Genomic DNA, 55,341 nt, shown 5'->3' with positions numbered 1-55,341 from the left:
GACTGCATTCGACGCTGGGGTACGTGAGTCCGATGCAGCATGAGAGAAACTGGATGGCGGCCCAGGACAAAAAGTCCGCTTAACAAGCTCGGTTAAGGGATTCGTCAAACAGGGGCAAGGTCATACGGACCACCTGGGCACGCCGCGGCTGATCACCGATGGCAGTACGCAACCGGTGTGGCAGTGGCCGTATTCGGCGTTCGGCCACAATGAGCGCTCCGGTGTGCTTGCAACCACGACGAACTCGAGCGGACAGAACGTGCTGAGCAGGACGAAACCGGGCATCACCTTCAACCTGGGGATGCCGGGGCAGTACTGCGATGAGGAGTCGCGGCTTTGCCAGAACTGGAACCGGGAATACAGTCCGTGGGATGGACGGTATACGCAGTTCGATCCGATGGGGTTGCATGACGGGCCGAACGGCTACATCTACGTTCACGGCGACCCTCTTCGAGGGACGGACCCGATGGGGTTGGCCAACAGCGCGGCGACGTTCTGGATGCGAGGCAAGGAGCCGCCGAACAAGCCTCCAGAGGAAACCATGTGCAAGCCCGATCAATGTTTCGATCCGATCGACCTCAAAGCTGGGAATGGCATGTGTGAGCCGGGGGACATCATGTGCGCCATCGCGATGCAGGCAGCAGGCCTACAGGAACCGTACTTCTACGAAAAGAAGAGGTACTCCAGATTGTGCTTGGTCTCGCTTGGACTGTTTGGCAAGGTTGGCGGTGTGAAGGCTGGCAACTCTGTTGCTGGGCAGGTTGCTGCAAGCGCCGAAGCTGCCGGTGCCACGGCAACAGGTCTGAATGCCACGCTGCTCAATGGCGCGGCCAATGCTGCCAAGTTCTGGAAGCACCCGGCCTTTACGGCTGCGATGGCTCCTCTTGCCATCAAGGAGCTGCTTGACACCTGCGCGTGCGAGGGGAAGTAGACGTGAACGCAAAGACTGTTTTGATCCTCGTCGCCACGGCGCTTCTCTTGTTCTACCGGTTCGCGTTCCCCTGGACGCCCTTCTGGGTCGACCTATTGGTCATTGCGATTGGTGGGTGTGTTGGCGTGAGCAAGTGGCTCGCGGAACAGCAACCTGATCCCTATGAGACAGAAAAGAAAGAGAATGATCCAAGTGGCGGTCCACCAGCAGCCGACGTATGAAATCGGTCCCGATCCAATTTCCACTCGCGAACGAGCGTATGGAACGGCTCTACGGCTGCGCGCCTGACGCTTTCTGTATGGACCGCGTCGTGCGGCCTTCATTTCGTGCGTCTATTTGACGTGAGCCACCCACCGCGCCGCACCTTCCCCCGCCACCCGCCCCGTCGCAAAACATGCCGTCAGAAGGTAACCCCCCGTAGGCGCCTCCCAATCCAGCATCTCGCCCGCGACGAACACGCCAGGCAGCTCGCGCAGCATGCCGTTCTCATCGAGCGCATCGAACCGCACGCCGCCCGCCGTGCTGATCGCTTCATCGACGGGCCGCGGCCGCGCCAGTTTCAACGGCAGCGCCTTCAACGCCGCCGCCAGCCGCGCGGGGTCATCGAGTTCTTCCGGGGTGAGCACCTCATGCAGCAGCGCCATCTTCACACCCGCGATGCCGAGCCGGCTCTTCAGGTGCGTCGACAGGCTGCGCGCCCCGCGTGGGCGTCGCGTCTCCGCCAGCACTTGCGCCGACGTGTGCTGCGGCAGCAGGTCGATGAGCCACGTGGCATGTCCGTGTGCCGCGATCTCGTCCCGCAACTGCGCGGAAAACGCATACACAAGGCTGCCTTCGATCCCCGTCTGCGTGAGCACGAACTCGCCCTGCCGGCTGTCTTGCTCCGATTGCGAAGCCATGCGCGCCGCAACCGGCTTCACCGGCTGCCCCGCAAAGCGTTGCCACAAGTGCTCGCTCCAGCCCGAACTGCCCGGGCGCGTCGGCATGACGTCGAAGCCGCAGTTCGCCGGCAGCAGGGGCGAGATGGAAACGCCCCGCGCCGCAAGCAACCGCACCCACGCACCGTCCGAGCCCAGCCGCGGCCAGCTTGCGCCGCCCAGTGCAAGCACCGTCGCATCCGCGGCATGAGTGACGCGTCCCGCCGGTGCGTCGAACACGAGCTCGCCGGTCGACGCATCCCAACCCTTCCAGCGATGCCGCGTATGCAACCGCAACCCCGCCGCCCGCAGCCGATGCAGCCACGCCCGCAGCAGCGGCGCGGCCTTCATGTCCGTCGGAAAGACGCGGCCCGAGGTGCCCACGAAGGTTTCGATGCCCAGCCCCGCGGCCCAGCGCCGCACCTCGTCACCGCCAAATGCGGAGATGGCGTCCCGCAGCGCACCGCTGCGCTCCCCGAAGCGGCCGAGAAAAGGCAGCGGGTCTTCGGAGTGCGTGAGGTTCAGCCCGCCACGCCCGGCGAGCAGGAATTTGCGGCCCACGGACGGCATCGCATCGAACAGGTCGACTGCAACACCACGCTGGAGCAGCACCTCGGCCGCCATCAAGCCGGCCGGTCCGCCGCCGATGATGGCGGCGCGCTTGGAAGAGGAAGTCACCGCTCGATTGTCTCGCCAACCGGCGGCGCGCCCAGCAGCGGCGTCTTGGCCGTGCCGAGGTGCAGCGCCATGGCGTCGATGGCCGCGACTTCACGCGCGCGGGCGTCGCCGAACGCGTCCAGGTCCGCATCGGCGCGCACGCGATACCCCGCGGCGACCAGCCTGCGGCAGACCTCGCGCGCCTCCTCTCTCGCCGTGGCGCCCGTGTGCACGTCGAGCTCCAGCAGTTTCGTGACGTCCTTGGCCAGCCGGTTCGCCTGCTTGCGCAGCAGCACGGCCGGCGCGCAGGTCTCGTCCTCGTCGAGCAGCAACTGCGCGATCAGGGCGAGGTCGAGCAGCGCGCCCAGCGTGGCCGGCCAGCCCGTGGCGGTGCCGACGCTGCGAAAGTAGATTACCGAGGGGTGCGAGGCATGGCTCTGCAGGATCGCCGCGCACCAGTCGCGCCCCTCCTGCAACTCGCGGCGCAACTCGGCGCGCCCGCCGGTAGCCGCTAGCAGTTCCAGCAGGCCGAGCGCCGAAGGTGGCTGGCCCGCGGCCGTGGCCATCTTCAGCACCAGTGTGTCGCGCGTGGCGATGTTGGCCTGCACCTCCAGCAGGTACGTCACCGCCATCGTCATCACGGCCAGCCCGCAAAAGCCCGCCGCGACGGCGATGACACTGCCCGCACCGCTCGCCTCCGTCGGGCTGAAGCCGAGCGTCGTCATCGAACCGCCCGCGACATACAGGGCGTCGCCGAAATCCTGCAGCGGCGGATCGAACGAGTCGCCCGCCGCATGCGCGAGCAGGCCGAACGCCAGCACGAGCAGCAGCAGCCACACGATGAAAGTGACGAGCAGCATGAAGGGCGCGAAACCGAGGCCGACGGGCTTGCGCCGCCTGCTGTGCAGCAGCTCCACCGAGCCGAGTACGAGCCGGCCCGCGATGCGCAGCAGCCCGCGCGAACGCCCCGGCACCACGACCGTGTCGAACACGTCGCGCAGCGCGAGCGCGGCAAGCACCACGCCCGCGATCGCCTCGGCGATTGCCATCATGCTCATCGGGAACTCCAGGGTCCGCTGTCGTCGCTGGACCTTGACCCGTGGGCCACCGCGCCGGTGTCGGACGCCAATGACATCCGGTGACTGCAATTCGCCCGCCCGGCCCCGGCACGCGGCGAACCAACTCCTTGCCCGGCCAATAGTAGCCTTGACAATGATTGCTTGGGCAAGTAATATCCGCCTTCCCATGAATCCGCCCAAACCCCGCGGGAAGGTCCCCGCCTTCTACAAGCCCGGCGCCATCCAGCCGAACGAGAGCGTGGGCTACCTGATGCGCCGCATCCTGGCCAGCGTGCAGGCCGCGGCCGACCGCGAGCTGGAGCCCACGGGCCTCACGCACGCGCAGTGGATCCCGCTCTACAAGCTGTACCTCGGCCACGCTTCCACAGCGGCCGAACTTGCCGCCGCCGCCGAACTGGACGCCGGAGCGATGACACGCACGCTCGACCGGCTGGAGGCCAAGGGCCTCGTGCGGCGCGTGCGCTCCGAGGCCGACCGCCGCGTGGTGAACATCGAGCTCACGCCCGAGGGCAAGACAGCCGCGCAGGCCATTCCCCAGGCGCTGTCGAACGTGCTGAATGCGCACCTCAAGGGTTTCACCGCCGAGGAGTGGCAGCTGCTCAAGTCCTTCCTCAACCGCATGCTCGAGAACGGGGTCGAGCTGCAACAGGCCCGCAACGAGGCACTGGATGAAACCTGATTTCCGCATGGCGGCACTGGCTGCCGCATTGCTGCTGGCCGGTTGCGCCAGCTACAAGGGCATCGAGCCCGAAGCCACGTTGCGCACGCCGCAGTCCCTGGGTCTTTCCGGCGAGCCTGCCGCGCAACGCCTCGCCCCCGACTGGTGGAAGGCGTTCGGCGACGAACAGCTCGACCGCCTCGTCGCGCAGGCGCTCGCGGGCAACCCGACGCTGAAGGTCGCGCAGGCGCGCCTGCGCCGGGCGCAGTCGGTGCTGGAAGTGGCGAACGCGGCCACGCTGCCGCAGGTCAACGGCTCGTTCGACGTCACGCGGCAACGCTATTCCGAGAACGGGCTGCTGCCGCCGCCCATCGCGGGTTCGATCCGCGAGAGCGCGACGCTGCAGCTGGGTGCCAGTTGGGAGATCGACTTCTTCGGCAAATACAGCGAGGCGCTCGAAGCGGCGCTGGGCACGGCGCGTGCCGCGCAGGCCGACACCGAAGCCGCGCGCATCCTGCTGGCCGCCAACGTGACGCGCAGCTACATCCAGCTCGCGCGCGTGCACGACCAGCTCGCCGTCGCACGACGGGCGCTCGCGCAGCGCGAGGAAGCGCTCAAGCTCGTACGGGATCGCGTCAATGCAGGGCTCGATACCGCGCTCGAATTGAAGCAGGCCGAAGGCGCGCTGCCCGAAGCCCGCCAGCAGATCGAAGCGCTGCAGGAGCAGGCGCAGCTCGCGCGCAACGCACTCTCCGCACTCGTTGCGCAGCCAGACGCGAAGATTGAAGAGCGTGCGCTCGCTGCGATCAAGCCGGTGCCCGCGCCGCACGCGATCCCCTCGGACCTGCTCGCGCGCCGCGCCGATGTGGCCGCCGCGCGCTGGCGCGCCGAAGCCGCGACGCACGACGTGGCGAGTGCGAAGGCGCAGTTCTATCCCAGCATCAACCTCACCGCTTTCCTTGGCCTGTCCAGCCTCGGTATCGGCAAGCTGCTCGATGCGGGCAGCCTGCAATGGGGCATGGGCCCGGCGGTGCACCTGCCGATCTTCGACGCGGGGCGCCTGCGCGCCAACCTGCGCGGCCGGGCGGCGGACCTCGACGCCGCAGTGGAGGGCTACAACGCGACGCTGGTCGACGCCATCCGCGAAGCCGCGGACCAGGTTGCGACGCTGCAATCCATCGAGAAGCAGCGTGCCGAGCAGCGCGACGCGCAGGCCGCGGCCGAAGGTGCTTACGACATCGCCGTGCAGCGCTACCGCGCGGGGCTCGGCACCTATCTGAACGTGCTCACCGCCGAGACCGCTGTGCTCAACCAGCGCCGCCTCGCGGTGGACCTGGCGGGCCGCCAGCTCGATGCACAAGTGCAATTGATGCGCGCCCTCGGCGGCGGCTATGAAAGCCAAGGAATCTGAAAATGGCGATGAACGAGAAACGCAAGAAGGGCCTGACCATCGTGGCCGCCACCGTGGCCGTGGTCGGCCTCGCCTGGGGCGCCTACGAGTGGCTGGTGGCCAGCCACTACGAGAGCACCGACAACGCCTACGTGCAGGGCAACATCGTGCAGATCACGCCGCAGATCGGCGGCACGGTGCAAGCGATCTACGCCGACGACACCGACTACGTGAAGGCGGGCCAGCCGCTGGTCAAGCTCGACCCCGCCGACGTCAGCGTCGCGCTGCAGCAGGCGGAAGCCAACCTCGCGCAGACCGTGCGCCAGGTGCGCACGCTCTACTCGAACAACGCCGCGCTGGCCGCGCAGGTGAAACTGCGCGCCGCCGACATCGACAAGGCCAACGCCGAGGTGCGCCGCGCGCAGGACGACCTCGCGCGCCGCCAGTCGCTCGTCGGCAACGGCGCCGTGTCGAGGGAAGAGCTGAACCACGCCGTCACGCAGCTGGCCAATGCGCGCAGTGCGCTCGAGGCCGCCAACGCCGGCGTCACCGCGGCGAAGGAGCAGCTCGCCACCAACCAGGCGCTCACCGAAGGCACCAGCGTGGACCAGCACCCGCAGGTGCTGGCCGCGGCCGCCAAGGTGCGCGAGGCGTGGATCGCCGCGCAGCGCGCCGCGCTGCCGGCGCCGGTGGACGGCTACGTCGCCAAGCGCACCGTGCAGCTCGGCCAGCGCGTGAACGCGGGCACCACGCTCATGTCCATCGTGCCGCTCAACCAGGTGTGGGTGGACGCGAACTTCAAGGAAAGTCAGTTGCGCAAGATCCGCATCGGCCAGCCGGTGAAGCTCACCGCCGACATCTATGGCAAGCGCGTCGAATACCGCGGCACCGTGCAGGGCCTGGGCGTCGGCACGGGCGCGGCCTTCGCGCTGCTGCCCGCGCAGAACGCCACCGGCAACTGGATCAAGGTGGTGCAGCGCGTCCCCGTGCGCGTGGCGCTCGACCCGCAGGACGTCAACAAGAACCCGCTGCGCGTGGGCCTGTCGATGGAAGCCACGGTGGACGTGAGCATGCAGGACGGCAAGACGCTGGCCGATGCGCCGCGCGCCGCCGCCATGTCGCAGACGCCGGTGTTCGACACGCTCGACGCGGGTGCGGAGGCCGACGTGCGCCGCATCATCGCCGTCAACTCGGGCCGCTCGACCCATCTCGCAGGCGCCTCCGCCGCCCGGAAGTAGACGCGATGACGGCACCCGAACCGCTGAGCGGCAGCGCGCGCCTCTGGGGCACCATCGCGCTGTCCACGGCCACGTTCATGAACGTGCTGGACACGTCCATCGCCAACGTTTCGTTGCCCGCCATCGCGGGGGACCTCGGCGTCAGCCCCAACCAGGGCACGTGGGTGATCACGAGCTTCGCGGTGGCCAACGCCATCGGCGTGCCGCTCACCGGGTGGCTGTCGCAGCGCTTCGGGCAGGTGCGCCTGTTCGTGGCGAGCGTGCTGCTGTTCGTCGCCGCCTCGCTGCTGTGCGGGCTCGCGCCCAACATGGGCATGCTGATCTTCTTCCGCGCGGTGCAGGGCTTCGTGGCCGGGCCGATGATTCCGCTGTCGCAGTCGCTGCTGCTTTCGAGTTACCCGCGCGCGCTGGCCGGCGTGGCGATGGCCGCGTGGTCCATGACGACGCTGATCGCTCCGGTTGCCGGGCCACTGCTGGGCGGCTGGATCACGGACAACATCAGCTGGCCGTGGATCTTCTACATCAACGTGCCCGTCGGCGTGGTGGCGGCGCTCGCCACCTGGGGCATCTACCACAAGCGCGAGAGCACGCGCCACAAGCTGCCCATCGACAAGGTGGGGCTGGCGCTGCTCGTGATCTGGATCGCCGCGATGCAGGTGATGCTGGACATCGGCAAGGAGTACGACTGGTTCGAGTCGCCGCTGGTGGTGGGGCTGGGCGTGACGGCGCTGGTCGGCTTCGCGCTCTTCCTCGTGTGGGAGCTGACGGAGGAGCACCCGGTGGTGGACCTGCGCCTGTTCGCGCGGCGCAACTTCTGGTCGGGCACGCTCGCGACGTCGTTCGCGTACGCGCTGTTCTTCGGCAGCCTCGTGCTCCTGCCGCTGTGGCTGCAGCAGTTCATGGGCTACACGGCCACGGATGCGGGCGAGGTGCTCGCGCCGGTGGGGTTGTTCGCGATGATCCTGTCGCCCATCGTCGGGCGCAACGTGGGGCGCGTGGACCCGCGCAAGCTGGCCACCTTCGCGTTCCTCGTGTTCGCGGTGGTGATGTGGATGCGCTCCAACTTCAACACGAACGCGGACTATGCCACCATCGTGCTGCCCACCATCGTGCAGGGCATCGCGGTCGCGTTCTTCTTCATCCCGCTGGTGACGATCACGCTGTCGGGGCTGGCGCCGCACCAGATACCGGCCGCGTCGGGGCTGACGAACTTCGCGCGGATCACGGCGGGCGCGTTCGGCACGTCGATCTCGACGACGGTTTGGGAGCATCGTGCGGTGATGCACCACGCGCACATGGCGGAGACGGTGAACGCAGCAAGCCCGGCGGCGCAGTCGACGTTCTCGTCGCTGGCGGCGAGTGGGATGCCGCCGGAGGCTGCCCTGGCGCAGGTGAACCGGCTGGTGGACCAGCAGGCGTTCACGATGGCGGCGACGGACCTGTTCTATTTCTCGGCGGTGGTGTTCGTGTTGCTGGTGCCGCTGGTGTGGTTGAGCAAGCCGCAGTCGTCCGCCGGGTCGGCGGATGCGGCGGCAGGGGCGCACTGATCAGCGCGTGAAAGGCAGGTCGAGCGGGCGCTGTGCGTTTCCGGCGAACGTGACGTGTACGCCGCAGGGGCCCTCGTCGCGTTGACGGGCGGCGTCGCGCACGAGCACGATGCGCGCGCCTTCGAGCAGCACGGTGCCGTCCTGCACCGCTTCGTCACCGAGGAAGGCGCGATAGCGAGCCAGCGACGCATCGACATCGGCCACAGCTACCGTCACTTCGGCAATCCCCGTCGCGCCGTTGGCGTGGTGTCGCACTTCGCCCTCGGGCACGCGCAGCGCACGCGGCGTGAGGTCGGCGCAGAGGAACGGCAGGTCGTGCCGCGACTGCCGCGCGGTCTGCCATTGGACTCGTTGCCCATCCGGCCGCAGCCGGCCACCGGGCAAGGGCCCGTTGATTCCGGCGAGGCCTCGCGCCTTCGCCTCAGCGACGACCGCAGGCAGGTCGTGCGGCAGCAGCGCGAAGTCGACGAGCCCGTCGCCGTGCGCATCGAGTTGGCGCCACCAGCGCTCGTCCGGCGACGGCGCGCTGTAGGTGATCAGCTCCAGGTACGCGCCGTCCTCGAACACCACCAGCGCATTGCGCGTGTTGCGGCCCGGGTGGCGGCCGCCTTCCATCACCGTGTAGCCGGCGCTCTCGCAATCGCCGACAGCGCGCTCGAGGTCGCGCACGGCGATCACCACATGGTCCAGCCGCAGCAACGTCATTCGTCGATCTTCAGCTTGGTGTCGCGCACGAACGCGCTCCAGCGCTCGTACTCCTGCCGCGCGTGGCGGTCCGCGCCCGCGCCGTCGGTTGCCATCACTTCGAAGCCGCCCGCCGTGAGTTTGCTGTGCACTTCGGGCGATTGCAGCGTGGCGCGGAAGGCGTCCGTCAGCATGCGCACCGTCTCCGGCGGCGTGGCCGAAGGCGCGAAGATGCCGATCCACGAATACGCCTCGAAGCCGGGGAAGCCCGACTCCGCCACAGTCGGCACGTTCGGCAGGTCCGCAAGGCGCTTCGAGCCCGTCACCGCCAGCGGCTTGATCTTGCCCGCCGCGATCTGGCCCTTGAGCGCGGCGTAACTCAAAAGCGTGAGCTGCGACACGTCGCCCAGCACCGCCTGCACGGCCGGCCCGCCGCCGCCATACGGCACGTGCAGCACGAACACGTTGGCCTTGCGCTTGATGTCCTCCATCACCAGCTGGTTCATCGAGCCGACGCCGGTCGAGGCATAACTGAACTTGCCCGGCTGCTTGCGCGCCGCTTCGAGGAAGCCGCGCAAGTCATTGGCCGGCACCGATGCCGACGCGCCGATCACGAGCGGGAAGCGCACCGCGAGCGTGACGCCCGTGAAGTCCTTGAAGGTGTCGTACGGAAGTTTCGGCTTGGCCACGGCGTTGATCGCGTGCGAGTCGAAGCTCACGAGCAGCGTGTTGCCGTCGGGCCGCGACTTGGCGACGTAGTCTGTGGCCAACTGGCTCGCCGCGCCCGGCTTGTTCTCCACGACGACGGGACGGCCGATGCGCCTGGCCAGTTCGGGCTGGATGATGCGCGCGGTGATGTCGGTGCTGCCGCCGGGCGGAAAGGTGACGACGAGGCGGATCGGTGCGTCGGACTGCGCGAACGCGTGGCCGCCCGCGGCCAGCGAGACGCCTGCGGCGAGGACTTCGCGCCGGCTGAAATCTTTTTTCGTCATGACTGCTTCCTTGACTTCAATGAACTACAGCGCGATGCGCAGCAGCGCAAACGCGCGCTCGTGCAGCTTCTCACGCCAGGGCCGCGCCTTCCACTCCTCGAGCGTGATGCGCCGCGCCTGCTTCAGGTCTTCCTCGAAGATCCTCGCCTGCCGCGCCGCGAAGTCCGCATCGTAGACGTTCAGGTTCGCCTCGTCGTTCAGGCGGAATGATCGCACGTCGAAGTTGGTCGAGCCCACGCTGGTCATGAAGCCGTCGACGATCATCACCTTGCAGTGGTACATCGTCGGCTGGTATTCGTGGATCTCGATGCCGGCTTCCAGCAGCTCGCCCCAGAGCGCGCGCGAGGCGCGGCGGACGGTCTCCGCGTCGATGTGCTTGCCCGGCACGACGATGCGGATGCGCACGCCGCGTTTGGCCGCCGCGACGAGCGCGCGCCGTGCGATGCCTTCGGGCACGAAGTACGCGCTGGAGAGGTCGATGGTCTTGCACGCCGCGGTGATCGCCAGCAGGACCATCATCAGCATGCTCTCGCTGCCGCCCGAGGGCGAGCTGGAGAACATTTGCGCCTTCTGCTCGCCGGCCGGCTGCAGCGGCGGGAAGTATTCGGGGCCGTGCAGCACGTGGCCCTTCGTTTTCACCCAGTTGTCGAGCATGACGCTCTGCATTTGCGCCACCACCGGCCCTTCCACGCGGAAGTGCGAGTCGCGCCAGTGCTCCGGGTCCTGCGCGTGGCCGGTCCAGTTCTGCGCGATGCCCACGCCGCCGGTGAAGCCGATGCGGCCGTCCGCGATGAGCAGCTTGCGGTGCGTGCGGTTGTTCAGGCGGCCCAGGTTGTACCAGCGCAGCGGGTGGTACTTCTCCACCTCCACGCCGGCATCGCGCATCTGCTGCTCGAGCCGCTGCTCCATGCGCGCGCTGCCCACCCAGTCGACGAGCACGTGCACCTTCACGCCCGCGCGTGCGCGCTCGGCCAGCGCGGCGGCGAATTCCTCGCCGATGTCACCGGACCAGTAGATGTAGCTTTCGAACAGGATGGAGTGCTGGGCCCCGCGGATCGCTTCGAGCATCGCGGGGAAGATCTCGTCGCCATTGACGAGCGCGCGCACCGAGTTGCCCTCGAGGATGGACGGGCCCACGAGCAGGCCCATGGAACGCAGGAACTGGGGGTCCTCGGCACCGTAGAGGTGTTCGATGTCCTTTTCGACTTTTCTTTCGCCCGCCGCGAAGTTGACGGCGACGAACACGACGACGAGGACCGCCGCAACAACAAGGATGACGGTCGGCATCCGCACGAGAATAGCGCATGCCCGTCGAACCGATGCGCCTGTCCAAGGTGGTTGCCGCCCTCGTGCCCTGTTCGCGCCGCGAAGCGGAGCAGTACATCGCGGAGGGCTGGGTGCGCGTGGACGGCCGGGTCGTCGAGGAGCCGCAGGCCCGCGTCGTGAACGAACGTGTCGAAGTGGATCCGGCTGCGGAACTGCAGCCGCCCGTGGCCGCCACCTTCCTGCTGCACAAGCCCTCGGGCATGGACATCGCCGAGGCGCAGGCGCTGCTCGGCGCCGGGACGCGATGGCAGGGCGATGCATCGGGCATCCGGCGCGTGAAGAGCCATCACGCGGGGCTCTCGGTGCTGCTGCCGTTGGCCACGCCTGCCGAGGGCCTGTGCATCTTCAGCCAGGACGCCCGCATCGTGCGCAAGCTGCACGAGGAGGGGCATCTTGTCGAGCAGGAACTGATCGCGGAAGTGGCAGGCACCATCGCACCCGGCGGCCTGGAGCGTTTGTCCACCGGGCTTGCGTGGAAGGGCCGCCCGTTGCCGCATGCGCGCACCAGCTGGCAGAGCGAAACGCGCTTGCGCATCGCCGCCAAGGGGCTGCCGATGGACGCCGTGCCGTGGATGTGCGAGCAGGTGGGCTTGCAGCTCAAGGCGCTCAAGCGCATCCGCGTCGGCCGCGTGCCGATGGCCGGGCTGCCGGTGGGGCAGTGGCGCTACCTGGCGCCGAACGAGCGGTTCTAGGGGGTGGCGCGCGGCAGGTTGCTGCGGATCAGCTCGCCCGAAATCGAAATGCCCGTCGCATACGGCGGCAACTCGTCACCCGGCCCGAACCACCGCGCCTCCGCGATCTCGCGCGTGTCCACCGTGATCTCCCCGCTCTCGTACTCGGCCGTGAAGGCAATCATCAGCGAATGCGGGAAGGGCCAGGACTGGCTGCCGAAGTAGCGCAGGTCGCGCACGCGCAGGCCCACTTCCTCGAACACCTCGCGGTGGATCGCGTCCTCCACCGACTCGCCCGCTTCGAGGAAACCCGCAAGCGCGCTGAACCGGCCGTTCGGTGCAAGCACGTTGCGCGCGAGCAGGATGGCGTCGCCCTTGCGCACCAGCACCATCATCGCCGGCGAGATGCGCGGGTAGGCCGCATGGCCGCAAACTGTGCAGCGCATGCAGCGCTCGCCGTCCACCGCCTGCATCGGGCCGCCGCATGCGCCGCAGAAGCGATGCGTGCGTGCCCACTCGGCGATCTGGAAAGCGCGGCCGCCGACGGAAAGCAGGTGCGTGTCGATCGCGCCGAACAGCGAGCGCAAGGGCTTGAACACGAAACCGTTACCGGGGTCCGCCGCAGATGCATCGACCCACGCCGTGCGGCAGAAGTGCTCGCCGAGCAGCCCCACCGGCCGCGCTTCGTGCAGCGAAACGCCGAGCGCGGCGCACTCGGCTTCGGACGGCAACGCGAGGTCCTCTTCCCGGACCAGCAGCGTGCCGCCGCGGAAAACAAAAATATGCTCCTGCGAGCAGGGCTGGTGCGCGTGCAGCGGGACGAAATGCGGCGGCGTGGCAAGCATGGCCTATGGTAATCGGCCGCAAGCGGCGTTGCGCCGCCTCGCCGACAATCGCGCTCCATGCAGGAACCTTCGTCCGCACGCACCGCCATCGCCGGGTTGCTGACCCTGGCCGTGGCCATGGGCATCGGCCGCTTCGCGTTCACGCCGCTGCTGCCCATGATGATGGCCGACGGCGTGGTCGACATCGGAGGGGCCAGCTGGCTCGCGACGGCCAACTACCTCGGGCACCTGCTGGGCGCCGCGATCTGCATCTTCTACCCGCTGTTCGTGCCGCGGCCGGTGAACGCGCCGGCGGTCGTGCGGCGCGGTCTCGTCGTCACGACCGCACTCACGCTGGCGATGGCGCTGCCCTGGCCCGCGCTGTGGCCGTTGTGGCGGTTCGCGGCGGGCGTGGCGAGCGCGCTCGTGTTGATCCACGCCACCAGCTGGTGCCTCGGCCAGCTCGCGCAGCAAGGCGCGGGTCACGTGGGCGCGGTGATGTACGCGGGCCCCGGCGCGGGCATGGTGGTCGGCGGGCTTGCGGCCAGTGCGATGGTGGCGGCGGGTTGGCGATCCAATGCCGGATGGCTCGGTTTCGGTGTCGTGGCTGTCGTGCTCACGGCACTGGTGTGGCCGTCGTTCGATCCCGCGCTCGGCAAGGACACAGGTGCTCGCGCGCAGAAGGCAACGCAGGCCAGCGGCGAGCGAGCCCATGGCACGGCGGAGTTCGCTCTTTTCGCCGCGAACTACGGCATCTCCGGCTTTGGCTACATCATCACGGCCACGTTCCTGCCGGTGATCGCACGCGAGGCATTGCCCGCGTCGCCGTGGCTGGACATGTTCTGGCCGATCTTCGGTGCGGCCGTCGTGGTGGGTGCGCTTGCTGCATCACGCATTCGAACCCAGGGCGATGCGCGGACGCGGCTCGCAGTGTGCTTTGCGATCCAGTCGGTGGGCGTTGCCGTGGGCTTGCTCAGCCCCACCGTCGCGGGTTTCGCGATCGGCTGTGTGCTGCTCGGCCTGCCCTTCACCGCGATTACTTTCTTCGCTACGCAGGAAGTACGCAGGCTGCGCCCGCACAACGTGGCGGCGTATGTGGGCGTCATCACCATCAGCTTCGGCGTGGGGCAGACCCTGGGCCCGCCGCTTGCGGCCGCACTGGTGGCGCGCAGCGGCAGCGCGTCGCAGGGGTTCGCGTTGTCCTTGTGGGTGGCCGCGGGCGTGCTCGCTTTCGGCGCCGTGGTCTATGCCGCGATGGCGCGGGTGTTCACGCGCTGAAGCCTTTGCGCTGCGATTTGTAGGCGGCCTCCGACGGGAGCGCCCAAGCCGGGCCGACCGCGCGGCCGCGGCCCGGCTGAAGAATGGGGTCACCACAACGAGGAGCTTCCATGCAGCAGCCTGACCCCACTGAAAACCATGGCACCTCGCAGGAGGACGAGCCCACGCCCGCCGCGTCGCAGGACAAGGTGCTGGAGGAGACCGCGCGCCTCGCGCGCGAGGGCCTCAAGCAGCTGGAGTCGGACCCGAAGGAGCGCAAGACGGGTTCGTAGGCCGCGGGACTTTCTCCGACGTAACGATCAGCGACAGTGAGCGCCGCGCGCCGGCGCGCCTGCGCAGAGTGAGCGCCGCGCGCCGGCGCGCCTGCGCAGAATCGTTCGTTCGAATGGACCCCAGCCAGGAAGCCGAGCGGCTTCGCCTCTTTGTCTCGCGCATCACCGACTACGCCATCTACATGCTGGCGCCGGACGGCACGGTGTCGAGCTGGAACGCCGGCGCGCAGCGGTTCAAGGGCTACACCGCCGACGAGATCATCGGCCAGCACTTCTCGCGCTTCTACACGCCGGAGGACCGCGCCGCGGGCATCCCCGAAAAGGCGCTGCGGCTCGCGCGCGAGACCGGCAAGTTCGAGGCCGAGGGCTGGCGCATGCGCAAGGACGGCACGCGCTTCTGGGCGCACGTCGTCCTCGACCCCATCCGCGACGAGAACGGCGAGCTCATCGGTTTCGCCAAGATAACGCGCGACATCTCCGAGAAGCGCGCCGCGCAGGAGGCGCTGCGCGAGAGCGAGGAGCGCTTCCGCATGCTGGTGCAGGGGGTCACCGACTACGCCATCTACATGCTCTCGCCCGAAGGCAGCATCACCAACTGGAACGCGGGTGCGCATCGCATCAAGCAGTACGAGCAGGACGAGGTGCTGGGCTCGCATTTCTCGCGCTTCTACACGGAAGAAGACCGCGAGGCGGGCAAGCCCGCGTACGCGCTGGAGCAGGCCCGCACGAAGGGGCGCTTCGAGTCCGAGGGCTGGCGCGTGCGCAAGGACGGCACGCGCTTCTGGGCGCACGTGGTCATAGATCCCATCCACAACGACAAGGGCGAGCTCGTCGGCTTCGCCAAGATCACTCGCGACATCACCGAGCGGCAGCAGGCCGCGCTGGCGCTGGAGAAAGCGCGCGACAGCCTGTACCAGTCGCAGAAGCTCGAGGCCATCGGCAAGCTGACGGGCGGCGTGGCGCACGACTTCAACAACCTGCTGAGCGTGATCACCAACGGGCTGGACCTGCTGCGGCCCATCGTCAAGGACCCGGAAGGCGCGGGCCTGATCACCAGCATGGAGAAGGCGGCGATGCGGGGCGCCTCGCTCACCAACCAGCTGCTGACGTTCGCGCGGCAGCAGCCGGTGACGCCGGAGCCGCGCGACCTCAACCGCGTGATCACCGCTTTCGAGCCGGTGCTGCGCCGCGCCACGCGCAGCTCGGTGAAGTTCGAGATCCACGTGGCCGGGCAGCTGCCCGCCGTGATGGTGGACGTGGCGCTCTTCGAGACGGCGCTGCTGAACCTGGTGGTGAACGCGAACGACGCGACGCTGGACGGCGGCAGCATCAGCGTGGCGACCGCGGCGGTGCAACTGCGCGAGGGCGAGATCGGCCGGCTCGCCGAAGGCAGCTACGTCGTGGTTTCCGTCGGCGACACCGGCTCGGGCATGACGGAGGAAGTTATCGCGCGCGCGATCGAGCCTTTCTTCACGACCAAGGCCGTCGGCAAGGGCACGGGCCTGGGCCTGAGCCAGGTCTACGGCATGGTGCAGCAGTTCGGCGGCGACCTGAAGATCACGTCGCAGGTCGCGCAGGGCACGACCGTGGCGCTGTACTTCCCCGTGTCGACGGAGGAGGCGGTGGAGGACTCCCTGCCGCCGCCCAGCGACAAGGTGCTGATCGTCGACGACCAGCCCGACGTGCTGGAGATGGCGTCCGAGATGTTCCGCACGCTCGGCTTCCACGTCATCACGGCCACCTCCGGGCGGCAGGCGCTGGAGATCCTTTCCAGGACGCCGGACATCCACCTGCTGTTCTCCGACGTGGTGATGCCGGGCTCCAGCGGCGTCGAGCTGGGCAGGAAGGCGCAGGAGATCTCGCCGAACACGCGGGTGCTGCTGGCGTCCGGCTACACGACGCCGGCGGGCAGCTTGAAGGGTTTCGAGTTCCTGCCGAAGCCGTACCGCATCGCGGACATCCTGAAGAAGTTGCGGGCGCTGGGGTAGCTCACGCCCGTCAGGTAAGTGCCTTCGCCAGCATCGGCAAGCTCACGTCCATGCGGTAGTCCACCGAGCTGTGGTTGTCCGGGAACTCCTCGTAGACGTGCGGCACATCCATCTCGGTCAGGCGCCTGTGCATGCGCCGCGCGCCGTAGACCAGGTTGTACTGGTCCACGTCGCCGCAATCGATGTACAGCGCCTTCAGGGCCCGCAGCCCCGCGCCGTATTGTTCGACCAGTGACAGCGGGTCCCACGCGAGCCAGTTGGCCCAGCGCTCGGGGATCAGCTCGCAGGTGTCCAGCGTCACCGGCAGGCGAACGCCGTAGGGCGCTTGCGGGTCGGGGTCGAAGCTCGCCGCCTGCGCGAACATCATGAGGACGTGCACGTCGCTGTCCTTCGGCTTCTTCGCGTCCCAGAATTCGTCGACCCACTTGCCGATGTCGGGCTGCTTCGCCAGCGCGCGCAGCACCGGCACGAATTCATGGCGATAGACCAGCTCGAAGCCCATGTCGCCCGAATGCACCGCGGCAGCGCTCCAGAAGCTGGGGTGCAGCAGTGCGTGCACCATGGCGCCATAGCCGCCGCTCGATTTGCCGAAGATGCCGCGGCGGCCCGCTCCGCCGCAGCCGAACGTCGCCTCGACCGCGGGCACTGCTTCCTGGCGCAGGAAGTCGTCCCAGCGGCCCATCGCCACCGAGTTCACGTACTGGTTGCCGCCGAGGCGGGTGAAGCAATCGGGGAACGCCACCACCACGGGCGGCATCTGCCCATCCGCGATCAGCCGGTCCAGCCGCTCCGGCAGGTTCTCGCCGAAGTTCTTCCAGTTGGTGTGCACCGGCCCGCCGCCGGTGAAGCCCACCACGTCCACGAGCAGCGGCAGGCCGCGGCCGTCGTGGCCGTGCGGCACGTAGACGTCGACGATGCGCCGGGGGCTGTCGCCGAGAAGGTTGGGCTTGAGCACCTCGCTGTCGACGGTGAGGCGGTGCACAGTGCCTGTGGGGGTGTCCGGGTTCTTGCGCATGGCCCCATTGTTGGACGTAAAGCCTCGCCATGCAAAGCAGGAGTGCGCATGCGCGCCGCAACCCCCGCCGCGAAGCGCTCGGTGGTAGGCTCCGCGCGTGGCTTCCCCTCTCCAGCGGTTCCGGCAGATCGGGCTGCACCGTCCCAGGCTCCTTGCCGCCAGCGCGGCGGGGATCACCGCCTTCTTCCTCCTGCCGCAGGCGTGGACCATCACGGACCGGGTGCTGGTGGCGTGGAACCTGGGCGTGTGGCCGTACCTGGCCGCATTCGGGTGGCTGATGACGCGCACGACCGCGGAGGGTGTTCGCGGCATCGCGAAGCAGGAAGACGCCAGCAGCGTCGCGTTGATGGTGACCATGTGCGGCGCGGCCGTCCTGAGCCTGGCCGCCATCGTCGTGGAGATGGCGCGTGTCGATCGTGCGGCGGACGCGGCGGTGTTCGTCTACGGCATCACGGTGCTGACGGTGCTGGGCTCGTGGCTGCTCGTCGCGGCGCTCTACACGTTCCATTACGCGCACCTGTATTACTCGGCGGCCCCGAACCGCCTGCCGCTGGAGTTCCCGGAAGGCCTGAAGTCGCCTTCCTACGTGGACTTCATGTACTTCGCGCTCACGATCTCGGTCGCGGTCCAGACCTCGGACGTGTCCGTGCGCACGACGTCCATGCGCGCGACGGTCATCGGGCAGTCGGTGCTCTGCTTCTTCTTCAACCTGGCCATCCTCGGCCTTTCCATCAACATCGCGGCCGGGTTCGCCCAGGGCCGTTGAAGCGAACTCCATGAAAATCACAACCATCACCGCCACCCCGATCTCGTTTCGCCTGCCCGAAGGCAAGACGGTGACCATGGGCGTGGGCAGCACCACCAAGCGCGACGCGATCATCGTGCGCGTGCAGACCGACGAAGGCATTACAGGGTATGGCGAAGCGCACCCCGGCCGCAGCCCGGGCGCCGTCACGAGCCTGATCCACGGCACGCTCGCGCCGATGCTGGCCGGCATGGAGGCCACGGACGTCATCGGCGCCTGGCAACGCGTGCACCGCATGCAGCTGTCCAGCCACGGCCTGGGCGCAGGCGCGGCCCTCGCACTGTCGGGCATCGACATGGCGCTGTGGGACATCCGCGGCAAGGCCGCCAACATGCCGCTCTATGAGCTCCTCGGCGGGACGCGCCGGCGCATGCCGGCGTATGCGGGCGGGATTGCGCTGGGGTACCAGCCGAAGGAGTCGCTGGCCGAGGAAGCCCAGGGCTACATCGGCCGCGGCTACAAGGCGCTCAAGCTGCGGCTGGGCGACAGCGCATCGGTCGACGCCGAGCGCGTGCTCCACGTGCGCAAGGTGCTGGGCGACGGTGTCGACATCCTCACCGATGCGAACACGGCCTACACCATCGCGGATGCGAGGCGCGTGCTGCCGGTGCTGGCGGACGCGCGAGTCGGCTGGCTCGAGGAGCCGTTTGCCTGCAACGACTTCGCGTCCTACCGGCAAGCGGCGCGCATCACGCCGCTGGTGCCGATTGCCGCCGGCGAGAACCACTACACGCGGTTCGAATTCGCGCAACTGCTCGAAGCCGGTGCCGTGCAGGTGTGGCAGCCCGATCTGTCGAAGTGCGGCGGCGTGACCGAGGCCGTGCGCATCGCCGCGATCGCGTCGGCCTGGCGCATCCCGGTGAACCCGCACAGCTCGGCCACGGGCCTGAACCACGCGGCGACGCTGCACTTCCTTGCGGCGACGGAGAACTCGGGGTACTTCGAAGCGTGCGTGTCACGCTTCAACCCGTTCCGGGATATGTTCGGCAGCGCCTGGCAAGTCGGCGACGATGGTTGCGTCGAGCCGCCCTCGGGCCCCGGCCTCGGGGTCGAGGTCGACGAATCCCTTTTCGAGAAATACCCGATGGTCGATGGCCCCGGGTACGTGGTGAAGTTTTAAGAAGTACAGGAGACTACATGCGCAGGTTCTTTCTTCAGTTGTTGTCGGCCCTCGTGCTCGGCGCGTTTTCGATGGCCGCATTCGCGCAGAACTTCCCGGACCACACGGTCCGGATCGTGGTGCCGTACCCGCCCGGTGGTTTCAACGACACGCTGGCCCGTGTCTCCGCCGAAAAGCTCGGCAAGATGTGGAACCAGACCGTCGTCGTCGAGAACAAGCCGGGCGGCAACACCACCGTGGGCAACGTCAGCGTGGCCAAGGCCCCGCCCGACGGCTACACCATTCTCGTGACGCCGCTGCCGTTCTCCGCGCTGCCGGGGCTGTACGGCGCCACGCTGCCTTACGACGCGCTCAAGGACTTCCAGCCGCTCGTGTGGGCGGGCAGTACGCAGAACGCGCTCGTGGTGCGCAACGACCTTCCCGTGAACAACGTGCGCGAATTCATCGAGTACGCGAAGCGCAACCCCGGCAAGGTGAACTACGGCTCCACCGGCTCGGGCTCGTCGAACCATCTCACGATGGAGCTGTTCATGAAGATGACCGGCACGAAGATGGCCCACATCCCGTACAAGGGCAGCGCACCGGCCGTGACGGCGCTGCTCGCCGGCGAGATCGATGCGCTCTTCGACAACGTGCCGAACGTGGTCCAGCACATCAAGGCGGGCAAGATGAAGGTGCTGGGCGTGAGCGGCCTGCAGCGCTCGGTGCTGCTGCCGGACGCACCGACGGTTGCCGAAGCAGCCGTGCCGGGGTTCGAGGTGAACGTCTGGTTCGGCATGCAGGTGCCGGCGGGGACGCCGAAGCCCGTCGTCGACAAGCTCAATCGCGACATGGTGACGCTGCTGAAGGAGCCGGACGTGGTGAAGCGCTTCCGCGACCAGGGCGTGGAAGTGGTTGCGAGCACGCCGGAGCAGTTCAGCCGCCTGGTGCAGAGCGAGGTCACCAAGTGGACCCAGCTGATCCGCGAGGCGAACATCCGCATCGAATGAAAATCACCGACGTGACCCTCACGCTGTTCGAGTGGGACGACATCCCCGCGACCAGCTATGGCTCGCACACCGGGCGCTTCAGCGGCCGCAGCAGCCTCGGGCTGCTCGCGATCGAGACCGATGCCGGCGTCACGGGGCATTCCTTCCTCGGGTCCGCGTTCTTTCCCGCGGAGGCGGACGGCGCGAGCCTGATCCGCGTCTTCAAGCCGATGCTGGTGGGGCAGGACCCGCTCGACCGCGAACGCCTCAACCAGGCGATGTGGAAACGGTCGCGCACGACGACCGTGCGTACGATCGGCGCCGTCGACGTCGCGCTCTGGGACATCGCAGGCAAGGTGGCCGGGTTGCCGATCCACCAGCTGATCGGCACCTGCCGCCACAAGGTGGCCGCGTACATCAGTTCCGCGGTGCTGCCGGATGGCAAGGCTTACGCCGAAGAAGCGCTGCATTACCGGTCGCTCAACCTGGCCGCGTACAAGATCCATCCGCCGCAGCAGTGGCAGGACGACATCCGCGTCTGCGAGACCGTGCGCGCTGCGGTCGGCGACAGCTTCCGGCTGATGCTGGACTCGACCTGGGCGTACGACTATCCCGCGGCGTTGCGCGTCGGGCGGGCGATCCAGGACCTCGGCTTCTTCTGGTACGAGGACCCGCTTGCGGACAACGACATCTACAACTATGTGGAGCTGCGCAAGCACCTGCACATCCCGATCATGGCCACCGAGTATCCGGCGGGCGGGCTGGATACCTTCGCGCCCTGGATCCGTGAGCGTGCGACCGACTACCTGCGCGGCGACGTGGCGGTCAAGGGCGGGATCACCACGCTGCTGAAGGTCGCGCACCTGGCCGAGGCGTTCCATCTGAACTTCGAGGTGCACCATGGCGGCAACTCGCTGAACAACGTGGCCAACCTGCACGTGCTGATGGCGATCGCGAACACGGAGCTGTTCGAGGTGCTGCTGCCCGCCGAGTCGCAGAAGTACGGGCTGCAGCAGGACATCGAGATCGACGCGGACGGGATGGTGCATGCACCGACAGGGCCCGGTCTGGGCGCGGCCATCGACTTCGACCTGATCCGGCGAAAGCAGGTGGCCGTGCTGTCCTGACAGTTGACGCGAGCTACCCGCCGGCGGCCGCATCGCGCCGCAGCAGCCCGGATACGGCGCGCACGAGTAACGCCGGTTCCATGGGCTTGGCCACGTGCGCGTCGAAGCCGGCCTGGAGCGCTTTCTCGCGATCCTCGGGCCGTGCGAATGCGGTGAGGGCGACTGCGGGCAAGCTGGAGCCCGCGCTGGTCCGGCGCACGCGCCGGATCACTTCGTAGCCGTCCATTCCAGGCATGCTGATATCCGACACGAGCAGGTCGGGCCGCTCCGCCTCCACCGCCGCGATGCCGGATTCCGCATCGCCCCGCGTCACTACCTTGGCACCCATGTCCTCTAGAACGCGCGCCAGCAGCTCGCGCGCGTCCGTCTCGTCGTCGATGACGAGGATGCGCACGCCCGTCAGGTCGGCATCCGGCGAGACGGATGCCTTCGACGCCGGGTCGGCGTCCTGCGGCGCGTCCTGCATCAGCGGCAGCGTGACCGTGAACCTCGCGCCACGGCCCTCGCCCTCGCTGGATGCTTCGATCGCGCCGCCATGCACTTCAACGAGGTGCCGCACGATGGACAGGCCCAGGCCCAGGCCGCCGAACCTGCGCGTGATGGAGCCATCCGCCTGCCGGAAGCGCTCGAAGATCTGCGTGAGCATGTCGGGCCGGATGCCGGCACCCGTGTCGCGCACCTCGATGCGCGCGTTGCCGCCGTCCGCTTGCAGCCGCAGGTCGACCCGGCCGCCGCGCGGCGTGAACTTCACGGCGTTGGCCAGCAGGTTCCACACCACCTGCTGCAACCGGCCCGGATCACCCCAGACCGGTGGCACCGCGTCGATCGCGCAGGAGAGCTCCACGCCGGCCGCCTGCGCCGACGGCCGCACCACATCGGCCGCCGCCTGCACCAACTGCGCAGGCAACACGGCGCGCTTGTCCAGGCGCAGCTTGCCCGACGTTATGCGGCTCATGTCGAGCAGGTCGTCGATCAGCTGCACCTGGATGCGGGTGCTTCGCTCGATCACCTCTATGCCCTTGCGCAGCTCCGCGCTCTCGGCGGGCAATTTGCGGCGCAGGATGTGCACCCAGCCCAGGATGGCGCTGAGCGGCGTGCGCAGCTCGTGCGACAGCGTCGCGAGGAATTCGTCTTTCAGCGAGCTGGCCCGCTGCGCTTCCATGCGCGCGGCGCGCTCGCTTTCCAGGAGCGCGGCGCGTTCGCGGGCGGCGGCCTGCGTCTGCGCGAACAGCCTTGCGTTGTCGACGGCGATCGCCGCGTGGCCGGCGATGCCGACCGCCAGCGCCTCGCTGCGCTCGTCGAAGACGCCGACGTCGGGGTGGCCGAAGAACAGGCCGCCGATGACTTCGCCCGTGCGCGACATCACCGGCACCGCGAGGTAGCTGCGCACGGGCAGGTGGCCCTTCGGCATGCCGTGATGCGGCCCCCATTGGCCGTAACGCGGGTCCGCGCGCACGTCGTCCAGCCGGATCGGCGCCCCGCCGCGGAAAGTCGGCCCGAACAGCGCCGTCGGGCGAGGGTGGCCGAATTTCTCGAATGCGCTGCGCGGCGCGCCCGACAGCGTGTAGAGCAGGTAGGCCTCGCCCTGGCTGTCCGTGCCGTTGTAGAAGAACGCGCCGAAGCGGGCGCCCGTGAGCGTGGTGGCCGCGTCCGTCACACGCTGCAGCAGCGCGTCGAGGTCGAGTTCAGCCGACAGCGCCGCGCCGGTGCGATGCAGGATCTCCAGCGAGCTGGCCTGTTCGCGCAGCACGCGCTCGGCCCGCACGCGCTCCAGTGCCTCCCAGCACCTGTCGACCACCGTGTGCACGAGTTCCACCTCGTCCTCGCGCCAACGGTGGGGTTCGCTGCGATGCACGGCCATCGCGGCGACGAGCCGGCCATCCTTGTGCAGCGGCACGGCGACGAGCGAGCGCACGCCGATGCGGCGGTAGACGTCGAGCACCGGTTCGACGGCGGCGAGCCCGGTCTCCACGTCGTTCTCGACGAAAGCCCGGCCCTGCCGCATCGCGTCGCGCAGCGGCTGGCCGAAGTCGCTGAAGCGGAACCGGCCGACGATCGTGTCCGCGTCGTGCGTGTAGTCGCCGAGCACGTCGAACGTATCCTCGTCGGCGTGCACCTGCGCGTAGCCGCAACGGTTCACGCCGAGGTGGGAGCCCAGCAGGCCCGACGTTACGCGCATCACCTCGGTGGCGTCGGTCAGGCGGCGAGTGGCCTGGCCCAGCTCGTCGAGGAATTTCAGCCTGCGCTCGCTCTTGACCCGCTGCGTGGTCTCCGCGAACGTCACCAGCACGCCGGCCACTCCGCCCGCGTCGTCGCGAACGGGGCTGTACGAGAAATTGAAGAAGCAGTCCTCCGGGTAGCCGAAGCGGTCGATCGTGAGCTTGAAGTCGTCGAAGCCGACCGGCCGGCCCTGCAGCACCTCCTGCCACATCGGCCCGATCGTCGGCCAGATCTCGTGCCATGTGACGAGTGTCGATTCACCGAGTGCCGCTTCGTGCTTGTCGCCGAGGATCGGCAGGTAGGCGTCGTTGTAGAACTGCGTGAGCGCGGGGCCCCAGGCGAGGTACATCGGCAACCGGCACTCGAGCAGGGTGGAGACGGCCGACTTCAGCGTGAGGGGCCAGCTCTCGGGCGACCCGACAGGTGTGCGCGCCCAGTCGAAGGCGCGCATGCGCTCGCCCATCTTGCCGCCGCCCTGCAGGAATGCGAACGCCGGGTTCTTCGTCTGTGGGTGTGGCATGGTTCCGACGCAGCTTGCGTTCCTGGCGAGTCAGGTAAGAGGCAACGCAGCCTGCCGCTGCTCGCGAAGCAGCGGCAACAGGTCTTCCGCCGCCACCGGCTTGGTCAGGTGCGCATCGAAACCGGCCTCGCGCGAACGGCGCCGGTCGGCCTCCGCACCCCAGCCCGTGATCGCCACCAGCAGCGTGCCTGCAAACCGCGGGTCGGCGCGAAACCGGCGCGCCACGTCATAGCCGGACTGGCCCGGCATGCCGATGTCCAGCAGGACTGCGTCGGGCAGGTGAAGCGCCGCCTGCTCGAGCGCGGACTCGCCGTCGTGCGCCACGTGCACTTCGTGCCCCACCAGCGACAGGACAGCTTCGAGCGTGCGCGCGGCATCGACGTTGTCGTCCACGACGAGGATCCTGCGTGCGCCGGCCTGCGCGTGGACCGCCCCGGGCGAAGCCGGGGCATACTCGATGGTCTCCCCGGAGGCTGCCAGGCACGGCACGCGGATGCTGAAGGTGCTGCCCATGTTCGTGCCCGGGCTCGCCGCAGTGACGGTGCCGCCATGCATGTCGACGAGCGTGCGTACCAGCGACAGCCCGATACCGAGGCCGCCTTGCGAGCGCTCGATGGTCTTGTCCACCTGGGCGAACATGGTGAAAACCTGGTCGAGCATCGCTGCCGGGATGCCCAGCCCGTTGTCGGCGACCTCGATCAGCGCCGTGGCGTCGCCTTCGCGCCGGGCACGAAGCGTGATCCGCCCGCCGTGCGGCGTGTACTTCGCGGCGTTGTTCAGGAGGTTGCCGACGCATTGCGCAAGCCGCGTCGGGTCCGCCTCCAGCTCGATGGCGGCGGCCGTGTAATCGAGTTCGAGGCGGTGCCCGCCGGCTTCGATGGTGGGCCGGCTGAGCTCCACCGCGGCGTCGAGCGCGGAGGCGAGCTTGATCCTGCGCATCTCCAACCGGATCTTGCCGGTGCTGATGCGCGAGATGTCCATCAGGTCGTCGATCAGCCGCACCATGTGCGCCAGCTGCCGCTGCATCGTCGCGATCGCCTTGTCGGCCACCGGCCCCTCCCGGCGCAGGCGCAGGATCTCGACGCCCGTGCGCACGGGCGCGAGCGGGTTGCGCAGTTCGTGCGCGAGCGTCGCCAGGAACTGGTCTTTCGCGCGATTCGCCGACCGCAGGGCATCTTCGACGTGACGGCGCTCGGTGACGTCGACCACGGAGCCGGCCATCCGGAACGGCCGCCCCTGCGCATCGACGAGGGAAGCGCCCGAAATGGAGAGCCAGCGCTCCTCGCCCGAGCGCAGCCGCACCGGCACCTCGAAACTGTACGGCCTGCCGTGCCTGAAGTGCGCGCGCAACGCTTCGCGGATGGCGGCGATGCCCGCTTCGCCCACCACGAGCCGGATCGAGCCGGGAACGTCCGGGAACCCGTCGCCTTCGTAACCCAGCAGCTCCTTCAGTCGCGGCGAATAGAACATGGTGCCGGCGTCGAGGTTCCAGTCCCACAGGCCCGCGCTGGAGCCGCGCACCGCGAGCTGGTAGCGCTCCTCGCTGGCGCGCAGCGCCGAATTGGCCGCCTCCAGCACCTCCTTGCGGGTGGCGAGCTCGTCCATCATCGCGTTGAACGCGTCGACCACCTCGCCCACTTCGTCCTCGTTGCGGCGCGCGGCCCGCAGCGCGTAGTCACCCTGCATGATGCGCCGCGCCACCTGCGCGAGCTCCTGCAGCGGTTGCGTGACCTGCCGTTGCAGCCGGCTGGCCAGCGCCAATGCCGCCGCCATGCTCAATGCCATGATCAGGAACAGCGCACCGACGTGCTCGAGGGCGCGGGACTGCAGGTCGTGACGCGCGCGCAGCGCGATGGTGCCGATCCGCTCCTTGCCGAGGAACACCGGGCGCGTCACGAGCACCGTCTCCGCATCGAAGCGCACGTCCGCCGTTCGAGCGGCAGGTTCGGGCAGGGTGTCGCTCGCATCGACGGCGTAACTCGCAAGCCGCGCGCCGTCCGCCGAAAAGAGCGCCGCCGCCGCCACGGCAGGGTTGGCGCGCAGCACGCCGAGGTTCTCGGTGGCTCCCTTGGCATCGCCGAACGACAGCGCCGCGCTGCTCGCCAGGCCGATGGTGTCCGCCTGCGCGACCAGCGCGAACTCGACGCTGCGTGCCTGCCGCTGGACGTCGAAAGCGACGAGCGCGATGCCTGCAACGAGCAGCCCGAGCCCGAGCGCCGCCACCAGGACGACGCTCAGCTTCTGGCGGACCGATAACCGGTGAAGGGAGGACAGCATGGCGGCAAGGTGATGTTAGCTGTCGAGTCGGTGGCAGAAGCGTAGGCCCCTTCCTACAGCCGTGTGCGCAGAGCTCGTCAATAATCCGCCGCATCCCGACGCGGCCGAGAGGATTCGCATGTTCCGCACCGAAATTAGCATGCTGGCCGCATGCGCCCTGGCGGGTGCCGCGCATGGCCAGAACCTTGCCGACCTTTCGCTCGACCAGCTCAGCCGGATCGAGGTAACGTCCGTCGGCAAACGCCTGCAGCGTGTGGCGGACGTGGCGGGCTCCGTCTACGTCATCACCGCGGACGACATCCGCCGCTGCGGCGCAACGACGCTGCCCGAGGTGCTGCGGCTCGCGCCCAACCTGCAGGTGGCGCGGGTGGACGGCGCGCAGTATGCGATCAGCGCCCGCACCGGCACCGACCTGCTGGCCAACAAGATGCTCGTGCTGGTGGACGGCCGCACGGTCTATTCGCCGCTGTTCTCCGGGGTGTTCTGGGAAGCCATCGAGATGCCGCTGGACGACATCGAGCGCATCGAGGTGCTCAGCGGGTCGGGCGGCACGCTCTACGGCTCCAATGCCTTCCATGGCGTGATCAACATCGTGACGCGCAGCGCGGGCGAAACCGCCGGCACGCTCGTCAAGGGCGCGGTCGGCACGAGCGAGCGGTTCGTCACCTTGCGCCACGGCGCCGCGTCCGACGCCGGGGCCTTTCGCGTCTTCGCCAAGAAGCGCGATGCGGAAAACACGCAGCGCGCGTCGGGTGCGCCGGTGAGGGACGCGAGCCGGCACCAGCTCGCCGGGTTCCGGTGGGACGGGGGCACGCCGCAGCGCCAGTTCACCGGCACGGGCGAGGTGTACCACCACCGCACCGAGGACGTGCTTGGCGAGCGCGACTACCACGGCGCCTACGTGCTCGGGCGCTATATCGAGGACGCCGGCGGGCGCAGGACGCAGTTGCAGGCGTATGCGGACCGGCTCGTGCGCGAGCGCAGCCGCACGATCCGCAACACCGTGGATACGCTCGACCTCGAGTTGCAGCAGCAGCAGCTTCCCACGGCCGGCATGGACCTGCTGTGGGGCGCCGGCTGGCGGCTCTACCGCGACGACGCCCAGCCGGCATCGCCCGCCGCGCTGGACCTGCTGCCTCGCAGGAAGTACCTGCACTTGTGGAACGCCTTCGCGCAAGTCGAGATGGAAGGCGCGGCCGCGTCCCGGTTCACGCTCGGCCTGAAGGCGGAGCACAACGCCTACACCGGGTTGGAGCTGCTGCCCACTTTGCGCTATAGCTGGCGGCCGTCGGAGGACAGCAACGTATGGGCCGCGGCGTCCCGCGTCGTGCGAACGCCCGCGCGGGTGGACCGCGACGTTGCATCGCCGCCGCTCGTACCGAACCCCTCGGTCCGCGCGGAAAAGGCGGACATCGCGGAGCTCGGCTGGCGCGGCCGCTTCGGGTCCGGCGCTTCCGCTTCGCTGACCGCCTTTGCGCATCGCTTCGGGCAACTTCGATCCTTCGACCTGAACGGTGCCACCGGCGTATTCGCGAACAATTACGGTGGATGGCTGCGTGGCCTGGAGGGCTGGGCCGAGTGGTTCCCCGCGCAGAACCTGCGGCTCAAGGCGGGCATGCTGCTGCAGCATCCCCGCTACGACGCCGCTGCGGGCACGTCGCCGCAGCCGCCGTCCGTGACCCTCGGCAACGATGCACGGCACCTGTTCAAGCTCGGTGTGGCCTGGGACGTTCGGCACAACGTCTGGGTGGACTTCCATGTACGCCACGTCGGGCGGCGCCCGGCGCCTGCAGTGCCGTCCTACCTCGCGGCCGATGCCCGCGTCGCCTGGCGCCCCGCGCCCTCCGTCGAGCTCTCGGCCGCGGTGCGCAACCTCGGCGAGCCCCGGCATGTCGAATGGGGCGCGCCCGCCACGGCGTCGCTGGTGCCGCGTTCACTGCTCCTGCAATTCGTCTGGTGGCCGTGACGTGACCCTCCTGCGTGCAGCGACAGGCGTCAACGGCGGGCCGCTCGCCCGGCGCCGGGTACTTGCAGCCGCCGCGGCCGCGGCGCTGCTTGCGGCTGTATCCGCGCGCGCGCAGCCCGAGCGGGCGCGGGAGTCGCTCGTCAAGGCCGCCTTCCTGCACAAGTTCCCCAGCTTCGTCGAGTGGCCCGCGGGTACCTTCGCGTCGGCTGCCGCGCCGCTGCGCATCGGCGTCCTTGGCGACGACCAGGTCGCACGCGACTTGCGCGAACTGGCCCGCGAGCGCGAGCGCGAGGGCCGCACGATCGAGGTCGTACGCCTCGCACCGGGCGACTCGCCGCAGGGGCTGCATGTGCTTTACGTGCGCAGCACATCCACCGGCCGGATCGCCGACCTCCTCGTCACCGTACCGGATCGGGTGCTCACCGTCGCCGATTCGGACGGCGCGCATCCGCCCGGCAGCGTGATCAGCTTCTTCACCGAGGACGGCCGCGTACGGCTCGCGGTGTCGCTCGAAGCGGCAACCCGGCAGCGCCTGCGGGTGAGCTCGCGAATGCTTTCCGTTGCTCGCATGGTGCCCGGCTGACGCAGCACGATGGCTCGCGTGCGCCGCTGCAGGCGGGCTACTTGCGGATTACGCTGGCCTGCACGTAGTCCAGCGCTGCCTGGAGCGCGGCCTGCTCTTCGGCATGGAGCTTGCGCACGAGGACACGCTCTTGCTCGTCGGGTTCGGGCCCTTCGCCCCGAAGGAAAGCATCGAAGCGCTCGTCCAGCACCCGCTGTGCCTGGCGGGCGCGCTCCCCGGCGGACTTCCAGCTGTCGAGCAGCGCGGCATAGCGTTCGGCCATCGATCCACTTTAATCGTGAAATACTGGGCGTGTTTCGCTTCCTCACGGGGTGTTACCTGCCTGCGGCCGCACTGTCGAGGCGCGGGGGGCTACCGTGTCGGCACCCATGGAGTTGATTTGAAGCTGTTCGACGATCCGCAAGCCGCCCCCGAGATCTTCTGGGCGGAGATGCCGCCCTGCAACCACGTTGTGCAGATCTACGAAAACGACGCCGTGTTCCTCGACACGCTGGAGCAGTTCGCCGCCGGCGGGCTGCGGGCGGGGGAAGCCGTCGTGGTGATCGCGACGCGGGCCCATCGGGATGCTCTCTCGATGCGGCTGGCGGCCGGGGGCATCGACGTCGAGGCGCTCGCTTCGAACGACCAGCTGATGCTGGAGGATGCCGAGGAACTGCTGGCGAAGTTCATGCTGGCCGGCTGGCCGGACGACGAGAAGTTCAAGCGTGCCGTGGGCGCGCTCCTTGCCCGCGCGAGCCGGGGCGGGCGGCGCGTGCGCGCGTTCGGCGAGATGGTGGCCCTGCTCTGGGGTGCCGGCCATTGCGCCGCCACGGTGAGGCTGGAGCACCTGTGGCACGCGCTGTGCGAGGAGGCCCGCTTCACCCTGCTTTGCTCCTACCCGAAGGCCGGCTTCACCCGAAACGCATCGGAGTCCATTCGCGAAATCTGCAACGCGCACTCGCACGTGCTGGGCGAGCATGCCGCGGCGGCCCGCGAAACAGGATGAAGATGGAATAATCCACCTCATGGATTTGGCCGATGCAACGAGTGCGAAGTCGAGCAGCTTGCTGACGGGGCAGAACCACGCCCTGGAACTTGCGGTCGGCGGCGCGCCCTTGGCCGAAGTACTGGAGGTGCTCGTCCACACGGCCGAAACGCAGTCCGAGGGCAGTTTTGCCGGCTCCATCCTGCTGATGTCCGAGGACGGCAAGCACCTGCTGCACGGCGCTGCGCCGTCGCTGCCGGATGCCTACAACGCGGCGATCGACGGCATCGCGATCGGGCCGCGCGTCGGCTCGTGCGGCACCGCGGCGCACTTCGGGCACGCGATCTACGTGACCGACATCGCCCGCGATCCGCTGTGGGCCGACTTTCGCGATCTTGCGCTGCAGCATGGCTTGAGGGCCTGCTGGTCCACCCCGATCGTCGCCAAGGACAACTCCGTTCTCGGCACCCTGGCCATCTACTACCGCGAGCCGCGCGGGCCGAGTGAGTCCGACCGCGAGATGGTCAAGCTCATCGGCAACACCGCCGCACTCGTCATCGAGAACGCGCGCCTGCATGCCCGCCTGCACGACGAGAACTATCGTGCCAGGCTTGCCGCCGACGCGGGTGGCATCGGGTTCTTCACGTGGGAAGTTACCAGTGACCTCGTCTCCTGGCAGAACGAGCGCCCCTACGAGATCTTCGGCATCGACCGCAGCGAGCCGCCGATCAACGCGCAGCGCTTCGTCACCGAGTTCCTGGAGGCCGAGGACCAAGAGCCGTTCGCGGCCGCCGTCGCAAGGGCCCTGGAAGGTGGAACGTCCTTCCGCTTTGCAGGCCGCATCCGCCGCAAGAGCGACGGCGCGATCCGCCGCGTCGAATTCACCGGGCAGGTGGACCCCGAGGCGCGGCAGCGCGGTGTCGACAGGGTGGTCGGCATTGCCGCGGACGTGACCGCGCGTCAACCGGCCTGATCGCGACTTGCGTGGGCGCGATTGCGCTCCTGAAGCAGGCCGCGTCCTACACGTCGCATGCCGAGCAGGGCGCAAACTCCCGGGGTGCAAAAGGGGGCACGGCATGACACAAACCACCATCGCACTCACGCAAGCGAGCGACAGTGCCGCGGCGGGCAACGAGCTGGGCCGCAGCCTGCGCGACGCATTCGGCGGCTCGGCTCCCGACGCCGTCGTCGTGTTCGCATCCGCACGCCACGACTACGATGTACTACTCGCCGCACTCGCCGAGTCGGCGGGGACGCAGTGCATCGCGGGCTCTTCGTCCGCGGGCGAATTCACCGACCAGGGCCGCGGCGAAGGTCAGGTCTCGGCGCTGGGCATCCGCTCGCGCGACATGCAATTCGCGGTAGGTCTCGGCCAGGGCGTCAGCTCGAACCCCGTCGAGGCGGCACGCCAGGTCACCGAAGCCTTCCGCGGCATCTCCAAGTCCCCGCTGCCGTACCGCAGCGCGCTGGTAATGACCGACGCGCTCGCGGGCCATACCGACGCGCTGGTGGAGGACCTCACCTTGCGCACCGGCGGCGAATACCGCTTCTTCGGCGGCGGTGCGGGTGACGACGGCCGCTTCCAGACCACGCACGTGTTCGTCGGCACGAAGTCGTACACCAACGCGGTCTGCGCCCTCGAAATCCTTTCGGCCAAGCCGCTGGGCATCGGCGTTGCGCACGGCTGGGAGCCGGCGAGCGAGCCGATGCGCGTGACCGAAGCGAACGGGACGCAGCTGCTCGGCCTCAATGGCGCGCCTGCCCTGGAGGCGATCGAGGCCTACGCCCGGCAGTCCAACCAGGGCTTCGACGCGGCCGACCCCTTGCCTTTCTTCCTGCACAACGTCATCGGCATCCGCTCGCCGGAAGGCTTCCGGCTGCGGGTGCCGCTCGCGATCGGCGAGAACGGCTCCATCGCGTGCGCGGCCGCCATCCCCGAGGGGTCGGTGGTGCACATCATGAAAGCCAATGCGCAGTCCGCCATCCAGGCCGCGCGGCAGGCCACCGAGTCGGCCCTGCATGCGCTGGCGGGCCACAAGCCGGCGGCGGCGTTCGTGTTCGACTGTGTCGCGACCCGGTTGCGGCTGGGGCGTGCCTTCGAGGACGAACTGCAGGCCTGTGCCGACCTGCTGAAGCCGGCCGGCTTCGTCGGCTGCAACACCTACGGCCAGATCGCACGGGCGGAGGGGCAGTTCAGCGGATTCCACAACTGCACCGCGGTGGTCTGCGTCTTGCCGGAGTGACTGCAATGCCGCAACTGCGGCGGCTCATCGATGAGCTTGCCGACATTGCCGGCAGGCAGGCGACGGCGCACGCGGTCGCCGCGGCGCTGGGCGCGCACGACCTCGCGATCCTCGTGCGCGACAGCGAGCTGGGCATCCTGCTGCCGGCGCCGGGAATGCCCAAGACCGTCGAGGCGGGCCGCTCCTGGCGAAGCCTGCTCGAGCGCTGCCTGCACGAGAACGAAGTCCGCGCCGAGGTTGCGGTCGCGGGCCGCGCCTGCCACGCGCATGCCTTGTCCCTTTCGGGCTGCACCTTCATCCTGCTGGGTGACACGCAGGTGGAGTTCCCGCAGGAGTTCCGGGCGGCGATGCCGCTGTTGGCCGCCGTGCTGAAAGCGCAGCAGGAGCTGCGGCTGGGCCGTGCAGAGGCCGAGGAGTCGCGCGAAGCCGCGCAGCGCGCGCACCAGCTGGCACGCGCCCTGGATGCCGCCCGCGCGTCGGCCGCCGAGCTGAACCGGCAGCTGCGCATCGAACACCAGCGCAAGGACGAATTCCTCGCGATGCTCGCGCACGAGCTGCGCAACCCGCTCGCGCCGGTGGTCAGCGGCATCGAGATCCTCAAGCGGGGCGGCCTCGCGGACCCGGCCCGAACGCAGCGGACGCTTGACGTGATCACCCGCCAGCTGCAGCAACTGACGCACCTCGTGGACGACCTGCTCGACGTGTCGCGGGTCAGCCGCGGACTGATCGAGCTGCGCCGCGACCACCTGGACCTGGACGATGTCATGGCCGCGGCCGTGGACGCGAGCAGGCCCCTGCTGGAAAGCCGCCGGCACCACCTCGAGGTGCTGCGCGGCGGGGCCGGCCTGAAGGTCAACGGCGACCGCGTCAGGCTCGTGCAGGTGTTCTCCAACCTGCTGAACAACGCCGCGAAGTACACCGAGCCCGGCGGGCGCATCGAAGTCGCGTGCGACGCCGATGGGAAGGAAGTGACGGTGCGCGTGCGCGACAACGGCGCTGGCATCCCCCGCGAGATGCTCGACAGCATCTTCGAGATGTTCACGCAGGTGCCGGGCTCCCTCGACCGCGCGCCGGGAGGGCTCGGCATAGGCCTGACCCTGGTTCGCACGCTGGTCGAACTCCACGGCGGCCGGGTCAGCGCGCACAGCGAGGGCCCGCGTTGCGGCAGCGAGTTCCGAGTGTGCCTGCCGCGCGTCGACGCCGTCTCCGTGCCCGCCGAGCGGCAGCCACGCGCTGCGCACGGCGTGCCGCAAGGCCTGCGAGTGCTGGTGGTGGACGACAACATCGATGCGGCCGAATCGCTCGCCGAGGTATTGCGGCTCATGGGCGCCGCCGTGGTCGTGGCGCACGACGGCGAGACCGCCCTGCGCACCGCCAGGGGGGATGCGGGGGTGCCCGACCTCGTGCTGCTGGACATCGGCCTGCCCGGCATGGACGGCTACGAGACCGCGCGCGAATGGCGGCGCCGCTTCGGGCGGCAGGGCCGCCTTGTCGCGCTCACCGGCTACGGCAGCCCGGACGACATGCGCCGCACGGCGGCTGCGGGGTTCGATGCGCACCTGGTCAAGCCGGTGAGCATCGAGCAGGTCCATGCCGTGATGAACCCGTCCGCGCCTGCGGCCGCGTGAGGCTTCACTGCCGCGCGCTGGCGAGGGCCGCCACGAGTTCGTCGGGATCGACCGGCTTGACGAGGTGGTGGTGGAAGCCGGCGTCGGCCGTCTTCGCGCGGTCGTCGCTCTGCCCATAGCCGGTCAGCGCGATGAACCTCGCCGCCGAGGCGCCGGGCAAGGTGCGCAACTGCCGGGCGAGCTGCGTGCCGTCCATGCCCGGCAGGCCGATGTCGAGCACGCAGGCGTCGAAGCGCACTTGCTGCGCGGCTTCGATCGCCGCTTGCGGCGAATAGCGCACGGCCACATCGTGCCCGGTGGCTCGCAGCAGGGCGGCGAGCGTGTCGGCCGCATCGGCGTTGTCGTCCACCAGCAGGATGCAGGCGCCGGGCGGCGCTTCGCGCGGCGGCGCCGGCACCGCGGGTTCGGCGGCGGCCGGCGCCTGCGCCAGCGGCAACCGCACGGTGAAAGTGGCTCCGTGGCCCACGCCATCGCTGTGCGCGCCGACGCTGCCGCCGTGCAGCTCCACCAGCTTGCGCACCAGTGCGAGGCCGAGGCCGAGGCCGCCCTGCGAGCGGTCGGCCATGCGCTCGCTCTGCGTGAAGAGGCCGAAGAGTTCCGGCATGAACTCGGCCGGGATGCCCGCCCCCGTGTCCGCCACTTCGACCACCGCGTTGCCTTCCTCGACGCGCACGCTCACGCGGATGGCGCCGCCCGCGGGCGTGAACTTCGTCGCGTTGTGCAGCAGGTTGGCCACCACCTGCACGAGCCGCTCCAGGTCGCCCATGACGTACGCGCCGCCGGCCGGCGCGTCCACCGTCAGTGCGACATGCCGTTTCTCGGCCACCGGCTGCAGCTGGTCGGCAGCGGCGCGCACCGCGACAGACAGGTCCATCGGCGCGAGGTCGAGCTGCACCAGCCCGCGCGTGACGCGCGAGACATCGAGCAGGTCGTCGACGATCTTCTTCATGTGGCCCACCTGCCGGCCGATCACTTCGGCGGTGCGCTGCACCTTCGGGTCGCTGGAGCCGGCCAGGCGCAGCAGCTCTGCTCCGGTGCTGATCGGCGCCATCGGGTTGCGCAGCTCGTGCGCGAGCATCGCGAGGAATTCGTCCTTGCGCCTGTCGGCGGTGCGCAGCGCCTCGGCCAGGTCGGCGAGCTTGCGGCCTTCGGCCTGCAGCGCCTCGTTCTGCTGAGCCAGGCGCTCGAGCATCATGTTGATGGAGCTCGCCAGGCTCGCCACCTCGCTGCTGCGGCCCGCCGGCGCGCTGCCGGCGCCGGCCTGCGCGGTCGCGACCTTGCTGGAGAAGCTCTCCAGCGCCGAGAGGTCGCTGGTGAGCCTCTCGGCCAGCCGCCGCCCCAGCAGGAACAGCACGGCAAAGGCCACCAGCGCCAGCACGGCGGCGCCGAGGTACTCGACGTGCGGTGCTGACCCCGGCGGCGCCGCCAGCGAGTTGCCGGTGACGCGGATCGCGAGCGGCTTGAAGATTTCTGGCACGTCGACCGGCGTGTCGTCCGCGCCGTTGCCGCCGGGGCCCCAGGCCAGGTGAAGGCCGGGGTCCAGCGCCAGGTCGGCCAGCCGCACCTTGTAGAAGACCGCGCCCTCCGGCGTCGTGGTGCGCGAGTACCGCAGCGGCTCCAGCGCGAGCAGCACCGCGCCGCCCGGCGACTGCACCACGGCCGCCGCGCTGCGGCCTGTGGCAAGCTGGTTGCGCAGCCACTGCACCTCGCCCGGGACGAACCGCGCGTTGCCGTTCGCCGCGATCTCCTTGCCTTCGAAGTCGGTGAACAGCAGTTGCACCGGCAGGCCGTTCACCTGCCGGATGCCGCCGAGGAAAGGCGCGAGATACGTCTCCTTGCCGGCGCTGTCCACGAGCCCCGTTGCCAGGATCGTGCTGCCCGCCACCTCCGCCATGCGCGCCGCCAGCGCGTGCAGCGTGCTCGACACGTTCTCGGCATGGAACTCGCGCTCGCGCACGGCAAAGCGGCGTTCGGCGGCCGCCTGCTGCCGCTCGATCAGCCACGACGAGCCGAGCGACACGATCAGCACCGCGGCAGCCGCCATCGCGGCGCTCGCCAGGCCGAAGCGGCCGGCCAGGCTGCGGGGCAGCAGGTTGCGCATCGCTATCTGGCGGCCGGCACGAGCACGCCGTCCTCGCGGTAGCGCGCCAGCAGCAGCTCGCGCGCGTCGAGCGCTTCGTGCCGTTGCGCGGTGAAGGCGGGCGCGTATCGGCGCACGAGCCCGTCGTGAGGCGGCAGGCGCTCCAGCGCGGCACGCACGGCCGCGCGCTCGGTGCCGCCGGCCAGGCCGATCGCCTTGGCGAGCAGGTGCGTCATGTCATAGGCGTGGGCCACGCCGACGGGGCTTTCGATGTCCTCGATGCGCTGGATGCCGGCCACGCGGCGCGCGGTCTCCATGAATCGCTTCAGCGGCGCGGGCCGCGCCTTGAAGAAACTGAAGGTCTGCACCACGGACACGTCGACCTGCCCGAGCGCGGGCCCCGCTGCTGCCACGAAGCGCCCGCCGGTGATGCCCCAGTGGCTGATGATCGGAACCCTGCGCGCCGCCGGCAGCTGCGCGACCTCGCGCACCAGCAGGGCGGCCTCGTCGTCGTTGGCCACGAGCACGATGGCCTTCGCGCCCTGGTCCACGAGCTTGCGGTAGCGGTCCACGAGCGACGCGTCCTGCCAGTTGTACCAGGCCGCGCCCACGATCGCGGGCCGCCCGCTCGAGGCGCCGTACTTCTCCGCGGCGGCGAAGTTGCTGCGGCCCCACGACGTGTTCGTCAGCAGCAGGCCCACCTTGTCGAGGCCGCGGTCGGCCGCGGCGCGCAACATGAAAGGCATGGCCAGGCTGTCGCGCAGGGACAGCCTGAACACGTAGTTGGGCATGCTGCCGTTGTCGACGATGGCGTCGGCGGCCGACCAGACGGCGAGGAACGGCAGGCCGGATTGCCGCAGCAGCGGCAACTGCTCGATGATGACCGGGCTGAACCGCCCGCCGAAGACGGCCACCACGCGCTTGTCCGCGGCGAACTCCTCGATGTTCTTGATGCCGCGCGCCGCGATCGAGCGGTGGTCCTTGGTGACGATCTCCAGCGGCCGGCCCAGCACGCCGCCTGCCGCGTTGATCTCCGCGGCGGCCAGGCGCACGCCCAGCTCCACCGCCTGGGCCGATGTGCTGTTCTGCAGCCCGAATTCCGCGTCGATGCCCACGAGCACCGGTTCGGCCGCGAAGGCGCGCGGCAAAAGGCCCGCGAGAAAAAAGAGGAAGGCGACCACCTTCCATGCGCGATGCCGGCTCATGAATGACCTCCGGCTTGGCAGTGTAGGGCTGGGCTGCGCCTCGCTTCGTCGGACGCGTCCTACGCCGCGCCCGCCGTGCCCGTCAATCGGCCGACGCGTAGTGCACGTATGACTCGCGCACCATCCCGTCCCTGTCGAAGAACAGCACTTCGACCACGTGCGTCCCCGTGATGCCCTTGTAGTGGATGGCGATGCTGTCCACGCCGCGCAGCACTTCGAGCACCGTGAACTTGATGTGGTCGAAGACCTCGAAGCCTTTCCTGACGTACGCGCGCAGCGCCGCCTTGCCCTGGATGGTGCCGCTGGGGTCGTGGCTCAGGCGCGCGACCAGCGGGGAGTGGAAGATCACGTCGTCGGTGTAGAACGCCAGCACGCGGTCGAGGTCTTTCGACTCGAATGCGGCGACCCAGCGCTTCACGTATTCGGCTGTCTTCTCCACAGTCAGCATCGGTGTCTCCTCGTGGCAGGTTGAGCGTCGTTCAAGTGTGCCACGCGCCCCCGCGGCAGGCCACAGTGTTTCGCAAGTTGACGTCGATTGCCATGCGGCGTATACCGGCCGCGTCATTTCCAGCCATGCTCCGACGTGTAGCTGGGGACCCGTCATGGGCCCGCGAGCCAACTGCGGGACTCCCGCACGAACTGGCCCAGCACCAGCACGTCGAAGTGGTGCGCCATGAGCGTGTAGCCGCGCGCGCGCATCGCAAGTGACTGCTCGCGCGTCATCGCCGCCCCGCCGAGCGGGATGCCCGCGGCGAGGACGGTCTTCTCAAGGTGCTGCACCGCTTCGCGCAGTTGCGGCGCATCCATGCGGCCGGACACACCGAGCTCCGTGGACAGGTCGAACGGCGCTATCACCATGCAGTCGATACCCTCGACCTTGCAGATCGCTTCTGCGTTTTCCACCGCCGCGACGGTTTCCATCAACAGGCAGCACACCGTCGAGTCGCCGCGATGCGCGAGGTGCTCGAACAGCGGCGTGCCCCACCGTGCGTGTGCGACGAACGGCCCCCAGCCGCGCTTGCCTTTCGGGGGGTAACGGGTGAGTGCCACGCATTCGGCCGCGTCCTGCGCCGTGCGCACGAGCGGGAACACGATGCCCTCGGCGCCCGCATCGAGCGCCGTCTTCACATGATCGGCTTGCGCGAGCGGAACGCGCACCCAGGGCGAACACGAAGTGCCTGCAGTGGCTGCCACCATCGCGTGGACGCTCTCGGGCCCGATGGGCCCGTGCTCCTGGTCGATGATGACGATGTCCGCGCCCGCTGCGGCGATGGCCTGCGTGGCCACTGCGGAGGGAATGAGGTTCAGGTAGCAGGACAGCGGAGCGGACTTCTCGCGCAGCCTGTCTTTGACTGGGGTCATTCGAGCCATCGAGTCCCTCCTGGTGCGGGCCGCGCCCGTGACGCGCATTCTCGTGCAGGCTTGCATGGCCGCACAAGGGCGGCCCGCAAACTACCGCCCGCCGAAAGGCAGCGGCGGCAGCGAGCGCAGGTACGCGAGCATCGCCGCAATGTCGGCATCGGCGATCGTGCCGTACGCCGCAGTGGGCATGACGGGCTTGTACTTGATCCCCTGCGGGCTGACGTTCTCGCGCAGCGCCGCCGCGAACTGCGCTTGCGTCCAGTCGCGCAGCCCGCTCTCGTGCGGCGTGAGGTTGCGGCTCAGGCTGTCGCCGTACGGCCGCTTCAGCAACTGGCCGCCGGCGCCGGTGAACTGCTTGAGGGCCATGCCTTTCTCGTCGCGCGGCGTATGGCAACCCATGCAGTGCGCGAGTTCGACGAGGTACTTGCCCGTGGCAATCCGGTCGCGGGGATCGGGCCCCGAAACCTTCGCCAGCGGCGGACCGTACGGCTTCAGCTGTTCCGGGTACACGGACTTCGGCACGTCATTGCGCACCGCGGGTTGCGCGCGCAGGTACACGACGATCGCGCGCAGGTCATCGTCCGAAATGGCGCGGTAGCTGTCGAAGGGCATCGGCGGCCCGATGACGCTGCCGTCCGGCCGGATGCCTTCGCGGATCGCGCGCCCGAGTTCGGCATCCGACCACTTGCCGATACCGGTCTCCGGGTCCGGTGTGATGTTCGGCGCGAAAGCCCGATACGTCGGCTCCGGCAATGCGATGCCGCCGGCCAGGCCGAGCGCGGGCTTGCGTTCGCCATTCACGCGCGCCGCATGGCAATGGCCGCAGGCCATGACGCCCTCGACAAGGTACTTGCCCCGTTCGAGGTCGGCAGCCTTTCCCTGGGCCAGCGCAGTGCCGCAGGCGAACGCGAGCGCTGCAGCCAGCGACATCCGTGTCATGCAGGTGTTCATCAAAAACCTCGCGCGGCGACTCACCGTTGGCCCAGCGGCTCGATGCCTTTCGATTTGATCACCCCCGCGGCCGCCGGCGACGCGAGGTGCTGGATGTACGCGCGTGCGGCAGCCGGCTCGCGCGTATTTGCCGCGACTGCCGCCACGTAAACGAAGTTGTCCAGGTCCTGCAATTGCGCAGGCAACGGGCCCGCGATCTCCAGTTCGGGGTACCGCGCCGCGGTGACCGGCTGCACGAACGCGAGGTCCACCTCGCCCTTGACCAGCAGCTCGTGGAAGCCGCCGCCGGGCGTGGTCCGGGTCTTCGGCCGCATCTGCTCGGCGATGCCCAGCTGCTCGATCACCTTGGCCGCGTGGACGCCGATCGCGCCGCCTCCTGCGGGGTCGGAGTGCGCGATCGCTCGCGCAGCAAGCAGCGACGCTTTCAGCGCATCGACGCTCGACACATCGGGCTTGGCAAAACCACGCCGCACCGCGATCGAGATCATCGACTGCGCGACGGGCGTGCGGGTGCCGGCCATGAACTTCTGTTCCGCCATCAGCGGATCGAAGGCCGAGCGCGGCAGCAGCACCACGTCGACCGCTTCGCCGGCCCGCACGCGCTCGCGCAGCACGCCGGCCGTGGCGTACACCAGCGTCACCTTGTGGCCGGTGGCCTGCTCGAAGTCCCGCGTGATCGGGTCGATGGCCGCACTGAGCGCCTCGGCCATGAAGACCTTGAGTTCGGCCGCGGACGCGGCAGCCGAGAGAAGCGCTGCGCAAAGCAGCAGGGAACGTGCAAGGCGCATGGTCCACCTCCAGCGAAGGAAGCAAGACGGGTGGTTTAACCGGCTGCGTTGTGGCTGTCAATCCGCGAGTACGCCCGGGGGCCGGCCTGCGCGACGGGGCTAGCGTTAACCCGTTCAATCGTCCGGGTGCAACCCTGACAAAATCCGTGCGGCTCGCACAACCCACTCAGGAGACCTTCCATGGCGCTTTCCCGCCGCACCTTCCTCCAGGCCGGATCCGCCGGCGCCCTGCTGGCAGCCGTTGCGCAAGAAGCGCTCGCGCAGGCCGGCATCGAGAGCCTGAAGATCATCACGGGCTTCCCGCCCGGTGGCACGTCCGACACCACGTGCCGCCGCGTGGCGCAGGCCCTCACGGGAACGTACGCGCGCTCGGCCGTGGTGGAGAACCGCACCGGCGCCGGCGGCCAGATCGCCATCCAGGCGATGAAGACGCTGCCGCCCGACGGCACCACGCTGCTGCAGTCGCCCACGTCGATGTTCACGATCTACCCGCACATCTACAAGCGCCTGCCGTACGACCCCGTGGCGGACGTCACACCCGTGACGATCGCCACCGTCTTCGACTTCGGCCTCGCGGTGGGGCCCATGGTGCCGGCGAGCGTCACCGACGTGAAGGGCTTCCTCGCGTGGGCCAAGGCCAACCCGCCGCAAGCCAACTACGGGTCGCCCGCCGCGGGATCGACGCCGCACTTCATCCCCGCGCTGATGGCCGTCACGCAGCACGTGGACCTGAAGCATGCGCCGTACCGCGGCACGCAGCCGGCCATGCTCGACTGCGTGGGCGGCCAGATCGCCGCGGTGAGCGGCCCCATCGGCGACCTCATCCAGCACCTGCCGGGCGGCAAGATCCGCATCCTCGCGGTCTCGGGTGCGAAGCGCAACCGCTTCGCACCCAACGTGCCGACCTATTCGGAACAGGGCTTCCCCGAGCTGCAGCACAGCGAGTGGTTCGGCTTCTTCCTGCCGCCGCGCGCGGCGCCCGACGTCGTGGCGCGCGTGAATGCCGCGCTGAAGGTCGCACTCGCGAGCAAGGAGGTCATCGATGGCCTGGCCACCTTCGGCCTGGAAACCATGACCACGACGCCGGCGGAGTTCGTGGACATCCTGGCGAAGGACCGCGTGAAGTGGGGGCCCATCGTGAAGCAGGTGGGATTCACCGCCGACGCATGAGCGCAGCTCGCCTACACGGCATGGCCCGCGAGCCATGCACAGTAGGCGCATGCCCACTCACCGACGCCGAACCGCCGCGCTTGCGAAGAAATCCTCCGAACTCGCGCTGGCCGCACCGGCGGTGGTCACATTGCGATTGCTTCGAATGGCCGAGCATGGGAACCAGCCCGACGCGCGCGACCGCGCGGAGATGATGCGCATGGGCTCCGAGAAGGTTGCCGCGTTCTCGCAGGCGTGGATGGCCATGTGGATGCAGTGGTGGCTGGCGCCGCTGCAGTTCCTGCAAGGCAACTGGGTCCAGGCGGGTTCGCGCGCGATGACCGCGCTCCTGAGTGCCGGCATCGCGCCGGTGCACCGCACGGCCGTCGCGAACGCGCGAAGGCTGGGCAGGCGCCGGCGCTAAGCGGTCACTGCTTCTCGAAAGCCGAATTCGCAACCACCTTGGCCCAGAACGCCGTGCGCTCGCGCAGGTTCTTCGTGAACGCAGGCGCATCCCAGTACCCCGCCTCGGCACCGATGCTGTCGGCGTAAGCCTTCATGTCCGCGCTCGCCATGGCGGTCGCGATTTCCTTCTGCAGCCGCGCCGTGACTTCGGCGGGCGTGCCCTTCGGCGCCCACCAGCCGGTGAAGTTCACGACGCCGTATCCCTTGACACCCGCCTCCGCGAACGTGGGCACCTGCGGCAGCGCGGGCAGGCGCTTGTCGCCGCTGATGGCCAGCAGCCTCACCTTGCCGCCCTGCACCTGGCCCATGACGCCGGGCGTGGACGCGATCTGGTAGTCGATGGTGCCGGACAGCAGCGCCTGCGTCGCTTCCCCCGCGCCCTTGAAGGGCACATGCAGGAAGCGCGTGCCGGTCGCGATGCCGAGCGCTTCACTCGCGAAGTGGGGCATGGTACCCGCGCCGCCGGTGCCGTAGCTCAGCTTGCCCGGCTCGGCGCGAGCGGCCTTCAACAGGTCGTCGAGCGTCTTGAACTTGGAGTCGGCACGCACCACGACGGCCATCGGGGCGAACACGAAGGCGGCCACAGGCTGCAGGTCCTTCTCGTGGTCGAACGGCAGCTTCTTGAAGATGTGGGGCAGCAGCGCGTACGTCGTGTCGTTGGCGACGAGCGTGTAGCCGTCCGGCGCCGATTGCACGACCTGCATCGCGCCGATCGTGCTGGTCGCGCCGGCCTTGTTCTCCACGAAGAAGCTCTGGCCGGTCTGCTCCGTCAGGCGCGCCGCCACCTTGCGCGTCACGCTGTCGACGGCGCCGCCCGGCGGGTAGGGCACCACGATGCGAACCGGCTTGGCCGGCCACGCCTGCGCGTTGGCGACGGCGGCGGCCGCCAAGAGCAGGGCGGTACAAATTGCGTTGCGGATATGCATGGTGTGTCTCCTGTCAATCGACCTTGATCTGCGCCGTCTTGATCACCGTCGCCCACTTGGCCGACTCGGCCGAGACGAAGTCGCCGAGTTCCTTCGCGCCGCCCGCGGCGGGCAGGGCGCCGAGCGTGGCGAAGCGCTCGCGCATGGCGGGCGACGCCAGCACGTCGCGCATCTCGGCGTCCATGCGCTTGACCACGTCGGCCGGCGTGCCGGCGGGCGCGAAGATCGCGTTCCATTCGTAGGCGCTGAAGCCTTTGAGGCCCGCCTCGGCGACGGTGGGAACGGTGGGCATCGATCCGAGCCGCTTGTCGAAGGCCGTGGCCAGCACCCGCAGCCGGCCCGCCTTGACCATGGGGCCCGACGCCGTCACGGCGCTGAACATCATGTCCACCTGGCCACCCGCCACGTCTGTCAGGGCAGGTGCGCCACCCCGGTAAGGGATGTGGACGAGCGAGATCTTGTAGCCCTGCTTGAAGAGTTCGCCGCTCAGGTGGGCCGCCCCGCCATTGCCTGCCGATGCATAGGACAGCTTCGCAGGGTTTTTCTTCGCGTATTCGACGAGGTCCGCCACGGTCTTGAAGGGCGACGATGCCGGCACGACGAGCAAGGTCGGGATGCGAGCGACCATCGAGACCGGCACGAAGTCCTTGCCGTAATTGAACGGCAGCTTCGGGTAGAGGCTCGGGTTGACGGCGAACGACGTCGCGTCATAGAGGAAGGTGTAGCCGTCCGCGGGCGCCGTGGCTACCGACTGGGCGCCGATGGTGCCGCCCGCGCCGGGCTTGTTGTCGATGATCACCTGCTGCTTCAGGCGCAGCCCCAGCTCGGTCGCGACGGCCCGCGCCAAGGCGTCGGCGGCACCGCCTGCCGAATAGGGCACGACGAGCTTGATGGGCTTGTCCGGCCACGCGGCGTGCACTTGCGTTTGCGCTGCAAGGCATGCGGCGGCCAGCAGGATCTTCGAAATGGCTTTCACGAGGTCTCCTTGGAATTTTCAGACGGTGGCGATCGGTGTCGCGGGTGAACCCACGGCGCCGGGCAGGCGAAGCGGCGGCGCGGTCAGCAGGAACCGCGACCGCCCTGCTGCACGCAGCCAGCGGGCGAGGTCGGTGAGGTACCACAGCTCGCCCAGGTGGATGCCGTTCTTGAAGAGGCAATGCTCATGCAAGGGAAGGCGCGGCCGCTTCATGCCGCCGCCGGGTTGCGCCAGCTTCGGCGCCTCCACGAGCTCGACCGCGGGGTTGTCGGCAATGAGGCAGGCCAGGCGCACGTCGACGATCCAGTTCAACAGCTTGGGGTCATTGCCGTCCAGGCCGCTGCCGGTGTCGTGCAAGCGCTTCACGTCGGGCTGCCGGTTCATCGCCAGCAGCGTGTCGGCAAAACCGGTGTGCAGGCAGACCATGTCGCCCGGCTCGACCTCCACGCCGTCGGCCTGCATGATGCGCATCAGTTCGTCGTAGCCGACCGCCTTGCGCTGCCGCCCGAGGTGGTGCTCAAGGTCGACCAGCACGCCGCGGCCTTGCGCGCCGTGGCGGGCCAGGTTCTCGATGCCCAGCACGGCGGCCTTCGGGTCCGGGAAGCGCGCCCACGGTGCGGCAGCATGCGGGTCCTCCGCGGCCGGGTGGATATCCCGGTCGCCGCGGAAGCCGTTGTAGAACACGATCTCGGCCTCGCCGTCGCCATCGGCGTCGAAGCGGCTGCCCATGTGCGCGAGGCTGTCCCACTGGGTCGAGTACTGCGTGTTCATGAGCATGACCTCGTCGCACACGACGTCGGTGAGCGAGGGGTCCTCGCTGGCGTAGGACCACCCGTAACCCTGCGCGCCGGCGCTCTTGCCGTCGCGCAGCGTGGCGTACAGGCGCGGCGGCATGCGGCGGGCGTTGAGCGTCATGCCGCCCGGGACGTCGAGCGGCAGCGACAGGCAGAAGGTGACCCCGGCCTTCACTTCGGCGACGCCTTCGCGCACCTTGCCGGCGTCCACCAGGTTCATCCGGCCGAGCTGGTCATCCGGGCCGAACTCGCCCCAATGGCTGCCGGGCGGTGAATTCTTCCAACGTGCGTTGCTCATGATGATGCCCTCAGTGCGCGGCCGAGCCGGCGATGACAGCAAGCAGGTTGCGCGCTGCCGCAACGCCCATGTTCACATACGCGTCGGTGGTCGTGCCGCCCACGTGCGGGCTGAGGATGAATCCGGGTTGCCGCTGGAAAGGATGCCCCTGCACCATGGGTTCCACGGCGAAGCTGTCCAGCCCCGCGCTCGCGACTTGCCCGGACCGCACGGCGGCGAGCAGCGCGGCCTCGTCGATGAGGCTGCCGCGCGCGGTGTTCACCACGATCACGCCGCGCTTGCAGCGTGCGAGCGTCTCCGCGTTCAGCAGGTTGCGGTTGTCCTCGGTGAGGGGGCAGTGCAGCGAGATGACATCGGCGGATCGCCAGAGCGCCGGCAGGTCGACCATCTCGATGTAGTCCGGCACGTTCTGCGCATACGGGTCGAACCCGATGACGCGCATCTCCATGCCTTTCGCCATCTTCGCGAAACGCTGGCCGATGGCGCCGAGGCCCACGACGCCGACCGTGCGGCCGCCGAGTTCGAGGCTCTTGTGCGTCGCCTTGTCCCAGTGCCCGGCGTGCATGCGCGCATCGAGCTGCGGGACCGACTTGGCGCAGGCCATCAGCAGCGCGAGCGCCTGTTCCGCAACGGCCGCGGCGTTGGCGCCTGTCGCGGCGCGCACTTCGATGCCGCGCGCCCTGGCCTGCACCTTGTCGATCGTGTCGGTGCCGCTGCCGTGCTTGGAGATGACGCGCAGGTGCGGCGCCGCGTCCATCGCGAGTGCTCCCACCTTGCCGTAGCGCACGAGGATCGCCACCGGGTCATGGCGCCTGCACAGCGCCGCGATGTCTTCCTCGGACGGCGTCTTTCCGGCATAGACGAGCTCGTAGCCTTGCAGCAGCTCGACGGCCTGCGGCGCGAGGTCGTCTGCCGTGACCACGATGGCGGGTTGGGTGCTCACACTTGTCTCCTGTTATGGCCGCAGTGTCGACTGGTCAATGCCCCGGGTCCAATCGATAATTTCTGCCGACTCATTCATGGGACTTTTGCAATGGACCTGCGCGACCTGCGCTACTTCGAGACGATCGCCGAACTCCAGCACGTCGGGCGTGCGACGCAGAGCCTGCATCGCAGCCAGCCCGCGCTGACCAGCAGCATCCGCCGGCTGGAGGAGAGCTGCGGCGCACCGCTGTTCGTACGCGCGGGCCGCGGCATCCGGTTGACCCCGGAGGGCAGGATCCTGCTCAAGTGGGCCAAGCGCATGCGCTTCGACCTGGAGGATGCGAAGCGCGAGATCGCCGCCGTGGGCTCGGGCCTGGCGGGGCAGGTGCGCGTAGGGATCGTTCCGACGGCGGCGCAGTTCCTGCTGCCTGCCGCGGCACGCCAGCTGCTGCAGGAGGGGCCCGACGTCACCTTGCGCACCGTCGTGGGCCTCGTCGACGCGCTGCGGCCCATGCTCCGCCAGGGCGAACTCGACATCGTCATCGGAACGGAGATGCACGCCGAGGAGGGCATCGTGTCGAAGGTGGTGGCGCAGGACGCGATCGTCGTCGCCGCCAGCGCCAGGCACGAGCTGTTTCGCAAACCCGTGACGCTGAAGGACCTGACCCGTTACCGCTGGGCGCTGCAGCCGCAGGGCGCCCCGGCCCGCGACTGGCTCGACCACACCTTCGACAGGAAGCGCCTGCCTCGCCCGAATGTGCAGGTCGAGAGCACGATGCTGCTGATGCTTCCTGCCCTCATCGTGCAGACGGGCCTGCTCAGCTTCATCTCGCGCCACCATCTCGGGCCGCAGGCCTCGCGCTCGGGTCTCAAGGAAGTCCCTTTGCGGGAAACGACGATGGTCAGGCGCCTGGTGGTGGCGTACCGCGCGGAGGGGTTCCTTTCCGCGGCCACCCAGCGCCTGGTGGACCTGCTGGCGCAGCAGCACGTTTGACGATTTCCCCGGGCAGGTACTTGAGGGCCACAACGCCCAGCGAATCCGGCACACTTGCCGCTCGCAGTACCTACCACGTCAGGAGACAAGCCCCATGCCCCGCATCCTTCGCCGCGCGATGTGCGCCAGTGTCGTCATCGCCGCCTTGCTGCCCGTTGCGGCGCTCGCCGCCTGGCCGGAGCACCCGATCAAGCTCGTCGTCCCTTACCCGCCCGGGGGCGCCACCGACGTGATCGGCCGCATCATCGCGCAGCGCCTGTCCACCGCGGTCGGCCAGCAGGTCGTCATCGACAACCGCGGCGGCGCCGGCGGCAACATCGGCGCGGACCTCGTTGCGAAAGCGAAGCCGGATGGCTACACGCTGCTCATGGCGGCCATGACATCGCACTCGACCATGGCGCGCCTCGAACGCGGCAAGCTCTCGTACGACCTGCAGAAGGACCTGGCGCCGGTGCAGGTGGTGGGCTACGTCCCGCTGGTGTTCGTGGTGCACCCGTCGGTGCCGGCCACGAGCTTCCAGCAGCTCGTCGCCTACGCGAAGGCCAACCCGAAGAAGCTGACCTATGCGTCTTCGGGCGCGGGAGCGCCGCAGCGCATGGCGGTCGAGATGTTCCGCGTGCAAAGCGGCGCCGACATGATCCATGTGCCGTACAAGGGCAGCGGCCCGGCAATGACCGACCTCGTGGGCGGGCAGGTGCTGATGGCAGCCGAAACCGTGCCCGCCGCGCTGCAGCAGGTCCGCGCGGGCAAGCTGCGGGCCCTGGCCGTCACCACGCCGCAGCGCATCTCCATGCTGCCCGACGTGCCCACCGTCAACGAGTCGGGCTGGAAGGACTTCGACGTAGTGTCCACCTTCGGTGTCATGGCGCCGGCAGGCACGCCTTCGGACGTGATGGCTCGACTGAACGCGGAGATCGGCAAGATCATGCAGGACCCGGCTGCGAAGGAGCAGTTCCTGCAGCAAGGCGTCTACACCCTGCCGCCGCAGACCCCGGCCGAGGCGTCGGGGCGTTTGCGCGCGGAGCTTGCGAAGTGGTCGAAGGTGATCGACGAGACCGGCGTGAAGGCCGACGAGTAGGTGGGGGCAATGACGGCCACTTCCGGGCCAGAAGCAGCCACCAGCCCCTGCGAAGTCGTCAGGCGTTAGATCGCGTCCGGCTCTTACTTGAGGAACTGTCGCACCGCCTCGTTCATGGCGGTCGGGTTCTCGCGGTGGGAAGGGTGACCGGCGTTCGGGATCGTGACGAGGCGCGCTGTCGGCAAACAACGTGCCTGAGCGGCGACGATTTCCTTGAAACGCGGCGCGGTCCTTTCGCCTTGGATCAGCAGGACGGGCATTTTGAGCGCGCCAAACTCGGCGCACTCGACGGGCCGAGGATCGTCCATGCCCGCTCCGACCACGCTCCACACGTTGTCGCTCACGATCTGCCTGTTCTCCGGCGGCATCCGCTCCCATGCACCGGCACCGTTGATCGCGTCGACGGCCGCCGCTGCGCCACGGGCGACATCCGCGCGGAGAGTTGCAGCAAAGTCGCTCGTTCGCTTCTTGCGCGCTGCGATAGCCGCTTCCGTTTCCCGACCCAGCAGTGAACCTGTGACCGCCTCCACGAGGATAAGCCGGCGTACGAGTTCGGGCCGCGTTCGCGCCACCTCATACGCAACCAGCCCGCCAGAGGACCAACCCATCAAGTCGACCGGCGGCCCCGCGCGCTCGAGCATTGCGGCAAGGTCCAGCGCATGCTGCCTCGCCGAAAAGGTGGCGCCGCTACCGTCCCATTTCTCCGGGAAAAAGTGGCGCAGGCTCACCCGGCGCACTGTGAATGCATCGGAGAGCGCGCTCAGGGGTGCCATGGTGCGATAGTCCGCCAACGTGCCGTGAACGATCACGAGAAGCGGCCCGCGGCCTTCGTCCACATAAGCCATGGGGTACCCGTTGACGTTCATGACATTCACGTTTTCCGGCACGTTCCAGGGGGCCCGCACTGGGGCGCTGCATGATGCAATCAGCAACGTCGAAAGGGCGAGGAAGGACGTTCGTACGAAGCTCATGATCGATTTCATGGAGTCTCCAAAGAGGTGAGTGGCAGCTGGCTCGCGGGCCACTATGTTCTCTCGGGCGCAGCGTAGCAGGCGCAAAGGTTCGCTCATGTGCGGTTTCGTACGTCTGTGGCAGCGCAACATAGCAGGCCTACCTGCCCGCTTTCGATAGGAGTGTGGAGCGTGATTGCCGTCTGTCACTCCAGGACGAACCCCTCATAGCCGCGTGCCGCGACCTGCGCACAACGCTCCGCATAAGCCGGGTAGCCGCTGATCAACGGCATGAACACGCGCGGCTTGCCGGGCACGTTGGCGCCCAGGTACCAGGAGTTGCAACCGAGCATCACGGTGCCCTTGGCGGTTTGCAGCACGTAGTCCATCCAGGCGGCCTGCGCGTCCTCGCCCGGTTCGATGCTCGCGAGGCCGCGCTCGCGCATCCACGCGATGCACGTCGCGATCCAGTCCACATGATGCTCGATGCTCACGATCACGTTGGTGAAAGCGGCCGTGCTGCCCGCGCCGGCGATGTGGAACAGGTTCGGGAAGCCGCGGGTCATGAGGCCCAGGTAGTTCAACGGGCCGTGCTGCCACTGCTCGCGGAACGTGGCGCCATCGCGTCCCCGCACGTCCAGCCGCATGAGGGTGCCTGTCATGGCGTCGAAGCCGGTGGCGAGGACGAGGACATCGAGGTCGTGCTCCGTTCCACCGCTCACGATGCCGCGTTGGGTGACGCGCTCGATCGGCGACTTGCGCAGGTCCACCAGCGACACGTGCGGGAGGTTGTACGTCTCGTAGTAGCCGGCGCTGTCGACGCACAGGCGCTTGCAGCCGATGGGGTAGTCGGGGCAGAGGGCGGCCGCTGTTTGCGGGTCGCGCACGGTGGCCCGGATCTTGTCGCGGACGAACTCGGCCGCGAGCGCATTCGAGCGCTCGTCCAGCATGGTGTCGTAGAAGGTGCCGAGGAAGGCGAAGCCGCCGACGCGCCAGCGCTCCTCGTACCTCGCCTGCCGCTCTTCGGGCGCGACGTCCAGTGCCGACACCATGTACGGCGGGTGCTCGCTGCCGAAGCCGCCGCGCATCTTGCGCGTTCGCGCGCGGAAGCCGGGGTAGTCGCCCTTGATGCTCGCCTCCCATGCCGGATCGAGCGGGCCGTTGTGCGCGGGTACGACGTACGCGGGCGTGCGCTGGAACACCGTCACCGACTTCGCGCGACGCGCGAGCTGCGGGATGACCTGGACCCCGGATGACCCCGTGCCCACGACGCCGACCTTCAGGCCTTCGAAGTCCACAGGTTCATGCGGCCATGCCGCCGTGTGCAGCACGCGCCCGCCAAAGTTGTCGAGGCCTTCGAAGTGCGGTGAACTCGGCGCGGAGAGCGGGCCCGTGGCCATCAGGATGAAGCGAGCGCGCCAGCGGCTGCCGTTGGTGGCCTGCGCATGCCATGTGGCAGTCGCCTCGTCCCAGTGCGCTTCCTCGAGCCGTGTCGACAACCGGATGTCGCGCCGCAGGTCGAGGCGATCGGCCACGTGGTTCGCATAGCGCAGCAGCTCCGGCTGCGATGCGTAGCGCTCGGTCCAGTGCCACTCCTGCTGCAGGTCCTCGTCGATGGAGAAGGAGTATTCGAGGCTCTGGATGTCCACGCGCGCGCCGGGGTAGCGGTTGTGGTACCAGGTGCCGCCGACGCTCGGCGCGGCTTCGATCGCGAGTGCGCGAAGCCCCATGGCGCGGCAGCGGTGCAGCATCGCCATGCCGCTGAAGCCTGCGCCTACGATAAGCAGGTCGAGAAGTTCGGCTTCGTCCGTATGGTTCATGGACAGCGTCCCCCCAGGTGGTGCGGGGGATTCTGCTGCGCTTGCGGCCACGTGTCACTGGGCGTGCGCCCGGCGGTGTTCGCGCTAAGCTTGCGACCCACCCAACGAGGAAGATCGATTGTCCGCACAGATGCCTACCGACGGGCGCGACCCGGGCGCTCCTGCAGCACCCCTGCGCCAACTGGCCGAACTGCCCGGCCCCGCGGGTTGGCCCCTGGTGGGCAACCTGTTGCAACTCGAACCCGCCCGCATGCACCTGCAGCTTGCGCAATGGGCTTCGACCTATGGCCGTTTCTTCAGGCTGCGCATGGGCCCGACCACGGTCCTGGTCGCGGCCGACCATGCGGCCGTTGCCGCGGCTCTCCGTGAGCGGCCCGACGGTTTCCGCCGCACGTTGCGCCAGCAAAGGATCGCCCTCGAGATGGGCATGAAGCCGGGCCTCTTCGGCGCCGAAGGCGACGCCTGGCGGCGGCAGCGCCGCATGGTGATGGCAGCCTTCGACCCGGGCCACGTCTCAGCTTATTACCCTTCGCTGGTCCGGTGCGGCGAGCGCCTCGCGACCCTGTGGCACAAGGCGGCCGCCAGCGGGCGCGCCGTGGACCTGCAGGCCGACCTGATGCGCTTCACCGTGGATGCGATCGCAGGCCTGGCCTTCGGCACCGACGTCAACACGCTGGGTTCCGACGAGAACATCATCCAGCGGCACCTCGACAAGATCTTCCCGAAGCTCTTCACCCGGATCATCTCGCCGCTGCCGTACTGGCGCTGGTTCAAGCTGCCTTCGGACAAGGCGCTCGACGTCGCGTTGGTGGAGGTCAATCGCGCCATCGACGGCTTCATTGCCGCTGCGCGCGAGCGCCTGGCGGACCCCGCGCGCCGCGCTGCGCCGCAGAACCTGCTCGAAGCCATGATCGTGGCTGCCGACGAACCGGGCAGCGGCATCACCGACGACCAGGTCAGCGGCAACGTGATGACGATGCTGCTGGCCGGCGAGGACACGACCGCGAACACGCTGGCATGGGCGATCTGGCTGCTCGCCCGGCACCCCGAGGCGCTCGCGCGCGCACAGGGCGAGGTGCGCCGCGTGATGGCCGGCGGCGGCCCGGTCACGCAGGAGGCACTTGCGCAGCTGGACTACGTCGAGGCGTGCATGCACGAGACGATGCGGCTGCGGCCGGTGGCGCCGCTGCTCGGGCTGGAGGCCTTGAAGGATGGCGTCGTCGGCGACGTTGCCGTGCCGACGGGCACGATGGTGATGGCCCTGATGCGCCATGACAGCATCGACGACCAGCATGTTCCCGAGGCGAAGCTGTTCAAGCCCGAGCGCTGGCTGGGCGAGGGCGGGTACTCGCCGGCATCCGCCAAGCGGGTGTCGATGCCATTCGGCGCCGGGCCGCGGATGTGCCCGGGGCGCTACCTGGCGCTGCAGGAGATGAAGATGGTGATGGTGACGCTGCTCGATAACTTCGAGCTCGCCAGCGTAGGCACGGAAGATGGCAGCGAACCGGCCGAGCGCCTGATGTTCGCGATGGCGCCCGTGGGCCTGAGGATGACGTTGCGCGCGGCGTGAGTGCGCATCCTGCGTTCGCAGGATGCGCGTCCCGCCGTGTTGGTTTACCTTCGGGCCGAAGGCAGACCGCCAACGTTGGGATGGAGCGGCGAAGTGAAGTACGAAAGCAAGGAAACCGACCCCGCTCGGGATGAGTGGGTCCGTGCCGCATTCGATCGTTGGGCCCTGGTGCACGAAAGAGTCCGCGAACTGGAGGCTGAACTCGAATCGTGTTCGAGACGGCAGCTCGATACCTCCTTGCTGGAACTGGAGCTGTCTTCTTCGCGTCGGTGGCGGGAGATTTTGGCGCGCCGGATTCGGGGCTTCAGCGGCCCAAGTCCCTGAGGATCCATCGAATCGCCCACGCATAAGCTGCGAGCAAAACGGCCAGCACTGCGATCCTGATCACGATCGAGTAGCTGGAACTGCCGGTGGCTGCGAGCGCGCCCAATGCCCCGATGGCCCATGTCACGCATACCGGGCCGCGCGATTTCAGGAGTTCAAGCTCGCCAACGCTGGCGAAAAGAGACGCGGCGAGCACGAGGATGCTCGCGAAAATGGGCCAGTCGTTGAAGATCGTTGTCAGAACGAAGAACTCCTGGCTCAGAAACCGATTCGCTCAAGCAGCGTTCGCCACTTCGATGTTGAAGTGAGGCCCGGCAGCTTCAGGATATGGGCCACCTCTGCCGGGTTGGTCTGGTAGCACCGGGCCATGTGGTCGCAGTATTCGCCCACAGTGCGAACCGTCAGCTGCCCCGACTCGATTTCGGCAAGCGTCCTGGCGTCGGCCACATCGCGAATGTCATGCAGGAGGGTGTCGTGTTCGTTGTAGCGGAAGTCCGATACTGAGCTGGCCCTCAGGTCACTTCCCCAGGCCATGGCGGGCTGGATTTGCTCGACGGGCCTTCTGAAAATGGCGGCGACCCGCTCCAATGCGTGCCGCCGAATCTCTGCCTCGGTCACCTCCGGCAAAGCAGCTTTCAGATGCGGCATTGGCACGCCTCGGGCTTGGTTGCCTCGTTCATTGCCATCATCATGACACCCCAATCGTAGTAGCCCTCGAACGCCGTGGCGGCCGTGAAAGTGGCGCCGATCCCTTGAGCCACTGGCGTTCGACCGAACTCACGGAAAGCCCGGATATCGGCCCTTGATTTTCCACCCCACCGACTTGGCTGGCCTGTCCACGGGTTGAGCTGGTCACGCGGCCCAAAGCCACGAAATTCCGCGGCGCTCTTGGGCATCGTGCCAAGCGCCAGCGTTGCGGCCAACGTGGCAAGCAGTGCCTCCGAGTTGAATGAGTTTTCACGGATGTAGTTCACGAAGATGTCGAAGTTGAAGCATTTCGACCTGTTCGGAACCGGCATCCTGGCCGCATTGCTGTTTGCCAGCCCCATCGGGTCGGTCCCCGTCAGGGGGTTGGCGTCGACATAAGTCGCACCAACAACCGTCGAGAAGCTTACGGCGCAAAGTGAAACGATCAACTTGCGGATCATCATCATGGTCCTCCTGAAGGTAGGGAGGCCAGGGGATTGAGGGCAAAGCCCAGATTCTTTGCCTGGCGTTGGAAAGCCAATCCTCTCTGGTAGTACGCCTCCGCCAGATCGGCCGAGCCGCTCACGTACGCGTCGTGTGCTTCCTGCCGCCAGTACTGGCCCAGGTACATGAGGGGCACGACGTCGCGAGCATCCAGTTCGCGGGCCTTTTCGAAATACGCGAGCGCTTCGCGGCGGTGTCCGGCCGGGTGAAGCACGAGCGCGGTCTGGATCATGATCACGCCGAGGTACTCGCGCAGCTTGAGCGTGCGCAGGTACGCCCCGCTCTCCACACCGCGCATGGGAATGCTGAACTTCTTGATGTACCCCTCGTCGGTAATGACGCCGCCACCGCTCGTGACCTCGATGTTGTGCGGCGGCGCCATGAAGCGCATGTACCGCAGGAACGTGTGTTGAGGCGCCGTGGCTGGCGCAATGGGAAGCCCCAGCCGCTGCGCAACGGCCAGGTACAGCATCGGCATCGTGATGCACATGCCCTTCTTCGTATCCAGGGTGCCGTTCAGGAAGTAGTTGGCCTGCACCCCGCGGGCGTCCTTCGAGTGGTCGTAGTGCATCCCCCAAACATCGAACAGGTACGAATTGAGCGCCATCAGGATGTCGATGTAATTGCGGCTTGGTTTGCGCTGCATGTGGGTCCGCGCGTCGCGGACGATCTGATCGATCCTTGCGGAGTAGGCGGCGATGTCCATTCGTGGGTGCACCACGCTCGCGAACGTCAGCGCCGCAAGACCGACGTCAATGCGGTCTTCCGGAAGATCCAGAATCGCGCGGACGGCCGAAGGGAATGGGGCAGCGCGGTCTGCTCGGTTGGGCGAGGAGCCGGCAATCGCCGACGGGCCCGCAAAGAGGGGCGCGCCTAGTGAAAGGATGCCCGCAAGGGCTGTTCTGCGCCTCATTGGCCTCCCGAAGTCGCGAACTAAATTTTTATCACGGCGTTGGAGATAGGGCACCTGTCAGAACTGACAGGCGTTGTTTGCGCCTCACGACATACGGGTAGAGGAGGAAGTGGATCTGCCTCGTTCTCGTTAGCACCTGATGCGCAGACGAACGAGTCGGACGCTTCAATCTAGGTCGTACCGTTTTGAGTCGAGAACCGTCGTTCGGCGCGCCGAATGGAACGACCTGTCCAGACTGGCGGCGGTCGGTCAGGTTGGCGCTTCCCACTGTCAGCGGTTGCCGGTACCCGACATTTGGCGATAGACACGGCGAGCGATTGCGATTGGCCGGTAGCGGTCGTAAGGCGGCTCGAATCAAAAGGGTGATGAGCCTTGCGCGCAGGTGCGTGCCATCAGCTGTAATGGGGCGAGTCTCCCCTTCCCCGAAGCGTGCGGCTTGCCCCTCGGCGAAGGCAATATGTGCGATCAGCTCTCGGCACACTCAGGTGTAAGCTGCTGGCAGTGCAATCGCAGCAATGAGATCGCTCCATAACGGAAAAGAGTCCAATTTAGGAGGAGAACCCGTGAGCTCTGGGTCGTGTCCCTTGACGTGGTGTAAGTCCGCAGCCCGGAGAGGCTGAGATGCACGTCACTCAGCGAGCCACTGCGGGCAGCCGAGTCGGCACAGTATCGCAGAGGGTCTGCAGGCCTTCGAG

At 68.5% G+C, this 55,341-nt stretch carries 50 protein-coding genes; 25 read left to right on the top strand and 25 right to left on the bottom strand.

Annotated features, from left to right (window positions below; translation table 11 throughout):
• Positions 1 to 223: 223 nt before the first annotated feature.
• Both H8R02_RS29330 and H8R02_RS29325 read left to right on the top strand, forming a co-directional pair.
• Entirely contained in the window at positions 224 to 931 is a 708-nt protein-coding gene (locus tag H8R02_RS29330; RefSeq protein WP_187085474.1) for an RHS repeat domain-containing protein, read from the top strand.
• Between the two features lie 2 nt (positions 932 to 933).
• Entirely contained in the window at positions 934 to 1,152 is a 219-nt protein-coding gene (locus H8R02_RS29325; RefSeq protein WP_187085473.1) for a hypothetical protein, read from the top strand.
• Positions 1,153 to 1,263: 111 nt separating this feature from the next.
• On the opposite strand, the gene H8R02_RS29320 is transcribed toward H8R02_RS29325, so the two are convergent.
• Together H8R02_RS29320 and H8R02_RS29315 are read right to left on the bottom strand one after the other, a co-directional pair.
• Positions 1,264 to 2,526, bottom strand: a complete 1,263-nt coding sequence (locus tag H8R02_RS29320; RefSeq protein ID WP_354004998.1) for a BaiN/RdsA family NAD(P)/FAD-dependent oxidoreductase — start codon at positions 2,524 to 2,526, stop codon at positions 1,264 to 1,266.
• Positions 2,523 to 3,563, bottom strand: coding sequence for an ion channel (locus H8R02_RS29315; RefSeq protein ID WP_187085471.1), 1,041 nt, complete (start codon positions 3,561 to 3,563; stop codon positions 2,523 to 2,525). The genes H8R02_RS29320 and H8R02_RS29315 overlap by 4 nt, the downstream gene beginning before the upstream one ends.
• A gap of 187 nt (positions 3,564 to 3,750) precedes the next feature.
• Between H8R02_RS29315 and H8R02_RS29310 the strand changes: the two genes are divergently transcribed.
• From H8R02_RS29310 to H8R02_RS29295, 4 genes are read left to right on the top strand one after another with little or no spacing between them, the layout of a single operon-like run.
• Positions 3,751 to 4,263, top strand: a complete 513-nt coding sequence (locus H8R02_RS29310; protein WP_187085469.1) for a MarR family winged helix-turn-helix transcriptional regulator — start codon at positions 3,751 to 3,753, stop codon at positions 4,261 to 4,263.
• Complete coding sequence (locus H8R02_RS29305) at positions 4,253 to 5,653, top strand: efflux transporter outer membrane subunit (RefSeq protein ID WP_255429634.1); 1,401 nt, start codon at positions 4,253 to 4,255, stop codon at positions 5,651 to 5,653. The genes H8R02_RS29310 and H8R02_RS29305 overlap by 11 nt, the downstream gene beginning before the upstream one ends.
• A gap of 2 nt (positions 5,654 to 5,655) precedes the next feature.
• Positions 5,656 to 6,870: an HlyD family secretion protein gene (locus tag H8R02_RS29300; RefSeq protein ID WP_187085467.1), complete on the top strand. Its 1,215-nt coding sequence runs from the start codon at positions 5,656 to 5,658 to the stop codon at positions 6,868 to 6,870.
• A gap of 5 nt (positions 6,871 to 6,875) precedes the next feature.
• Positions 6,876 to 8,417, top strand: a complete 1,542-nt coding sequence (locus tag H8R02_RS29295; protein WP_187085465.1) for a DHA2 family efflux MFS transporter permease subunit — start codon at positions 6,876 to 6,878, stop codon at positions 8,415 to 8,417.
• Here the strand turns inward: H8R02_RS29295 and H8R02_RS29290 are convergent, their stop codons facing one another.
• The 3 genes from H8R02_RS29290 to H8R02_RS29280 are packed head-to-tail and all read right to left on the bottom strand — an operon-like array spanning position 8,418 to position 11,380.
• Positions 8,418 to 9,122, bottom strand: a complete 705-nt coding sequence (locus H8R02_RS29290) for a VOC family protein (RefSeq protein ID WP_187085462.1) — start codon at positions 9,120 to 9,122, stop codon at positions 8,418 to 8,420.
• Positions 9,119 to 10,093, bottom strand: coding sequence for a tripartite tricarboxylate transporter substrate binding protein (locus tag H8R02_RS29285; protein ID WP_187085461.1), 975 nt, complete (start codon positions 10,091 to 10,093; stop codon positions 9,119 to 9,121). The genes H8R02_RS29290 and H8R02_RS29285 overlap by 4 nt, the downstream gene beginning before the upstream one ends.
• 24 nt (positions 10,094 to 10,117) lie before the next feature.
• Complete coding sequence (locus H8R02_RS29280) at positions 10,118 to 11,380, bottom strand: phospholipase D-like domain-containing protein (RefSeq protein WP_187085459.1); 1,263 nt, start codon at positions 11,378 to 11,380, stop codon at positions 10,118 to 10,120.
• Between the two features lie 17 nt (positions 11,381 to 11,397).
• Here H8R02_RS29280 and H8R02_RS29275 point away from each other — a divergent pair, with 17 nt between their 5' ends.
• On the top strand, positions 11,398 to 12,111 hold the full coding sequence (locus H8R02_RS29275) for an RNA pseudouridine synthase (protein ID WP_187085457.1): 714 nt from the start codon (positions 11,398 to 11,400) through the stop codon (positions 12,109 to 12,111).
• On the opposite strand, the gene nudC is transcribed toward H8R02_RS29275, so the two are convergent.
• Positions 12,108 to 12,935 (bottom strand): NAD(+) diphosphatase, encoded by an 828-nt coding sequence (gene nudC / locus H8R02_RS29270; protein WP_187085455.1) that lies wholly within the window; start codon positions 12,933 to 12,935, stop codon positions 12,108 to 12,110. The genes H8R02_RS29275 and nudC overlap by 4 nt on opposite strands.
• A gap of 57 nt (positions 12,936 to 12,992) precedes the next feature.
• Here nudC and H8R02_RS29265 point away from each other — a divergent pair, with 57 nt between their 5' ends.
• The 3 genes from H8R02_RS29265 (at position 12,993) to H8R02_RS29255 (ending at position 16,452) form a co-directional block, all read left to right on the top strand.
• On the top strand, positions 12,993 to 14,192 hold the full coding sequence (locus H8R02_RS29265) for a YbfB/YjiJ family MFS transporter (protein WP_187085453.1): 1,200 nt from the start codon (positions 12,993 to 12,995) through the stop codon (positions 14,190 to 14,192).
• A 110-nt stretch (positions 14,193 to 14,302) separates the two neighbouring features.
• A complete protein-coding gene (locus tag H8R02_RS29260) occupies positions 14,303 to 14,464 on the top strand; it encodes a hypothetical protein (protein WP_187085451.1) in 162 nt (53 codons plus the stop codon).
• 113 nt (positions 14,465 to 14,577) lie between these two features.
• Entirely contained in the window at positions 14,578 to 16,452 is a 1,875-nt protein-coding gene (locus H8R02_RS29255) for a hybrid sensor histidine kinase/response regulator (RefSeq protein ID WP_187085449.1), read from the top strand.
• Between the two features lie 10 nt (positions 16,453 to 16,462).
• Here the strand turns inward: H8R02_RS29255 and H8R02_RS29250 are convergent, their stop codons facing one another.
• Complete coding sequence (locus H8R02_RS29250) at positions 16,463 to 17,467, bottom strand: alpha/beta hydrolase (protein WP_187085447.1); 1,005 nt, start codon at positions 17,465 to 17,467, stop codon at positions 16,463 to 16,465.
• A 97-nt stretch (positions 17,468 to 17,564) separates the two neighbouring features.
• Here H8R02_RS29250 and H8R02_RS29245 point away from each other — a divergent pair, with 97 nt between their 5' ends.
• Genes H8R02_RS29245 through H8R02_RS29230 form a run of 4 tightly spaced genes read left to right on the top strand, consistent with a single transcriptional unit; the run spans position 17,565 to position 21,487 of the window.
• A complete protein-coding gene (locus H8R02_RS29245) occupies positions 17,565 to 18,233 on the top strand; it encodes a DUF1345 domain-containing protein (RefSeq protein WP_354004997.1) in 669 nt (222 codons plus the stop codon).
• A gap of 10 nt (positions 18,234 to 18,243) precedes the next feature.
• A complete protein-coding gene (locus H8R02_RS29240; protein ID WP_187085445.1) occupies positions 18,244 to 19,392 on the top strand; it encodes a mandelate racemase/muconate lactonizing enzyme family protein in 1,149 nt (382 codons plus the stop codon).
• 17 nt (positions 19,393 to 19,409) lie between these two features.
• On the top strand, positions 19,410 to 20,381 hold the full coding sequence (locus tag H8R02_RS29235; protein WP_187085443.1) for a Bug family tripartite tricarboxylate transporter substrate binding protein: 972 nt from the start codon (positions 19,410 to 19,412) through the stop codon (positions 20,379 to 20,381).
• Entirely contained in the window at positions 20,378 to 21,487 is a 1,110-nt protein-coding gene (locus H8R02_RS29230; RefSeq protein WP_187085441.1) for an enolase C-terminal domain-like protein, read from the top strand. Before H8R02_RS29235 ends, H8R02_RS29230 begins: the two co-directional genes overlap by 4 nt.
• Positions 21,488 to 21,500: 13 nt before the next feature.
• Here the strand turns inward: H8R02_RS29230 and H8R02_RS29225 are convergent, their stop codons facing one another.
• Both H8R02_RS29225 and H8R02_RS29220 read right to left on the bottom strand, forming a co-directional pair.
• Positions 21,501 to 24,227 carry a GAF domain-containing protein gene (locus H8R02_RS29225; RefSeq protein ID WP_187085439.1) on the bottom strand — a complete coding sequence of 909 codons (2,727 nt, stop codon included), beginning with the start codon at positions 24,225 to 24,227 and terminating at the stop codon, positions 21,501 to 21,503.
• A gap of 30 nt (positions 24,228 to 24,257) precedes the next feature.
• Positions 24,258 to 26,504: a sensor histidine kinase, YfiR-like protein-associated gene (locus H8R02_RS29220; protein WP_187085437.1), complete on the bottom strand. Its 2,247-nt coding sequence runs from the start codon at positions 26,502 to 26,504 to the stop codon at positions 24,258 to 24,260.
• 118 nt (positions 26,505 to 26,622) lie between these two features.
• On the opposite strand from H8R02_RS29220, the gene H8R02_RS29215 reads away from it, so the two are divergent.
• Together H8R02_RS29215 and H8R02_RS29210 are read left to right on the top strand one after the other, a co-directional pair.
• Positions 26,623 to 28,470, top strand: coding sequence for a TonB-dependent receptor plug domain-containing protein (locus tag H8R02_RS29215; RefSeq protein WP_187085435.1), 1,848 nt, complete (start codon positions 26,623 to 26,625; stop codon positions 28,468 to 28,470).
• A 1-nt stretch (position 28,471) separates the two neighbouring features.
• Complete coding sequence (locus tag H8R02_RS29210) at positions 28,472 to 29,053, top strand: TOL_0243 family YfiR-like periplasmic protein (protein ID WP_187085433.1); 582 nt, start codon at positions 28,472 to 28,474, stop codon at positions 29,051 to 29,053.
• Positions 29,054 to 29,090: 37 nt separating this feature from the next.
• On the opposite strand, the gene H8R02_RS29205 is transcribed toward H8R02_RS29210, so the two are convergent.
• Complete coding sequence (locus tag H8R02_RS29205) at positions 29,091 to 29,315, bottom strand: hypothetical protein (protein ID WP_187085431.1); 225 nt, start codon at positions 29,313 to 29,315, stop codon at positions 29,091 to 29,093.
• A gap of 117 nt (positions 29,316 to 29,432) precedes the next feature.
• Between H8R02_RS29205 and H8R02_RS29200 the strand changes: the two genes are divergently transcribed.
• The 4 genes from H8R02_RS29200 to H8R02_RS29185 all read left to right on the top strand — a co-directional run bounded on the left by H8R02_RS29200 (position 29,433) and on the right by H8R02_RS29185 (position 33,888).
• Complete coding sequence (locus H8R02_RS29200) at positions 29,433 to 30,038, top strand: MEDS domain-containing protein (RefSeq protein WP_187085429.1); 606 nt, start codon at positions 29,433 to 29,435, stop codon at positions 30,036 to 30,038.
• A 19-nt stretch (positions 30,039 to 30,057) separates the two neighbouring features.
• A complete protein-coding gene (locus H8R02_RS29195) occupies positions 30,058 to 30,990 on the top strand; it encodes a GAF domain-containing protein (protein WP_255429633.1) in 933 nt (310 codons plus the stop codon).
• Positions 30,991 to 31,093: 103 nt separating this feature from the next.
• Complete coding sequence (locus tag H8R02_RS29190; RefSeq protein ID WP_187085425.1) at positions 31,094 to 32,260, top strand: FIST signal transduction protein; 1,167 nt, start codon at positions 31,094 to 31,096, stop codon at positions 32,258 to 32,260.
• 5 nt (positions 32,261 to 32,265) lie between these two features.
• Positions 32,266 to 33,888 (top strand): hybrid sensor histidine kinase/response regulator, encoded by a 1,623-nt coding sequence (locus H8R02_RS29185; RefSeq protein ID WP_187085423.1) that lies wholly within the window; start codon positions 32,266 to 32,268, stop codon positions 33,886 to 33,888.
• Positions 33,889 to 33,892: 4 nt separating this feature from the next.
• On the opposite strand, the gene H8R02_RS29180 is transcribed toward H8R02_RS29185, so the two are convergent.
• The 6 genes from H8R02_RS29180 to H8R02_RS29155 form a co-directional block, all read right to left on the bottom strand.
• Positions 33,893 to 35,989: a hybrid sensor histidine kinase/response regulator gene (locus H8R02_RS29180; RefSeq protein ID WP_187085421.1), complete on the bottom strand. Its 2,097-nt coding sequence runs from the start codon at positions 35,987 to 35,989 to the stop codon at positions 33,893 to 33,895.
• A gap of 2 nt (positions 35,990 to 35,991) precedes the next feature.
• On the bottom strand, positions 35,992 to 37,173 hold the full coding sequence (locus tag H8R02_RS29175; RefSeq protein WP_187085419.1) for an ABC transporter substrate-binding protein: 1,182 nt from the start codon (positions 37,171 to 37,173) through the stop codon (positions 35,992 to 35,994).
• Positions 37,174 to 37,255: 82 nt separating this feature from the next.
• Positions 37,256 to 37,621, bottom strand: coding sequence for a nuclear transport factor 2 family protein (locus tag H8R02_RS29170; RefSeq protein ID WP_187085417.1), 366 nt, complete (start codon positions 37,619 to 37,621; stop codon positions 37,256 to 37,258).
• A gap of 152 nt (positions 37,622 to 37,773) precedes the next feature.
• Positions 37,774 to 38,535: an HpcH/HpaI aldolase family protein gene (locus H8R02_RS29165; RefSeq protein ID WP_187085415.1), complete on the bottom strand. Its 762-nt coding sequence runs from the start codon at positions 38,533 to 38,535 to the stop codon at positions 37,774 to 37,776.
• 90 nt (positions 38,536 to 38,625) lie between these two features.
• The gene (locus H8R02_RS29160) at positions 38,626 to 39,474 is read right to left on the bottom strand and encodes a c-type cytochrome (protein ID WP_187085413.1); all 849 of its coding nucleotides are present in this window, start codon (positions 39,472 to 39,474) and stop codon (positions 38,626 to 38,628) included.
• A gap of 32 nt (positions 39,475 to 39,506) precedes the next feature.
• Positions 39,507 to 40,274, bottom strand: coding sequence for a molybdate ABC transporter substrate-binding protein (locus H8R02_RS29155; RefSeq protein WP_187085411.1), 768 nt, complete (start codon positions 40,272 to 40,274; stop codon positions 39,507 to 39,509).
• Between the two features lie 180 nt (positions 40,275 to 40,454).
• Here H8R02_RS29155 and H8R02_RS29150 point away from each other — a divergent pair, with 180 nt between their 5' ends.
• Complete coding sequence (locus H8R02_RS29150; RefSeq protein WP_187085410.1) at positions 40,455 to 41,444, top strand: Bug family tripartite tricarboxylate transporter substrate binding protein; 990 nt, start codon at positions 40,455 to 40,457, stop codon at positions 41,442 to 41,444.
• A 49-nt stretch (positions 41,445 to 41,493) separates the two neighbouring features.
• Positions 41,494 to 41,847 (top strand): hypothetical protein, encoded by a 354-nt coding sequence (locus H8R02_RS29145; RefSeq protein ID WP_187085409.1) that lies wholly within the window; start codon positions 41,494 to 41,496, stop codon positions 41,845 to 41,847.
• Positions 41,848 to 41,851: 4 nt separating this feature from the next.
• Here the strand turns inward: H8R02_RS29145 and H8R02_RS29140 are convergent, their stop codons facing one another.
• From H8R02_RS29140 to H8R02_RS29125, 4 genes are read right to left on the bottom strand one after another with little or no spacing between them, the layout of a single operon-like run.
• Complete coding sequence (locus H8R02_RS29140) at positions 41,852 to 42,814, bottom strand: tripartite tricarboxylate transporter substrate binding protein (protein ID WP_187085407.1); 963 nt, start codon at positions 42,812 to 42,814, stop codon at positions 41,852 to 41,854.
• Between the two features lie 13 nt (positions 42,815 to 42,827).
• On the bottom strand, positions 42,828 to 43,790 hold the full coding sequence (locus H8R02_RS29135; protein WP_354004996.1) for a tripartite tricarboxylate transporter substrate binding protein: 963 nt from the start codon (positions 43,788 to 43,790) through the stop codon (positions 42,828 to 42,830).
• An 18-nt stretch (positions 43,791 to 43,808) separates the two neighbouring features.
• A complete protein-coding gene (locus H8R02_RS29130; RefSeq protein ID WP_255429632.1) occupies positions 43,809 to 44,882 on the bottom strand; it encodes a cyclase family protein in 1,074 nt (357 codons plus the stop codon).
• Between the two features lie 10 nt (positions 44,883 to 44,892).
• On the bottom strand, positions 44,893 to 45,825 hold the full coding sequence (locus H8R02_RS29125; RefSeq protein WP_187085405.1) for an NAD(P)-dependent oxidoreductase: 933 nt from the start codon (positions 45,823 to 45,825) through the stop codon (positions 44,893 to 44,895).
• Between the two features lie 90 nt (positions 45,826 to 45,915).
• Between H8R02_RS29125 and H8R02_RS29120 the strand changes: the two genes are divergently transcribed.
• Complete coding sequence (locus H8R02_RS29120) at positions 45,916 to 46,800, top strand: LysR family transcriptional regulator (protein ID WP_187085403.1); 885 nt, start codon at positions 45,916 to 45,918, stop codon at positions 46,798 to 46,800.
• A 94-nt stretch (positions 46,801 to 46,894) separates the two neighbouring features.
• Positions 46,895 to 47,878, top strand: a complete 984-nt coding sequence (locus H8R02_RS29115) for a tripartite tricarboxylate transporter substrate binding protein (protein WP_187085401.1) — start codon at positions 46,895 to 46,897, stop codon at positions 47,876 to 47,878.
• A gap of 83 nt (positions 47,879 to 47,961) precedes the next feature.
• Here H8R02_RS29115 and H8R02_RS29110 read toward each other — a convergent pair whose 3' ends face one another.
• Together H8R02_RS29110 and H8R02_RS29105 are read right to left on the bottom strand one after the other, a co-directional pair.
• Positions 47,962 to 48,861: an alpha/beta fold hydrolase gene (locus tag H8R02_RS29110; RefSeq protein ID WP_187085399.1), complete on the bottom strand. Its 900-nt coding sequence runs from the start codon at positions 48,859 to 48,861 to the stop codon at positions 47,962 to 47,964.
• Between the two features lie 173 nt (positions 48,862 to 49,034).
• Positions 49,035 to 50,648 carry a flavin-containing monooxygenase gene (locus H8R02_RS29105; RefSeq protein WP_187085397.1) on the bottom strand — a complete coding sequence of 538 codons (1,614 nt, stop codon included), beginning with the start codon at positions 50,646 to 50,648 and terminating at the stop codon, positions 49,035 to 49,037.
• Positions 50,649 to 50,766: 118 nt separating this feature from the next.
• On the opposite strand from H8R02_RS29105, the gene H8R02_RS29100 reads away from it, so the two are divergent.
• Positions 50,767 to 52,218 (top strand): cytochrome P450, encoded by a 1,452-nt coding sequence (locus H8R02_RS29100; protein ID WP_255429631.1) that lies wholly within the window; start codon positions 50,767 to 50,769, stop codon positions 52,216 to 52,218.
• Between the two features lie 582 nt (positions 52,219 to 52,800).
• Here H8R02_RS29100 and H8R02_RS29095 read toward each other — a convergent pair.
• The 3 genes from H8R02_RS29095 to H8R02_RS29085 are packed head-to-tail and all read right to left on the bottom strand — an operon-like array spanning position 52,801 to position 54,646.
• The gene (locus tag H8R02_RS29095; protein ID WP_187085395.1) at positions 52,801 to 53,190 is read right to left on the bottom strand and encodes a hypothetical protein; all 390 of its coding nucleotides are present in this window, start codon (positions 53,188 to 53,190) and stop codon (positions 52,801 to 52,803) included.
• The gene (locus H8R02_RS29090; RefSeq protein ID WP_187085393.1) at positions 53,178 to 53,696 is read right to left on the bottom strand and encodes a hypothetical protein; all 519 of its coding nucleotides are present in this window, start codon (positions 53,694 to 53,696) and stop codon (positions 53,178 to 53,180) included. Before H8R02_RS29090 ends, H8R02_RS29095 begins: the two co-directional genes overlap by 13 nt.
• Positions 53,693 to 54,646 (bottom strand): transglutaminase family protein, encoded by a 954-nt coding sequence (locus tag H8R02_RS29085; protein ID WP_187085391.1) that lies wholly within the window; start codon positions 54,644 to 54,646, stop codon positions 53,693 to 53,695. The genes H8R02_RS29090 and H8R02_RS29085 overlap by 4 nt, the downstream gene beginning before the upstream one ends.
• Between the last annotated feature and the right edge of the window lie 695 nt (positions 54,647 to 55,341).

The organism is Ramlibacter albus, assembly GCF_014297445.1.
GTDB classification, from domain to species: Bacteria; Pseudomonadota; Gammaproteobacteria; order Burkholderiales; family Burkholderiaceae_C; genus Ramlibacter; species Ramlibacter albus.
This window is presented reverse-complemented; position numbering and strand designations above follow the sequence as displayed.

Coding starts and splice junctions, on each gene's coding strand:
- H8R02_RS29315 (WP_187085471.1), bottom strand. CDS start 3,563: ATGAGCATGATGGCAATCGCCGAGGCGATCGCGGGCGTGGTGCTTGCC.
- H8R02_RS29310 (WP_187085469.1), top strand. CDS start 3,751: ATGAATCCGCCCAAACCCCGCGGGAAGGTCCCCGCCTTCTACAAGCCC.
- H8R02_RS29305 (WP_255429634.1), top strand. CDS start 4,253: ATGAAACCTGATTTCCGCATGGCGGCACTGGCTGCCGCATTGCTGCTG.
- H8R02_RS29300 (WP_187085467.1), top strand. CDS start 5,656: ATGGCGATGAACGAGAAACGCAAGAAGGGCCTGACCATCGTGGCCGCC.
- H8R02_RS29295 (WP_187085465.1), top strand. CDS start 6,876: ATGACGGCACCCGAACCGCTGAGCGGCAGCGCGCGCCTCTGGGGCACC.
- H8R02_RS29290 (WP_187085462.1), bottom strand. CDS start 9,122: ATGACGTTGCTGCGGCTGGACCATGTGGTGATCGCCGTGCGCGACCTC.
- H8R02_RS29285 (WP_187085461.1), bottom strand. CDS start 10,093: ATGACGAAAAAAGATTTCAGCCGGCGCGAAGTCCTCGCCGCAGGCGTC.
- H8R02_RS29280 (WP_187085459.1), bottom strand. CDS start 11,380: ATGCCGACCGTCATCCTTGTTGTTGCGGCGGTCCTCGTCGTCGTGTTC.
- H8R02_RS29275 (WP_187085457.1), top strand. CDS start 11,398: ATGCCCGTCGAACCGATGCGCCTGTCCAAGGTGGTTGCCGCCCTCGTG.
- nudC (WP_187085455.1), bottom strand. CDS start 12,935: ATGCTTGCCACGCCGCCGCATTTCGTCCCGCTGCACGCGCACCAGCCC.
- H8R02_RS29265 (WP_187085453.1), top strand. CDS start 12,993: ATGCAGGAACCTTCGTCCGCACGCACCGCCATCGCCGGGTTGCTGACC.
- H8R02_RS29260 (WP_187085451.1), top strand. CDS start 14,303: ATGCAGCAGCCTGACCCCACTGAAAACCATGGCACCTCGCAGGAGGAC.
- H8R02_RS29255 (WP_187085449.1), top strand. CDS start 14,578: ATGGACCCCAGCCAGGAAGCCGAGCGGCTTCGCCTCTTTGTCTCGCGC.
- H8R02_RS29250 (WP_187085447.1), bottom strand. CDS start 17,467: ATGCGCAAGAACCCGGACACCCCCACAGGCACTGTGCACCGCCTCACC.
- H8R02_RS29240 (WP_187085445.1), top strand. CDS start 18,244: ATGAAAATCACAACCATCACCGCCACCCCGATCTCGTTTCGCCTGCCC.
- H8R02_RS29235 (WP_187085443.1), top strand. CDS start 19,410: ATGCGCAGGTTCTTTCTTCAGTTGTTGTCGGCCCTCGTGCTCGGCGCG.
- H8R02_RS29230 (WP_187085441.1), top strand. CDS start 20,378: ATGAAAATCACCGACGTGACCCTCACGCTGTTCGAGTGGGACGACATC.
- H8R02_RS29225 (WP_187085439.1), bottom strand. CDS start 24,227: ATGCCACACCCACAGACGAAGAACCCGGCGTTCGCATTCCTGCAGGGC.
- H8R02_RS29220 (WP_187085437.1), bottom strand. CDS start 26,504: ATGCTGTCCTCCCTTCACCGGTTATCGGTCCGCCAGAAGCTGAGCGTC.
- H8R02_RS29215 (WP_187085435.1), top strand. CDS start 26,623: ATGTTCCGCACCGAAATTAGCATGCTGGCCGCATGCGCCCTGGCGGGT.
- H8R02_RS29205 (WP_187085431.1), bottom strand. CDS start 29,315: ATGGCCGAACGCTATGCCGCGCTGCTCGACAGCTGGAAGTCCGCCGGG.
- H8R02_RS29195 (WP_255429633.1), top strand. CDS start 30,058: ATGGATTTGGCCGATGCAACGAGTGCGAAGTCGAGCAGCTTGCTGACG.
- H8R02_RS29190 (WP_187085425.1), top strand. CDS start 31,094: ATGACACAAACCACCATCGCACTCACGCAAGCGAGCGACAGTGCCGCG.
- H8R02_RS29185 (WP_187085423.1), top strand. CDS start 32,266: ATGCCGCAACTGCGGCGGCTCATCGATGAGCTTGCCGACATTGCCGGC.
- H8R02_RS29180 (WP_187085421.1), bottom strand. CDS start 35,989: ATGCGCAACCTGCTGCCCCGCAGCCTGGCCGGCCGCTTCGGCCTGGCG.
- H8R02_RS29175 (WP_187085419.1), bottom strand. CDS start 37,173: ATGAGCCGGCATCGCGCATGGAAGGTGGTCGCCTTCCTCTTTTTTCTC.
- H8R02_RS29170 (WP_187085417.1), bottom strand. CDS start 37,621: ATGCTGACTGTGGAGAAGACAGCCGAATACGTGAAGCGCTGGGTCGCC.
- H8R02_RS29165 (WP_187085415.1), bottom strand. CDS start 38,535: ATGACCCCAGTCAAAGACAGGCTGCGCGAGAAGTCCGCTCCGCTGTCC.
- H8R02_RS29160 (WP_187085413.1), bottom strand. CDS start 39,474: ATGACACGGATGTCGCTGGCTGCAGCGCTCGCGTTCGCCTGCGGCACT.
- H8R02_RS29155 (WP_187085411.1), bottom strand. CDS start 40,274: ATGCGCCTTGCACGTTCCCTGCTGCTTTGCGCAGCGCTTCTCTCGGCT.
- H8R02_RS29150 (WP_187085410.1), top strand. CDS start 40,455: ATGGCGCTTTCCCGCCGCACCTTCCTCCAGGCCGGATCCGCCGGCGCC.
- H8R02_RS29145 (WP_187085409.1), top strand. CDS start 41,494: ATGCCCACTCACCGACGCCGAACCGCCGCGCTTGCGAAGAAATCCTCC.
- H8R02_RS29140 (WP_187085407.1), bottom strand. CDS start 42,814: ATGCATATCCGCAACGCAATTTGTACCGCCCTGCTCTTGGCGGCCGCC.
- H8R02_RS29130 (WP_255429632.1), bottom strand. CDS start 44,882: ATGAGCAACGCACGTTGGAAGAATTCACCGCCCGGCAGCCATTGGGGC.
- H8R02_RS29120 (WP_187085403.1), top strand. CDS start 45,916: ATGGACCTGCGCGACCTGCGCTACTTCGAGACGATCGCCGAACTCCAG.
- H8R02_RS29115 (WP_187085401.1), top strand. CDS start 46,895: ATGCCCCGCATCCTTCGCCGCGCGATGTGCGCCAGTGTCGTCATCGCC.
- H8R02_RS29110 (WP_187085399.1), bottom strand. CDS start 48,861: ATGAAATCGATCATGAGCTTCGTACGAACGTCCTTCCTCGCCCTTTCG.
- H8R02_RS29105 (WP_187085397.1), bottom strand. CDS start 50,648: ATGAACCATACGGACGAAGCCGAACTTCTCGACCTGCTTATCGTAGGC.
- H8R02_RS29095 (WP_187085395.1), bottom strand. CDS start 53,190: ATGCCGCATCTGAAAGCTGCTTTGCCGGAGGTGACCGAGGCAGAGATT.
- H8R02_RS29090 (WP_187085393.1), bottom strand. CDS start 53,696: ATGATGATGATCCGCAAGTTGATCGTTTCACTTTGCGCCGTAAGCTTC.
- H8R02_RS29085 (WP_187085391.1), bottom strand. CDS start 54,646: ATGAGGCGCAGAACAGCCCTTGCGGGCATCCTTTCACTAGGCGCGCCC.